Here is a 41,750-nt window from a genome sequence, read left to right on the forward strand (position 1 = left end):
GCCCTTGACCAGAGAAACCTGAACGGGCAAATCTCAAGTCGTCCGGAAGAGAAGAAAGGAATTTCGAATCGGCGAGCCGTGCTCGTCGTTCTCTTTCGGATCTACCCAGCCCAAAAAGCCGGTCTCCTCAAACTGCTTGGGGGATCGGTTTTTTGGGTTATAATCAAACAAAAAAAGCGTGGGTTCAAGAAGGCATGAAACGAAGAAGTGGAGGGGGCGCCAGCCATCTATTGCTGAGCAAAATTCACCAATAGATCACCAATGAAAAATTTAAAAGACTTAAAAATCAAATTTTTATAAAAATATAAACTCGATTTCGAGTCGAGCGCGTTACGGCCAGCTTCGCTACCTCTCCGTTGATGAAGGTGATCCGCCAAGCGCGGACCGGCGGGAATGAAAGAACGCTTTGAGCAGTGCCGAACTTTCATCGGCCAGAATGTTCGACACGACCCAGAACCGATGATTGGTCCAGGACAATTCGTGCCCCCGTAGTCGGGATGTCACGGTGCCGGTACGGGGGTCGGGCGCAGCATAGACCAGACCAGCGATGCGGGCGTGGATCATGGCTCCAAGACACATGAGGCACGGCTCGAGGGTCGAAACCACAACGCATCCCGGGATCCGGTAGTTACTTGTGGCCGCAGCGGCCTGGCGGATGGCCAGGATCTCTGCGTGGGCGGTGGGATCGTGGCCGACAATGGATCCATTGGCTCCCTGCCCAACGATGACTCCCCGCTCGTCGAGGACCAGGCATCCGACTGGGATCTCACCCTGGTCCGCAGCTAAGCGGGCCAAATCCAGGGCCACAACCATGGGTTCGCCCCACGAAGCCCACGGCCCGGGCGGACCTTCGCACGGTTGGTCTCCATAGGCCATGGCCGACCGGCTGTCAATGTAAGTCGGACTCATCCCTGGCGGAGATACTCAATCCCTCGGGCGAATAATTCCGTGCCGAGAACGGCCGATTCGCCGCGGGTCCAGGCCGGATGGTTGGTTGGGTGGTTGTAGGCCTCGGGATGGGGCATCATGCCCAGGATCCGCCCGCTGGGATCGGTCAGGGCGGCGATGGCCAGAGGGGATCCGTTGGGATTCCACGGGTATTCTTCGGTTGGCAGATCCGTGTCGGGATGGATGTAGCGCATGGCCACGAGGCGTTCGCCTTCCAAGGCTCGAAGAGTGGCCTCGTCACGGGTCACGATGCGGCCCTCGCCGTGTCGGACCGGGATGTACAACCGGTCGATACCTCGGGTAAAGACACAGTTCGAGCCTGGATCGCAGGCCAGATGAACCCAGCGGTCCTCGTAACGGGCCGAGGTGTTGTGGGTCAGGCTGACCTGACGCTCCAGATACCGGCCTCCCAGGGCCGGGAGCAGCCCGAGTTTTGCCAACAGCTGGAATCCGTTGCAGATACCGAGGATCAATCCCCCTCCTGCGTGAAAGTCCACCAGATCCTGAACAAGAGGCCGTCCGCTTTCGGTGACGGAGTGTTTCCATCTCATGGCCGCAGCCTGAGCAGCTCCGAGGTCGTCCCCGTCCAAAAATCCTCCCGGGAAAATCAGGAAGTTGTAGTCGGCGAGGCGAACCCGGTCTGCGATCAGATCGGAGAAAAAAACCACGTCGGTGTGGTCCGAGCCCGCCAAGCGCGCGACATGGGCACATTCGCGTTCGCAATTGGTGCCGTTTCCGGTGATGACAATGGTATTGACCGAGGCCATAAAAAACCCCGCTGGTTTTCGGTTGATGTGAGAAGACCGGTGGCCGGTTTCGTACCGGAGGCTGGCAGGGAGCGCAAGTCGCGAGCTCACGGGTTCCTTGACACCTGGAAAAGCCATTGTCTAATCAGATTGTGGCGACGAGTGCCGAGCGCCTTCACTCATCAGAACATGTCGATGGTGGCGTTTGGATCGAGGGTGGCCAGCAGTCAACGGTCGGGCCCAAGGGCCCTCTTTTCTTTTCGTCCAAGAAGCCGGGGCGGTCGACGCGTCGGATCAATGGGCAGCAATCAGCACGGTCGGGAGGATGTCGATGCATACCAAGTACATATTCGTGACCGGCGGGGTCTTGTCTTCCCTGGGCAAGGGGCTGGCCGCGGCCTCTTTGGGGGCACTGCTCCAGGCCCGGGGGCTCAATGTCACCATCCAGAAACTCGATCCCTACATCAACGTCGACCCCGGGACCATGAACCCCTTCCAGCATGGGGAGGTCTACGTCACGGACGACGGGGCCGAGACAGACCTGGATCTCGGACATTATGAGCGATACCTCGGCCGACCCCTGAGTCAGAGAAACAACTTCACCTCGGGCCGGATTTACCACTCGGTCATTACCAAGGAGCGACGAGGCGACTATCTCGGGGGCACGGTCCAGGTCATTCCTCACATCACCGACGAGATTAAGGGTGCCATCCTGAGCGTGTCCGGAGACGACATTGACGTGGCCATCATCGAGATCGGAGGCACGGTGGGAGACATCGAGGGCCTGCCCTTTATGGAGGCCATCCGCCAACTTCGCACCGACTTGGGCAAGGACAACGTCCTCTACATCCACCTGACCCTGGTTCCGTTCATCAAGACCAGCGGCGAACTGAAGACCAAGCCTACCCAGCACAGCGTCAAGGAACTCCGGAGCATCGGCATCCAGCCGGACATCATTCTTTGCCGGGCCGAGGTGGACTTGGACGACGAGATCAAGTCCAAGATCGCCCTGTTCTGCAATGTGGACAGGGACGCCGTGTTCACGGCCATCGACGTGGAGCATATCTACGAACTTCCCCTGACCCTCTACAACGAGGGATTGGATCAGAAGATCGCCATCCTTCTTCGCTTGGCCGCCAAGAACCCCCATCTTCGGGACTGGGAAGAATTGGTCCGGAGGTTGAAGAATCCCCAAAGAGAGGTCCTGATCGCCATCGTAGGCAAGTATGTCGATCTCAGGGAGTCCTACAAAAGTCTTCATGAAGCCCTGGTCCATGGCGGAGTGGCCAGCAATTGTCGGGTCCGGTTCCGCTACGTCAATTCCGAAGAAGTCAATGCGGATAACGTGGCTGAGCGCCTGGAGGGCGTAGATGGAATCCTCGTACCAGGCGGATTCGGGTACCGGGGCGTGGAGGGAAAGATCGTTGCCACCCGTTACGCCAGGGAGCAGAAGATACCCTTTTTCGGCATCTGTCTGGGTATGCAGTGCGCGGTCATCGAATATGCCCGCAATGTTCTGGGCCTGGAGGGAGCTAATTCCGAGGAGTTCGACCCCCAGACTCCCCATCCGGTCATTTACCTGATGACGGAGTGGTACGACTTTCGGCGTGAGATCCTGCAGAAGCGGGATTCGAACAGCGACAAGGGTGGAACCATGCGTCTTGGAGCCTATCCCTGCGTCCTGAAATCGGGGACCAAGAGCCGGGATGCCTATGGAGCAGAGCAGGTTTCGGAGCGGCATCGCCATCGCTACGAGTTCAATCGGGAGTACGAGGAACAATTCGAATCCAAGGGCATGACCATCAGCGGGTACTCTCCCGACCGGACCCTAGTGGAGATTGTCGAGCTCGACGAGCATCCATGGTTCGTGGGATGTCAGTTTCATCCTGAATTCACCTCCAGTCCTATGAAGCCACATCCTCTTTTTCGGGAATTCATCCGGGCGTCCTGTTCAGGACGAAAGGCATGATGGAGGACCTCTACACCCGAAGCCGTCGGGACCTGTTTTTCATCATGGGGCCTTGCGCCCTGGAGAGCCGCGAATTGGCCCTGACCGTGGCCGAGTCCCTCTCGAACCTAGCCTCGAAATTCGGGGTGACTGTGGTCTTCAAAAGTTCCTTCGACAAGGCTAATCGAACCTCCATCAACAGTTTTCGTGGGCCGGGCATGGCCTTGGGCCTGTCCTGGCTGGCCGAGGTCCGGGAGCGGTTTGGTCTGCCGATTCTGACCGACATTCACCTGCCGGAACAGGCCGTACCGGTGGGCGAAGTGGTCGACGTGATCCAGATTCCGGCCTTTCTCTGCCGTCAGACCGATATTCTGGCCGCAGCTGCGGGCACGGGCAAAATTGTCAATGTTAAAAAGGGTCAGTTTCTGGCCCCCTGGGACATGAAGGCCGTGGTGGGCAAGCTGGCCGGGCATGGGTGTTCGCGCATCTGGTGCACAGAGCGGGGAAGCAGCTTTGGGTACAATAATCTGGTGGTCGACTATCGGTCCCTGCCGGTTCTGGCCGGGCTGGGGCATCCGGTGGTCTTCGACGCAACGCATTCGGTCCAGTTGCCGGGCGGTCTGGGCCACGCCTCCGGAGGCCAGCGGGAGCTCGTGCCGGTCCTGGCCCGGGCGGCAGTGGCTGCCGGTGTCCATGGGGTGTTCATGGAAGTCCATCCAGCGCCCGATCAGGCTTTGTGCGACGGGGCCAACAGCTGGCCTCTGGGTCGGGTCGGGGAGCTCATCCGGCTCCTGATGGATATCTACCACGTCGTGCGCGGGGCGAGCGATGACTCTTGAATTGGACGCGGCTAGGATACGGCTCATGGTTCTGGACGTGGACGGAGTGCTCACAGACGGCGGACTCCACTACGACGCCGAGGGCCGGATTTCCAAACGTTTTCATGTCCAGGATGGACTGGGCATCAAGATGGGCCAGAAAGCCGGACTTGCGTTTGCGGTCATCACAGGACTCGAGTCCTCGGCCGTGTCCCACCGGGTGCGGGAACTGGGTATCGAACATTATTTCCCAGGCCAGGTCAGTAAGGTCCCGGTCCTGCTCAATCTGATACGCATGACCGGTGTGGCCTTGGAGGAAATGGCCTACGTCGGGGATGACTGGGTCGATGCCGCGCCCATGGCCCGGGTGGGGTTGCCCATGGCCGTGAAGGATGCCGTGCCCGAGATTCTCGATCTGGCGGCATGGGTGTCTTCCCGTCCCGGGGGACACGGCGCGGTTCGCGAGGCGGTTATGTTCGTCCTTCGGGCCAAGGGCCTTTACGGGCAAATCTGGCAGGGCTGGCGGCAAGATCATGGTGATTGACGGGATCTCCTCGAGAGAATGGACCGGGGCATGAGGCCGGGCAGGAACCTAGTTCTGCTGGCCGCCGTCCTTCTGGGATCCGGAGGCCTGTATTTGGCCGTGCATGGCCTTTTTCGGGATTTGGTCCCGGAAATGAAGACGGGCCTCGACGATTTGCAGGCTGACCTGTCCGTGGAGGGCATTGAACTGCGCCAGGGCCGAGACGGCCGGATGCTCTGGAGGCTTCGGGCCCCTCGGGGAGAGTATGTCCAGGAAAGCGGACTAGTCAGGGTCGAATTTCCCGAAATCGACTACCATCTGGACAACGGTACAGCCCGTGTCAGGGCCCAATGGGGGGAGGTCCGGCAGGAGAGCGGCCGCGCCCGGCTTGGTCCGGATGTGTCGGTGGTCCTTGACGAGGCCACGGTCCTGGCCGATGAGTTGGACTACGACGCTGCGAACCAGCTCCTGGTCCTGAGCGGAAACGTGAAGGTGTCGAAGCCCGGAGCTGATCTGACTGCTCCCAGACTGGAGATTCGTCTCGACTGGGAAACGGCCGAGGCCACGGGTGGAGTGAGGGTCGAGTTTTCCGGGTCCGGAACCTTGGCGACGGTAAAGATAGAAGGGTGATATGCCACGAATGCTGATATTTTTTTTCCTTTTTCTGATGGCCTTTCCGAGTCATCTGGCAGCGGACGAAACCGTTCCGACTCGGATCAGCGCCGATACCATGACCTATACCCAGAAATCCGGGACGGTGGAGTTTTCGGGCCAAGTCCAGGTGGATCGGGAGGATTTCACCCTCTGGTCCGATCGGCTGACCGTGGAGTTTGACCCACAGGGCGGTCGGCAGGGAGTTGGGCCGGTGGAGGTCGGCGGGAAGGTCCAGAAGATTGTGGCTGAAGGGCAGGTCCGTTTTTCGGGCCAAGGGCGCGAAGGCCAATGCGGCCGGGCCGTGTACGAGGACGGGCCTGGCGTCTTGACCCTGACGGAGGACCCTTTCGTCCAGGAGGGAAGGAACCGGATTCAGGGAGAGACCATCCGGCTCTATCTCCGGGAGAACCGGAGTGAAGTCATCGGCGGGCAGAAGCGGGTCGAGGCAATCTTTCACACGCCGAAAAGGGATGCCGAGCTGCCATGACCGACGCGTCCAGCAAGGCCGCCCCCTCCGTCACACTCGAGGCCCGGGGCCTTGGCAAGGTCTTCGGGCGTAAGGAGGTGGTCCACGATATTTGCCTGGGTTTGTCTCAGGGAGAGGTTGTCGGCCTGCTGGGCCCAAACGGGGCGGGCAAGACCACGACTTTCTACATGCTCGTAGGCATCATCCGCCCCACCGTCGGACAGGTCTTTCTGGCCGGACAGGACGTGACGACCTGGCCCCTATACCGTCGGGCCCGCTTCGGCCTGACCTATCTGCCCCAGGAAAGTTCGGTTTTTCGAAAGCTCTCAGTACGGATGAATCTGCGCATTGTCCTCGAGTACTCGGGCCTGAGCCGAAAGGATCAGCGAAACAAGGAGGAACGACTCCTAGAGGAATTGGGCATCGCCAGGCTGGCCGACCAGAAGGCAGCCTTTCTTTCGGGCGGGGAGCGCCGCAGGCTCGAGATCGCCAGGGCCATGGTGCGTGATCCAAAATTTGTTCTCCTGGACGAGCCCTTCGCGGGCATCGATCCATTGGCGGTGGACGACATTCAGAAGATTATCGTCGCCCTCAAGGAGAAGGGTATCGGGGTTCTCATCTCCGACCACAATGTTCGGGAAACTCTGCGCATCTGCGATAGGGCCTCGCTGGTCTGCGCCGGCCGGGTCATTCTGGACGGAACCCCGGATGAGATCGTCTCTGACCAGCGGGCCCGGCAATTGTATCTCGGCGAAGGGTTCAGTCTGTGATGATGTGTTGGCCACATCCGCTCCGGCCGTGACGCGATTGCCAGACGTTGGCTTCTGTGGCAGATTCGAGTCGTCGCGGATTGGCCGCGGCCAAGCGGCGATCAACGGAGGCCTTGTTCACGGCCTGAGCATTCCAAAATGGGACTCGAACTTCGACAAAGCCTGAAGCTGACCCAGCAGCTGGTCATGACTCCCCAGTTGCAGCAGGCCATCAAGCTGCTCCAATTGTCCAGAATGGAGCTGGTGGAAGCCATTCAGCAGGAATTGCTGGAGAATCCCATGCTTGAGGTCCAGGAGGAGCCCGTCGAGGAGCCCCAGGCAAGAAACGACGAGCGCCGCCGGGAGCTTGGCGCTGACGAGGCTGATCTCATCCGCAGCGCGGACTGGGAGAGCTATCTCGGCGATTTTTCGAGCATGGCCAAGCAGGCTCAGGTCAGAGAAGTCGAGGTTCTAGACGAGGTCCTGTCCTACGAGGGAAGGCTTTCCTCGGCTCCGTCCCTGCAAGGGCATCTGCTCTGGCAGCTCTGTCTGTCCGATCTGGACGCGGAGGCGAGGAGGGCGGGCGAGGAGATCATCGGTAATCTGGACTCGAGTGGCTACCTGTCTTCGAGTGACGAGGAACTGGCCGAGGCCGCTGGTGTCTCCAAAGAAATCGTGGAACAAGTCGTCCATTTCATCCAAAGGATGGACCCGGTGGGCGTGGCCTCCAGGAGCCTCCAGGAATGCCTGGCCGTCCAGCTCGAAATCATTGGCGAACAGGACCCGATTCTCTACTCCCTGGTCTGGGATCATCTGGAGGATATCGAGAAGCGTCGTTTCAAGCCCCTGATACGTAAGTTCCATATGGCCATGGAGGACATGAAGGTCTATCTGGAGATTATTCAGAAGCTCGACCCCATGCCCGGGGCCCGTTTCGGCGGGGACAGCCCGAGATATATCAGTCCGGACGCCTATGTCTTCAAGTACGAGGACGATTTCGTCATTGTGTTGAACGACGACGGGCTGCCCAAGCTCCAGCTGAATCCCTTTTTTATGGATGGACTCTCAAAGCGGTCCGGGAAGGATGCCGAGTATCTGACGGAGAAGATACGATCGGCCCAGTGGCTGATGAAGAGTCTCCATCAGCGACAGCGGACCCTCTACAAGGTTCTGGAGAGTATCGTCCGTTTTCAGCGGGGATTCTTCGAGGAGGGCGTATCCCAATTGAGACCCCTTATTCTCAAGGATGTGGCCGAGGATATCGAGATGCACGAGTCCACAGTGAGCCGGATTACCTCCAACAAGTATGTGGCCACTCCCCACGGGCTATGCGAGCTAAAATTTTTCTTCAACAGCGCTCTGGACATGGACGATGGGTCGCAAGTGGGCTCGGAAAGTGTCAAGGCCGCCATCAAGGGTATGATCGCCGATGAGAACCCCAAGAAACCCCTGAGCGACGACCGGATCGTCCAGTTGCTCAAGGAGAGGCTTGATGTAAACATTGCCCGGAGAACCGTGGCCAAATACAGGGCGGCACTGAACATTCCCTCGTCCTCCAAGAGGAGGGCGATTTTCTGAGAATTTGGGATCCAGAACCCTAAATCAGGAGGAACGTCATGGAGATCAAGTACAATTTCAAGAATTTCGATCCTTCCGACCATCTGAAGAAATATGCCCACACCCGATTCGACAAGGTGGGCAAATATATGAAACACGCCGAAAATGCCGAGTTGACCGTCAATCTTGAGGTAGAAAAGCATCGGCACATCGCAGAGGTCGTGCTGCATGCCGATAACCTGCATATCTCGGCCAACGAGGAAAGCGGTGACATGTACGCGACCATCGACATGCTTCTCGACAAGGTCGAGGCCCAGGTGCGCAAGATCAGGGGCAAGGGCATGGCCAAGGCCAAGAAGCGGGCGGTCAAGAACAAGACCGTCCGGCTGGACATTGTCAGCTTTGCCCCAATGCCTTCGGGTGGTGGGAGGATTCCAACAGTCGTCGAGGCCGACCGCTACGAGCCTAAGCCCATGCCCGTAGACGAGGCGGCTATGCAGCTCGAGAGCCTGAATTATGAGTTTTTGGTTTTCTTGAACGCCGAAACAGAACGGATCAACGTTATCTACCGCCGGAAGGACGGTGATTACGGGTTGATCGACCCCGGGGTCTAGGGGATGCAGCTGTCCGAATACCTGGACAAGGACCTCATCGTCGCCGAGCTTAATTCGAGTTCCAAGCCCGAGGTCCTGGCCGAATTGCTGGCACCATTGGGGGGCAAGTACCCCCACCTCGACTTGAAGTCGGTCCTGGCCATTCTCATGGATCGCGAAAGCCTCGGCAGCACGGGGATCGGGGATGGGGTGGCCATTCCTCACGGGAAGCTGGACAACTTGGAGCGGGTCATAGTCGCTGTGGGTCGAAGCCAGGAGGGTGTGGATTTTCAGTCCCTCGACCACAAGCCGGCCCGAATTTTTTTCCTTGTGCTGGCTCCGGAGCAGGTGGCCGGGATGCATCTTCGCATCCTGGCCACCGTGTCCCGACTTCTGCAGGACACCGTGTTTCGTCAGGAGTTTCTCGACGCTCCGGGCTGCGACGCCTTGTGGGATATGTTGCGTAAGGTTTGAGGCCTGTGGTTTCCCAGAACAAGATTCCGGTCATCATTGTCACCGGCCTCTCCGGAGCGGGCAAGAGCACGGCCCTGCACGTGCTGGAGGACTTGGGTTTCTATTGCGTGGATGGGCTTCCGGCCCGTCTGGCTCCGGTCATGGTTGATCTTTTCGCTGGGAAGGCCAGCGTCAGCTATCGGGGTCTAGCATTGGGCATGGATCTGCGGCAGGAGGACTTCGGGAACGAGTGGAAGGAAGCCCGGTCCTTTCTGGGCAAGGAAGGCTGGGCACTTCAGATCCTTTTTCTGGAGGCCGACGCTCAGATTCTCTTCCGGCGCTATGCCACCACCCGCCGGCCTCACCCGCTGGAAGGCGCCGACATCGGTCTTGAGGCGGCTCTGGCCCAGGAACGGGAATCGCTTGCGCCGATCAGGGCCGAGGCCGATCTGGTTCTGGACACCACATCCTTTTCCATTCACGATTTGAGGCGGGTGATTCAGGAACGGTGGAGTTTTCTTGAGGACAAGACCTGCGGGTTCAGAATACACATGGTGTCCTTCGGATTCAAATACGGCGTACCGATCGAATCCGATCTGGTTTTTGACCTTCGATTTTTGGCCAACCCGTATTTCGATGTCGGGCTGAGGCCTCTTTCCGGACAGGATCAGGCCGTGTTCGACTTTGTATTCAATGACGAACCGGCCCGGGAATTTCTGGATCGCTTTGAGGATTTCCTGCTTTTTCTTTTGCCCAGATACGCCACGGAGGGACGGTATAGACTGACCATGGCCCTGGGATGTACCGGTGGGAGGCATCGTTCAGTGGCCACGGCCGAAGTCGTGGCTAAGACCTTGAGACAGCGGGGATACGCCGTGACCGTCGAGCATCGTCATCTGGCTTTGGGCTGAGGTCCGGGGCGAGAATCCGGGATCGAATTATGATTGGACTCATTCTGGTCACCCATGGCAGTTTTGGTCGAGCCCTTTTGGACGTTGCCGAGTCGATTCTTGGGCCGAACCAGGACTGCGCTGTGGTCGAAGTGGACGTGACCCGAAGCATGGACCTGATGCTCTCGGAGATCGCCACATGCGTGAAGACGGCCGACAGGGGAGACGGAGTGCTCATTTTGACGGACATGTTCGGCGGCACTCCGACCAATCTGAGCCTTTCGCTTTTGGCCATGGCCCGGATTGAGGTCATGACCGGAGTCAATCTGCCCATGCTTCTGAAGGTTCTGACCATGCGCGACGAGTCGTTGGGAAAGGTGGCAACGGAAGCCAAGAACGCAGGCAAACAGGGCATCCAGGTAGCCGGAGAGGTTCTTCGGCGCAAGGTTGAGACCTGAATGATGTGGGTACGAATAGACAATCGTCTGGTCCATGGCCAAGTCATCGAGGGATGGGTTCCCTATGTCCGGGCCCGGGCGCTGTGTGTGGCCAATGATGAGCTCAGCGTCGATCCCCTGCGCCAGGAGATCATGGGTCTGGCCGTGTCTTCGGATTTGGATCTTCTGTTCTCCAGGGTTGCCGAGGCTGCGCGATGTGTTCGGGATCTGTGCAGACGTTGGCCGGGAGTTAACATGCTGATCCTTTTCGCTAGTTGCACAGATGCTCGGAGGGCCTATGAGGATGGGCTGGAATTCAGCCAGGTCAACGTCGGGAACCTCCACTACGCTCCAGGCAAACGCCAGCTCTGTTCCCATGTGGCAGTGAGCCAGGAAGACGTCAATTGTTTGAATTTTTTTGTCAAGAAAGGTCTTGAGGTCGATTTCCGCTGTGTTCCCAACAAACCCGTACATGTGAGCTGGTGACCATGGACGGCCTGTCGTTCTGGCACCTAATCGGGGCAAGTTTTTTTTTGCCTGCATTGGCCTGACCCGGTTCTCAATGTCGGTCGGGTTCCTGTCCCGTCCCCTTGTTTCGGCTCTGCTCTGGGCGGCCATGACCGGAGACATGGTCACTCCCATCCTCGTCGCTGTTTTTTTCGAGCTGTTTTGGCTTGACCTTATTCCCGTGGGGACCTTTATCCCCCCCATGGCCTCCTATGCATCACTGGCAAGCATTGTCACCGTGGAGCGACTGGGCCAACTTCAGGTCATGCAGATCGCCGCCATCATGGCCGCATCGGCTCTCCTGGCCATGATTGGTGCCTGGCTCGAATCCAGACAGAGGGTTAGGCAGAATATCAGCTTCAATACTTTGCTGGCCTGGAGCCGGAGGGGGATGACGGAACGATATCGTCCAGAGCGTCTGGTCTTGAAGTCCATTCTTCAACAGCTGGCTATGCACGGAGCGTTTTTTTTCGTTTCTGTCTGGGCCTTGATCACCTTTGGTGGCATGGCTGTGGCGTTGGTCCCGGACATGGAATGGATGAACTGGAACGTTTTGTGGCTGTTCGCCAGCCTCGGAGGTTTGCTATCCCTGCGGATCGCCAAGGCCTACGCGGTGTTTGGACTTTCATGCTGCCTTGTAGCCCTGGTTTTTTTGTCTATGACCTTGACCTGAGCTCGACATCGGGCTCAAAAATAATGCTTGGCAGCGGCGCTTCATTGTGATATTTAGCACAAGCTTTCCTGACTCTCGGAAAGTTCCCGATCCGTACATTCATTTTTTTGAGGAGGTTTCGTAATGGCAGTGTATGTTTTTGGTCACAAGAATCCCGATTCCGACACCGTTTGTAGCGCCATCGCCCTTGCCGACCTGAAGAGCAAGCTGGGCGTGGAGTGTGTTCCCGTGGCCCAGGGAGAGATTAACCCCGAAACGGCCTTCATCCTGAAGAAATTCGGTGTGGCCGCTCCGGCTGTAAAGACTTCGTTCGCCGGCGAGAAGGTTTTCCTCGTTGACACCTCCGATTTGGCTCAGTTGCCCGACGACATCGCCAAGGCCGAGGTTCTGGGCGTTGTCGATCATCACAAGCTGGGCGACCTGACCACCCCCAACCCCTTGGAGTGCTGGATTTGGCCCGTGGGCTGCACGGCCACTGTACTCAAGGCAATGTACGATTTTTTTGGCGTCGAGATTTCCAAGCCCATGGCCGGGATCATGCTTTGCGCCATCCTGAGCGACACAGTCATCTTCAAGTCCGCCACCTGCACGGACAAGGACAAGGAAGCCGCCGCCGCCCTGGCCAAGATCGCTGGCCAGTCAGATCTGCAGGCCCTGGGCATGGAAATGTTCAAGGTCAAGTCCGCCGTTGAGGGCACTCCTGCTCGCGAGCTCGTCCTGCGCGACTACAAGGATTTCAAGATGAGCGGCAAGGTCGTCGGCATCGGCCAGCTCGAAGTCGTTGATCTGTCCATCCTGGACGGCGTGAAGCCGGCCCTGGTCGAGGACATCAATAAGCTCAAGGGCGAGAAGGGTAACCACTCGGTCTTTTTGCTCTTGACCGACATCATGAAGGAAGGCTCCGAGATGCTCATCGTCTCTGACGATGAGTCCGTGGTTGAGAAGGCCTTTGGCGTCAAGCCCGCAGGCGGCAAGGTCTGGTTGCCCGGGGTCATGAGCCGTAAGAAGCAGGTCGTTCCCAATTTCGAGAAGGCCTTTGCCGGTTAAGACAACCCGTCAATGATCCTTTGAGGGCCCGCTCCGGTTTTGGCCGAGGCGGGCCCTTTTTCGTGGAGAGAGGAGGGTCGCGTGTTTCTTGTGGACGCCCATTGTCATCTTCAGGATGGCCATCTGCGTTACGGACTGGACCAGGCCATGGACCGGGCCCGCAGGGCCGGGGTCGGTCTTTTGTTTTGCAACGGCACGGCCGAGGACGATTGGGACTACGTTCTCTCCCTTCCCGTGAGGCATTCCGAGGTGTTGCCCTGGCTGGGACTGCACCCGTGGTTCGTGGATGAGGCTCGACCAGGCTGGCAGGAAAGGCTTGAACGTCTTCTGGGTGACGGAGTCTGCGGCCTGGGAGAGATCGGGCTGGACCGCGCGGTGGAGGGGGCCGATGTCGATCGTCAGGAAGAGGCTTTTGTGGCTCAGCTCAGGCTGGCATCTAAACACCGGCTTCCAGTGTCCATCCATTGCCGCAAGGCTTGGGAACGACTTGTTGCCTTGCTTCGGGCCGAGGGAGGGCTCAGGTACGGGGGCATTGTTCACTCCTATGCAGGTTCGGCCGAGATGGTTCCGGTTCTGGAGGCCCTGGGATGTTCCATCTCCTTTTCCTGCTCCTTGACCAGACCGAATAACAAAAGGGCCCGAAGGGCCTGTCGATATGTGTCCATGGACAGACTGCTGGTGGAGACTGACAGCCCGGCCATCGCCCCGGAAGGGGTGGAGAGGGATCGCAACGAGCCGGAGAATTTGGTCTTGGTGGTGCGGGCGCTGGCGCAACTTCTGAATCTGTCTCCGGACGATGTGGCCGGGACCACAGCATCCAACGCGAACGGGTTGTTGCCGGAGTCCTGTCGAATAACGATCAGGCCGTGATGCCTCTGGAGGGAGGAGTGTCCCGCCACCAGGAAAGTGCAGGCGTTGTCGGAATGAGGCCGAGCTGTCGGCAGAGGGCGCCAAAGACGACCAGACCAGCCATCTCGTCAGGGCCCAGACCGTAGGCCATGGATCGCCAATAGGTCTCGGCCTCCTGAGGGGAGAGCCAGTCCGGAATCTCAGGATGTCTGGCCAAGGTGGCGAGGCACCGGTCCATGTCGGTCACGGTCTCAGTCAGGGCCTGGGAAAATTCCTCAAGGAATTGTCTTTTCTTGCCCATCAATCCTCTGCGGACGATCCAGACGGCAAAGACGAAGGGCAAGCCGGTCATGGCCCGCCACTCGCGGCCCAGATCAAGGATGACCCAGCCTTTGGGCGGGTTCAAGGTCAGCCTGAGGGCGTGGTCTCCAATTTCGAGGGACGGAATGGGTTTGCTGGTTGCCGTTCCCGGGGGAGCGAGGACGATATTCGGTTCCGGAAGATTCCAGTGTAGCCGCCAAAGAATGCGAACCAGAGCCGAGGAGGTTGCCGAGGCCGTGGTCAATTGGAGCGGAGCGTCCTCGGAGGCCATGAAAGCGGCCAAGTCGGCCGTGGGGACCGGGGTGGCCAGAACTACGCTCTGGACCTCCTGCCGACTGGAGATGCCCGCCCCGGGGAGAAGCCGATAGGCTTCAGGCCGGGCAAGGTATTCAAAGGATGACGAAGGGGAGACGTCGACGTCCCCTCGAGCCAGAAGGTTGTTCAGTTCGTTGGGATGACCGGAAATCAGGCGATAGCGATTGGACTGTAGCCCCAGACGTTCTTTCAAAAGAGCGAATACCGGAAGAACGTTCAAGTAACTGATGCGGCCGATGTTCAAGATCGGCGGTCGGTCGATGCTCATGACGTCTGGAAATGAAAGGAAAAGGGCGGGAAGACCCGCCCTTTTCGTATCAGGTCTTGGTTGACCGGGCCTAGTCGAGCTGGGCCAGGAGAGTGTCCTTGATGGCTTCGATGGTGCCCTTGCCATCCAACTCAATGTATTTGAAGCCCATTTTGGGGGCCAGATCCTTGTAGAAATAGGATGCGGCCAGGGTGCCCTGCTTGGTGTCGTAGTAGATGTCGTGGCGCTTGTTGATGGCCTCTTCGTCCTGGTCGTCGGACCGGGCCTTGAGTTCACCGCCGCAGACCCGGCATTTGCCGTCCTTGGGAGCAATAGCCGGGATGTCGACGTTGTTCGGATGATTGGCGTCGTTGACGCACAGGCGCCTACCCATGATCCGGGCCTTGGCCACCTCGCGCGGGAGCAGGATCTCAATGACGTAGTCAAGTTTGACTCCGTCGGCCTGCAGGGCGGCCCAGAGCTTTTGGGCCTGGACTATGGAGCGGGGGAATCCGTCCAAGAGCCAGCCCTTGGCCCCGGACTGCTTCAGGACGTCGAGAACCATGGGAATGGTGATGTCGTCGGGGACGAGTTCGCCGCGGTCTATGTATTCCTTGGCCTTTTTGCCCAGCTCGGTACCCCCTCCGATGTGTTTGCGGAAGATGGCTCCGGATTCGATGTGGTCGAGGTCGTATTTTTTCTTCACCAGGGAACCCTGGGTTCCTTTGCCGCTACCGTTGGGTCCAAAAATCAAAATGTTCAATATATTGTCCTCCTTGAGAAAAATTTCTCAAATGTCTATCCGCGGCGGCCCCGGCTGTCAATGGGCAAGACATTCAAATTGAAGTCGGCTCCGGATAGTGGTACTTGGAAGGCAAAGGGTACGTGCAAGATGACCGCAGAAGCCCCAAGGAGTGATCGATGGCGCACGATCTTGAAGGATTTGTTGACGAGTTGACGGCCGAGGGGCTCAAGGAGGCCGCGGACACCTTTTTTGGCCGCCGAAAGGATCTGGAGTCGGACTTGGAAGTCTTACAGTCCCAGGCGAAGAAGGTCGAAACGCTGGGTAAGGAGGCCTGCACGACCTTGGCGAGACTGCATTTTCTCCTTCTGGAGGGCATGGGAGTGCCGATGCTCTACGACGGATTGCACCTCACTCCACCCGCCGAGCGGGACGTGCCTCGATCCGGGCATTGGCCTCCGGGGTCGAAGATTTGCATTCCCAAGGCCATGACCAAAAAGGGGAGGTACGTCGGAGTGGTCCTGAAGGCCTACGATTCGGCCCAAAAAGCTGTCAACGACTATCTCCATGGACGTATCAGCGCTGATCCCCACTGCCCGGGGCGCAAACTGCTCAGCCCCAATCTGGAGCAGATGAAAATTCGGTTTGCCAAGATCAACGCCGAGGTGGCCAACCTGAACGAACACTATCGGGCCTCGGATGTTCTTTTATTCGCCAAGCGTCTGGACGTCCAAAAAATGGAGGCCGAAGACAACCTGGGGGGCGGTGGACAGTACACCCTGGACAAGGAGCTGTCCTTCGAGCCTCTGGTCTGGGACGATCTGGGGTTGCCCGACCTTCCGGACCTGCCGAAGACGGCCAAGGCCGAGGGATGCCTACGCGACATGGCAGGCAGGCTCTTCAAGGAAGACAAGCATCACGCCGAGGCCGTCTTGGCCCGGATCGGATGAACGACACCGAGCAATGACAAGGAAAAGGAAGAGGGCATGGACCTGATTCGAGACTATCTGGGACCGATAAACATCGAAATACTGTTGGTCCTGGGTCTGCTGGCCTTAGGCTATCTGGCGACGACCCTGGTCTTCAACTTCTTCATCCGCCGCCGGGCCATGACCGGGACCGGGGCCCGATTCATCAAGTGGCTATTCCTGCTCATCCTGCTGGTCATCCTGGACCGACTGGTGCTTCCCAAGCTGAAGAACGAACTTCTCGGCAAGGCCATATTCATTCTGGAGCTCGGGGCACTGTGGATGCTGGTGCGGCAATTCATCGACGGGTTCTACGTCGATGTGTACCTAAAGGTCATCAAAGGCCGTCAGGTGAACCACATCCTGGTGGATCTCTTCAAGTTCCTTTTTCTCCTGGCCGTCGCCGTCTGGGGGATCAAGGAGATTTTCGACATCAACCCCGGGTCGATCCTGACTTCTTCGGCCATCCTGACTGCCGTCATCGGTTTTGCCATGCAGGACACAATCGGCAGCCTCATTTCCGGTCTGCTGATTCAGATGGAAAAACCTTTCGATCTCGGGGAGTGGATTTCTGTGGCCGGACGTGAGGGGAAGGTCGTGGAGGTCACTTGGCGGTATACCAAGATCGAGACTATCAGCCGGGACTACATTCTGGTTCCCAACAACAGCATTTCAAGGGACACTCTTATCAATTTCAACCGGCCCATGCGCGAGGTTCGCAGAGAAATTCGGATATCGGCGGATCTGTCCACCCCGCCGGTCAAGGTCAAGTCGGCCATTGCCGAGGTCCTGGATAAAAGTCCGGCCGTTTTGAAGGACCCCAGGCCCATCATCCGGTTGACCGGTTTCTTTGACTACCGGGCCGAGTATCTGGTCATGTTTTACGTCCGTCAGTTTGATCACGCTAGGCGGGCCATTGACGAGCTGAACACATCCATCTGGTACCAGTTCCAGAGTCAGGGGATCGTCATACCCCTGCCCAGACAGGAAGTGGTTCTCCGGCGTCCGGAGAAACCAGAATCGGTCGACCATGTGGTCGCTTTTCTCCAGTCCACGGATTTGTTCCAGGGCATGGGCAAGGATGAGCTGGAGATGCTGGTCCGGTCCGGCAGTCGGCGGGTCTACCCTCCTGAGACAAAGATCGTCTCGGTGGGGGACAGGGACTGCAATCTGTTCATCATCGTCCAGGGGCGCGTCCGGGTGGTCCACGCTGGAAAGGAAGTGGCGGTCATCGAGTCCGGAAACGTCTTTGGGGAGATCGCCCTCTTGACCGGGGAACCAAGGACGGCCGATGTTGAGACCCTGGAAACCACCCATTGTTTGATCATCGATCAGGAAGGGTTCAGAATGGTCCTGGAAAAAAATCCGAACATCATCGCCAACATCAGGCGGCTCTTCGAGGAAAGAAGGGCACTGGCCTCCAAGCAGGGGGGAGGGGCTAAGGCCGGAGTCGTGGAAGCTGGGACTTTATTTCAGATGTTCAGGAAGATCTTCATGTCCTGATCGGAGGGTTAGCCCTCGTACCCTTCATCCTTCGACAGGTCGGGCCGCATGGCCGCGGCCTTGGCCAGTTCGTCGCAGCGTTCGTTCTCGGGCAGGCCGGCATGAGCCTTGACCCACTCGAAACGGACCTGGTGGGTGTCGAGCAAAGGAATGAGCCGCTCCCAGAGATCCCGGTTCTTGACCGGTTTCTTGTCCGACGTCTTCCATCCGTTCTTCAACCAGTTCTTGACCCATCCCTTGCCGATGGCGTCGTGCAAGAGCCGCGAATCGGTCCGAACAACGGCCTTGGCCGGTCGTGTCAGAGCCTCCAGGGCCATGATGGCGGCCAGAATCTCCATGCGGTTGTTAGTTGTCCGAGCAAATCCGCCGGAAATTTCCCTGCGTTTGTTCCCATAGCTCAGGACAGCTCCGTACCCGCCGGGGCCCGGGTTACCCAGGGATGACCCGTCGGTGTGGATCATGACCACGCCGGGTTCAGGATTCCGGCTGACGTTCATAGACGGCCTCCATTTCTACAAAAAAGCGTTCAAGGACGTGAACGAGCCCTTCGGGCCAGGTGTCGGCCTCGAAGTGCTCGGACATGTCGTTTTTCATGTCTTCAACGAATTTGAGGCCGATGGCCCGCCCGACGAGAGGTGGCAGCTCGATGACGAGCCGCCTGTTGTCGGGACTGAGGCCGATGAAGACCGTATTGCGATCTCCCGTCGGAGGCTGGGGAAGGTCGTGGGTGATCTTGATGGTCAGCATCAGTCCGTATTTGGTGCGGAGCATGCGGCCCATGTTTTTGATCCATGTCATCCGGTCCTGTTCCAGCGTATTGGTCTGATCAAAGATGACCTGCTGATCGAGGATTTTTTCCATGCTCCGGTTCGAGTGCTGCCAAAAGAGCAGGCCGCTGACCATGAAAATGGCCATCAGGGCCAGCATGCGGGCCACGGTCCGCACGGCCCGGGTGTGAGATTGGGGCCTGAGGTCGAGCATGGGCGGCTCCCTTTTCAATTCTCGGCCAGCCACTCGGCCAGAGGGCCTTCGAATTCCCGACGGATTCTCTCCAGTCCCTCGGGGTTTTCGGCCTCGAAGCGCATGACCAGAACGGGCTGGGTGTTGGAGGCCCGAAGCAGCCCCCAGCCGTCGGAATGGTTGACCCGAATCCCGTCCAGGGTGGAGACCATGTTCGCCGGATAGGTCGAGGTGAAAAGGGCCTGAGCCCGGCCGACGATCTCGACCTTGCGTTCTTCGGGGCATTCAATGCGGATTTCGGGAGTGGAAACCGTGGACGGCCAGGAGTCCAGGGCTTGGCTCAAGGGAGGGGCATCCCGGCCTCCCAGGAGTTCGGCCAGACGGAGGGCCGCGTACAGGGCGTCGTCGAATCCAAAATAGCGGTCGGCGAAGAACATGTGCCCGCTCATCTCTCCGGCCAGCATGGCGTCGGTTTCCTGCATCCTGGCCTTGACCAGGGAGTGGCCGGTTTTCCACATCTCAGGTTTTCCCCCGTTCTCGGCAATGTCTTTAAACAGGAGATGGGAGCATTTGACGTCAGCGATGACGGTGCCTCCGGGGCGAGCGGCCAGGGCCTTGCGGGCATAGAGGGCCAGGAGGCGGTCGCCGTAAAGGACATCCCCGTTTTCGTCCAAAACACCGATGCGGTCGGCGTCTCCGTCCAGTCCGATGCCGGCCATGGCCCCGTGTTCCAGGACGGCCCGGCGGAGATCAACGAGGTTCTCGGGCACGGTGGGGTCGGGGTGGTGATTGGGGAAGTTACCATCCGGTCGGCAGAAAAGAGGCACGACCTCGACTCCGGCCCGTGACAGGAGCTCGGCGCAGATTTCGCCTCCGGTGCCGTTGCCTCCGTCCACGACCAGCCGGATCGGACGCTCAAGGCCGATGTGGTTGGCCAAGTGGTCGAGATAGTCTGGAACGATGTCCAGCTCTGAAGCCACGGCAGAGCCGGTGGCAAAGGTCCCGGACTCCATGATGGTCCTGATTTCCTGAATCTGTTCGGCGAAGATGGTTCCCGGGCCGGACCAGATCTTGAACCCGTTGTATTCTGGGGGGTTGTGGCTGGCCGTGATCATGACTCCGGCGGCCAAATCCAAGCGTTTGACGGCGTAATACAGAAGCGGGGTGGGCACCTGGTTCAAAACGGTGACATGGACGCCGGTGGACATGAGGCCGCTGACTAGAGAGGTCTGGTAGCCGGGTGAAGAGTGGCGGCAGTCGTGGCCGACCACGGCCCGATTTTGGCCCCGATTCAGAAAGAAGGTCCCGCAGGCTTGGCCCAGGGTCTCCACCCATTCGGGATCGAAATCCCGGTCGACGATGCCCCGGATGTCGTATTCCTTGAAAACCCTTGGATTGATTGGCTTCATGAGGCGTGTCTCCCGGAAATGACCTGATGTATTCGAAGGCCGATGTGTACGTAGGGAGGCGGTGAAGGTCAAACTGTTGTTCTTGTCACCGGTTTTCCTTGACCTCACCCCAGTGCTCCTTTAGGCTCATTTGCATGAACTGGGACTGGGAAAAACTACAGAACAAGCGGCAGAGGCAAGGCGGCGGCACACCCCCGCCATTTCAGCCCGACATGAACCAGTGGAAGGACCGCCTTCCCAACCTGCGCAATTTTCGAATGCCGGGTGGGAAACTTCTGGTGCTCCTGCTGGTCCTATTGTGGGCTGCGAGCGGCATCTACATCGTCGAGCCCGACGAGGTGGGCGTGGTCCAGCGATTCGGGGCCTATGACCGGACGACTCAGCCGGGACCCCATTATCACATCCCCTTTCCGGTGGAGTCTGTGAAAACCCCGAAGGTCAAGAAGGTCCAGCGGGTCGAAATAGGATTCCGAAGCGGGTCGAACACCCTGGGCTTCTTTCCGGATCAGGTCAGGCTTTTGCCCGAGGAATCCCTGATGCTGACCGGTGACGAGAACATCGTCGATGTTCAGTTCATCGTTCAGTTCAAGATCAAGAACCCCGAGGACTATCTGTTCGTCATCAGTAATCCTGAGAAATCGGTCAAGGACGTGGCCGAGGCGGCCATGCGCAAGGTCATCGGCTTCAACAAGATCGACGCCGTCCTGACAGCCGAGAAATTCGCCGTCCAGAACATGACCAGGGAACTCATGCAGACCATTCTCGACCAATACCAGAGCGGCATAGAAATCATGGCCGTTCAGCTCCAGGACGTGCATCCACCCCGAGAGGTGATCGACGCCTTCAAGGACGTGGCCAGCGCCAAGGAAGACAAGAGCCGGTTCATCAACGAGGCCGAGGCCTACAGTAACGACCTCCTGCCCAAGACCAGGGGGGAGGTGGCCGGCATCGTCAACCAGGCCGAAGGCTACAAACAATCGGTCGTCAACAACGCTCTTGGTGAAACGTCAAGATTCCTGGCCGTACTGGCTGAATACAACAAGGCCAAGGACGTGACCCGGAAGCGTTTGCATCTCGATACTATGCAGGAGATCTTCTCGCACCAGGGCAATTCCAAGCTGATTCTGGATCAGAAGGCCATGGATCGGGTCCTGCCACTATTGCCGTTGCAAGGTGGCTTCACGGGGACGCCCGGACAGGTCAAGGGAGGTGCCCAATGATGGATCGCAAAGCACCTCTTGTTGTGGCCCTGACGGTTCTGGTCGGGCTCTTCCTCGTTCTTCAGGCCGCTTTCGTGGTTGACCAGACCGAGCGGGCCATCGTCCTCCAGCTGGGCAAGCCTGTGTCCGGCATGGACGAGGGGTTGGAGCCGGGACTGCATTTCAAGATTCCCTTCGTTCAAAACGTGGTATTCTTCGACCATCGTCTTCTCGAGTACGATGCCCCGGCCGCCGAGATTCTCACCTTGGACAAGAAGAATCTTGTGGTCGACAATTTCACTCGCTGGAGGATCAAGAATCCTCTGCTCTTCTATGAGACTTTGAACAACATCGACAGCGGTCAGGCTAGGCTGAACGATATCATATATGCTGAATTGCGCGTGGCCTTGGGGCGGTTCACCCTCACAGAGGTGGTCGCCAGCGAGCGGAGCGGGATCATGGAGGAAGTCACGGCCAGGACCCATGAACTTCTGAAAGACTATGGGATCGAAGTTATCGATGTCCGCATCAAACGAACCGATCTGCCGCCCGAGAACCGACAGGCCATCTTCGGACGGATGCGGGCCGAACGAGAGCGCCAAGCCAAGCAGTACCGTTCTGAAGGCCGCGAGGAAGCGGCCAAGATCACGACCGGAGCCGATAGGGAAAGAACCGTTCTTTTGGCCGAGGCCCGAAGAAAGGCCCAGGAACTCAAGGGCGATGGCGACGCCAACGCCACGGAGATTTTTGCCAAGGCCCTGTCGCAGGATCCGGAGTTCTATGCCTTTCAGAAGAGTCTTGAGGCCTATCGCGAGGGATTCAGGGACAAGACCGAATTCGTGTTTACGCCCGACAACCAGTTCCTGCGTTATTTAGAAAAGGACACCCCGTAGGGATTTGTATCATCGACGGACGTCAAGGGTCCCGGTCATGCTACTTGCACGGCCGGGACCTTTTTTTTGTTTGTGGCAAGGTGCCTGCCGGTCGGTCGTCAGATCCGGTCAGAGAAAGAGGAGCAGGGATACGGCCATGACGACCATGCCCGCGATGAGGCCGTAGATGCAGTGGTGAGGGTGGCCGTATTCCCGGGCCGCAGGCAGCAGTTCGTCCAGGGAGATGAAGACCATGATTCCGGCCACGGAAGCGAAGAGAAGCCCGAAAACGGCCGGGGTGAAGAAAGGCATGATGAGCAGGAACGCGGCCAAGGCCCCGACCGGTTCGGCCAGCCCCGAGAGAAAGGAGAGGCCGAAGGCCTTTTTCCGGCTGCCAGTGGCATAGAAGATAGGGACGGACACGGCGATGCCCTCGGGAATGTTGTGGATGGCCACGGCCACGGCAATGGCCACACCCAGAGCCGGGTCGCTCAGGGCGGCGGTGAAGGTGGCCATGCCCTCGGGGAAGTTGTGGATGGCGATGGCCAGGGCGGCCAAGGTTCCTGTGCGCTTGAGTTTTCCGAAGTCGTGGGCCTCGTTTTTTGGCAGCTTGGACAGGCAGCTGTCCATTTCCTCGATGGTATGGAGTTCGTGGGGGTTTTCATAGTCGGGCACGAGCTTGTCGATGAGGGCGATGAGGACCATGCCCCCGAAGAAAGCTAGAGCCGTGGCCCAGGCGCCCAGGGATTCGCCCCATTGGGTCGTCAGGGCTTCGCGGGCCTTGGTCAGGATCTCGACAAAGGAGACGTAGATCATGACTCCGGCCGAAAAGCCCAGGGCCAGGGACAGGAAATTGGTGTTGGTCCGCCGGGTGAAGAAGGCCAGGGCTGAACCGATGCCGGTCGACAATCCGGCCAGGGCGGTCAGTCCGAAGGCCAGGAGTATGGTTTGAGTGTCCATGGCCGAGTCATTCTTGAACGGGGTTCGGTTGTCAAGAATGGGATGATCAACGGATCAGAACGAGAAAAAATAGTCCACCCAGCAGGGCGAAGGTCAGACAGGGGGCGACCAGCTGTCTCCAGGTCCGGGCTGCTTCAGCCCTGAAGAATTGACAGGTGAGGATGAAGCAGATGTGGATGGGCGAGATCATGACCCCGGTGAAACCCGCGAACGAGGCCAGAATGAGGAACGGAATGGTCTTGTCTTCTAAGCCGAGAGTATGGATGAGGCCAAGGAGCAGGGGAAAGGTCGAACCGACAAAGGCCACGTTGATGCCGGCGACCATGCCCACCAAAAAGGGCAGGAACACGGCCGAGGCGATCAGTGCGGCGTTCCCCCCGGCGGAACGGGCCATGGCCTCGACCACGCCGGCGGCGGACAGGACGTCCTTGAAGACGAAGATGGCGGCGATGACCAGAAGCATGGACCATAGGCTTTTCTTGGCTAGGACGGCTCCGAGAAAGGTTGGGCCCAGGCCGTTCTGGATCATGACGCAGATAACGGCCACGAACAAGGCGGCGATGACCCCGATCTCGAAGGCCAGGGTCGGGGCCAGAATCGGGATGAGCGATTCGAGGCCCACAGCCCCGATGATGGCCACTAGAAGGGGCAGTCCTTCGTAAAAGACTGCTCCCGGCCTCGGTCTAGGTCTGTTCGGGTCGGTCTTGGGGGTGGAGACGTCGAGCTTGCCAGGGCGCAGAAAGAAGAACCAGCCGATGCCAACCATGAACAACACGGCCGGCCAGGTTCTGGAGACAAAAGCCGAGATCGGGATGTCGGCCAGGGCCACGGTCAGGATGATGCCCGGATACAGGGGCCAGGCCAGTTCCCAGATATGCCGGAACCAATAGTTGATCAGGGCCTGTTGGGCGCTGGAGACGGCCATGCCTTCGGAGGCGGTTTTGATCATGGGAGCGGAGAAGATGGCCCCGCCAGGCATGGGCAGGAGCCCGATGAGGGCCGGGAAGAAGACCAGCCTGAGCCTGGGCCGGGTCAGGTAGCCGGACAGGGCAGCCATGAGCCGCCGGGACTGGCCGGACCGCTCCAGGGCGTCGGAGAGCATGAGAATGAGGCCGACAATGAGGGCCAGCAGGAGGAATTTCTCGTCGGTCAGGGCCAGGGCCGAAGCCTGAACAATTCCTCTGGGTCCGATTCCAAAGAGGAGGCCAAGGGTCATGGCTCCGCAGAGGATGGATAGGCCGAGGGAGAGCCTGAGCCGAACTCCGGCGAGCATGACGGCAAAGGCGGCCAGGACTTTGGCGAAGGGTGCGAAGGCGACGAGCATTGACGGATGCCTGTTCGTTATTGCGGTGACTGGGGTGGGCGGCTGAAATATTCAAGGACTGGCCGCGTTCCGTGGGACACGGAAATGGGGCCTGTAGCCGGGGAAGTCAAGACGGACTTCATTGCCAGCAAATCCTGGTGTATTTGGCGACAAGGATGTCCAGACTGTGGCAAGTTCCTGTCTTTCAAGTGTCCTTTCGGATTCGGCGTTTGACACCCGATTCCGGAAGCGGATACAGAAAAGGCAGGGTTGGGCTCGGCTAGTCGGCATGGTCCGAGATGAACTCGCGTTGTCTGATCTATTTTTTGCCACGAGGCGTTCAGTGTCGAATCGACTTCCTCAGATTTCCCTACGCATGACCATGGTGGTCGCCATCGCCTTGGTGGCCTTGGTGGCTGTGGCCCTGGTGGGTTTTGTATCCCAGCGCCAGGGCCGGGTGGCCGTCAACGACGTGGCCGGACAACTGGCATCGGAGATCGCGGCTCGAATCCACGATCATCTTGTCCATTTTCTGAAGGCGCCCGTTCTGGTCAATGCCGAGAACGCCCAGGCCCTGGTTTGTCCAGGGATGACGGATCCGGAGTCGATCGAGAGGCATTTTCAGAACCAGGTCAGGATGTTCAGCTCGGTCTCCAGTATCTCCTTCGGCAATGATCGAGGCGGCTTGGTCAACAGCGGCCGTGATCCAATCGACGGTTCCAAATATGTCATTGTCACTGAGGGGTTCGCGGCCGGAGCGTTTCGCAAGTTTGCCGCGCACGAGTCCGGAAAACGCGGGGATTTGCTGACGGAGCTCTCCCATTTCGACGCCCGGAACCGGTCCTGGTACGTGAAGGCCGTTGAGGCCGGTGGTCCTGTCTGGAGTGACATCTATGTGCTTTTCACCGGTCAAGACATGACCATTTCTTTGAGCAGGCCGCTCTTCAACGAGAACGGAGCCCTGTTGGGAGTGACGACGGCCGACATCTTCCTCTCCCAGATCGGAGCCTTTCTGGAAGGGCTCGAAATCGGTAAGTCAGGGCTGGCATTCGTTTTTGAGCGATCGGGTCTTTTGGTGGCGACGTCCGAGAGGGAGCGTCCCTTTATTTTGGCCGATGGGGCTGGGGAGCGGCTTGCGGCGACCAATAGCCAGAGTCCGTTCGTCCGGGAGGCGGTCCGGGTTCTTCTCGATCAAAACGACGGTGACCTTTATGGCGTCACGGATGCTCGGATGTTGTTCACGGCCGAAGGGGAGCGTTGTTTTTCGGTAATCAGGCAGGTCAGGGACCAGTACGGCATCGACTGGCTCATCGGGGTGGTCGTTCCTGAATCGGACTTCACGGCCGCCATCGAATCCGGCAATCGTTGGGCTTTTCTGATTATGGCCTCAGCCCTTGTCCTGGCCCTTGCAATCGGGCTAATCATCACCAGGAGGATCTCCGGACCTCTTCTTCTTCTGAACGCCTCGGCCAGGCTCCTTTCCCGGGGGGAAGAGCCTCCAGCCATGCCCGAGGACGGGCCGATCAGGGAGATCGCCGAATTGGGGCATTCCTTCAACCGGATGGCCGCCCGTTTGCGCACAACCATGGACGGGTTGAACCGGGAGGTCGCGGAGCGTCGCCAGGCTGAAGAGTTGATGCGGGAGAGCGAGGAACGCTATCGGAGCCTGTTCGAGAACAATCATGTAGTCATGCTCATCGTCGACCCTGAGACAGGGGATGTGGTCGAGGCCAACCCGGCGGCCGAAGAGTATTACGGATGGTCGAGAGAGACGCTGACGGCCAAAAAGATTTTTGAGATCAACACGGCCGAGCCGGAGACGATCCGGGCCAGGATGGCCGAGGCGGCCCGGATGGGATCTCACAACCGATTCGAATTCCGCCATCGTCTGGCCGACGGGCAAATTCGGGACGTGGAGGTCTTCAGCGGACCCATTGTCAGAGAAGGTCGTCGGGCCCTCTACTCCATCATTCACGACATCTCGGTGAGGCGGCGGGCCGAGAGCGAGCGGGAGGAACTCCAGCAGCAGCTCCATCAATCCCAGAAATTGCAGGCTGTGGGAACATTGGCCGGCGGAGTGGCTCACGATTTCAATAATCTGCTTCAGGCCATCGGCGGGTTCACCCAGGTTTTGCTTCGGCGCAATAGTACCTCTCAGGGCGACCGGGTGATGCTGAAAACCATCGAACGGTCCGTGGACCGGGCGGCCCAACTCGTCCGCAGGCTTTTGCTCTTCAGCCGGAAGGCCGAGGCCCGGAGGGCTCCAATCGACCTGAACAGGGCCGTGCGGGATGCCTCCAAGATCCTGGAGCGAACCATTTCCCGCATGGTCCGGATCGAGTTCCGGCTGGCCGAGAACGCCTGGCCGATCCTGGCCGATCCTGTCCAGCTGGAGCAGGTTCTTCTGAACCTGGGCATCAACTCGGCCGACGCCATGCCCGGAGGGGGGATCATGACCATCGGCACGGAGAACGTCGTGTTCTACGGCGGGTCGTCGTCCGAGTCGGAGGCTGCGGGACTGCGCGGTTCCTATGTCCGATTGACCGTGGCCGACACCGGTGTGGGCATGGATCAGGAGACCATGGACCACATGTATGACCCATTTTTTACCACCAAGGCCTTGGATAAGGGCACCGGCCTTGGTCTGGCCTCGGTCTACGGCATCGTCAAGGGGCATGGCGGAGCCATCACCTGCCAGAGTGGGCCGGGCCGGGGGACGACCTTTGACATCTACCTTCCGGCAGAAAAGGACAAGGAGCCCGAGCCTCAGGACGTTGCCGACGATGTCCCCCAGGCCGGGGGAGGCCCGGAAACAGTGCTGGTGGTGGACGACGAGGAGGACATCCGGGAGGTCTCGACCATGGTTTTGGAAGAGCACGGGTACACGGTCCTGACCGCCGAGAGCGGTGAGCAGGCCCTGGAGGTCTTCGCCTCGAACCGGGAACGCATCGACCTGGTCATGCTCGACCTGGGCATGCCGGGCATGGGCGGGCACCGCTGTCTCCAGTCCCTGCTGGAGATGGATCCCGGAGTCAGGGTCCTCGTTGCCAGCGGCTACTCGGCCACGGGCCTCATACGAGATACCATGGAGGCCGGGGCCGCGGACTATATCACCAAGCCCTACCGCATAGAGGAACTGCTGAGCAAGATCCGTGAGATCCTGGGGGCCGGACCTAGTTGAGAAGCAGAAGCTGCATGGGCGCGGTCACCGAGCCGCCGGGTCCGGGCCAACCGGCCAGACGGGCCATCATCCACCAGAAAGCACGGCCCTTCTGGTTGCAGTTTAAGGCCCTGGAGTGGGCGCAAGAGCATGAGTCGCACAATTCGGAACCGGGATTGGCTGCACACCATTCGTTGGCCCAATTGCCACCGGAGTAATTGCACTCGTCGTTGGCCCCCAGATTCAAAAAATCCTGACCGTCCGGATTGTAGCGTTCGATGTCGGCGAAATCGAAGAGAACCTTGTTGTTGGCTCGGCAGTATGCGCGTATCTGTTCGTTCCGCTGATGCAGATTTCCGGAAGCACCGGAACCGTCGAGATGTCCGGTCATGTAAATGAACCGCATGGACGGAAATTCAGCTTCGAAGCTGCTCATGGTGTCCAGGTAGTTCTGAATATAGGCTTCGCTCCCTCCCGAAACTTGCCCGCACCATGACCACATCGAGAAGCCATACCGGCCGGTGGCGGCCACGCTTCGAGTTCTGTTTTTTCCTGATTCTCCTTCCCAATAGTCATCCGGTTGAATGTACGTTTCCGGTGGATTGCCGTCGTAAATTCGGAGGGCCGGCGGTGCTTCCTCGGGAGGCAGGCCTTCGCTCCCGCTTTCCCGGACGGCCACACTGTAGATGGGGTGGAGGGACTCCAGATTTTGGATGCCCGAGACGATCTGCGATCCGTGTGAGGTGTGGGCGTAGTGGAGGGTCAGTTCCTTGGCTTTTTCCAGCCAGTGGGGAGGAATCTTGGTGATGTCCGTACAGCGGTGATCGACGATGACGGCCCCGGCCCAGGCGGTCGAGGCAAGAGACAGCAGGGCCACTAAACACAGGGCCAGACAGGAACGGACTTTGTTCATGGTCGTATCTCCTCAATGGGTGTGTCAGTCGTTCAAGAGCAGAAAAATGGCCGCCATGGCCCGGTTCTGGTCGCAGATTTCGTCGGCCCCGATGTCCACGGCCTCGCAGGCCCTGGGTTTGCCGTCGAAGTCGAGAAAGGGCGACGGCAGATTCGGAATGTCCCGGGTTCCGGCATCGACCACGCCCGGAACACGGGAGGCCAGATGGAGGTTCCCGGCCAGGGCATCGACGAACCAGGTGGATTGAGCCGTGGTCACGTTGTGGGACAGGGTTCCGCTGCCGCCGTTTCTGGAGACGATGGGACGGTTGGTCAGGTTATTGGCGATGAGCGCGTTCGACGTGGCGGCAAAGCGGTACTCAATGGCCGCGAAATAGTCGTGGGCCAGGTACACGGAGTTGTTGTAGACTTGGGCCCCGGCGCAGGACTCGAGGCCGATGCCCACGTCGCCGGCGCAATGTCCGTCGTGGACGAGCATGTTGTTCCTGACCACGCCCCGCACATGGCCGCTGTCGCCCAGCCCCAGACCGATCCCCCGGTCGCAGTTGAAAATCAGGTTTCCTTCCACCAGGGTGTCCTCGGACCAGGACCAGAAGTGCACGGCGTGCTCGGCCAGGCTGCTCTGGGGGCTGATGATGTGCCGAAAGACGTTATTCCGCACGGTCCAGTTCCGGCAGCGGTGGCCGTCGATGCCGCCGATGTACCATTGGGGCCCGATGCCGGCCGTGTATTCGAGCAGACAGCCTTCCATGAGCCCGCCGTTGCTCCAGTTCCCCCCTGAATTTCCTGAGATCTTGACCAGTTGCTCGTAGCCGTCCTGGATGACGAGGTTCTTGAGAACCGTTCCGTCGCAGTCGCTCTCCCCCCGAATTTGGATGACGTGGTTTCCGGTTCGCCGCAGGGTCATGTCCCGGCAGGTAAAGTCGTCACCCGTGACCTTGAAGATGGATTCAGGAGACTGGCCCATGCCCTGGCCTTGGACGACGACGGCCTCCCGGTCCCCGGATCGTGAGCGGATGGTCACGCCCGGGGCCTCGATGCTGAGATAATAGTCGCCGGGCAAGGTGTAGGTTCCATCCTCGAGGAGGATGGTCGGATCGCCTCCGGCATTGGCGGCGATGATGGCCGCTCGGAGTTGGGCCGGGGACGAGACGATGACGTCGGCCCGGGCCGGGACGGCTAGGAGGAGAATGGCCGAGAGGACTGCGGCCAGAGAAAGCGATGAGCGGAGCATGACAACCCTCCGGAATGTCTTGGTGACCAGACTTCGGATACGCATTCCGCGTCGGGTCGTCCGTGAGATAGTACCGGTCAGGGTTCGGTGTCCAGACTTTCCAGGCTGCGGCCCATGGTCTCGATACGCAGCATCCATGTGGCCAAAGCCCCGAGCAGAGAGGTTCCGACCAGCCCCCAGAGCAGGATTTCGGTGCCGATGTCCTTCAGGAGAACCGGAAAGAGAAAGGCCGTGGCCACGGCCCCGATCTTGGCGGCGGAGGCGGCAAATCCCGCTCCGAGGCCCCGGATCCTGGTCGGAAAGACCTCTCCGGCGACGACATAGGTTGTGGCGTTTGGTCCCATGTTGGTCATGAAATTGAAGAGCATGAACCCGGCGAAGATCAGCGGTAGACGGGCCCCCTCGTTGACGCTGAAGGACAGTGTGGCCAGAAACAGGCCCAGGGCGCAGCCGACAAACCCGGCGATCTGGAGTTTCATCCGGCCGATGCGGTCCACAAGCAGGACGGCGCAGATCATTCCGATGATGAGGGGGATGTCGATGAAGGCCGCGCCCTTGGCGGCCAGCATGTCGTTGTGGATGATCGAGGCCAGATTCCGCCCGGTTTCGGCGGAGCCGATGGCCGCGGCCAGGATGGTCGGGGTGAAGATGCCGATGCCGTAGGTGCCGAGATCCTGGAGGAACCAGGGCAGGGAGGCCAGGAAAGCGGCCCGACGGTGCTGACGGGAAAACAGGGCCGCCAAGCCCGAGGTTCGAGGGCCGTTGTCGGCTTTGATTTTTGGAACGGCGGTCAGGACGACCCGGGTGGGGTATTGAGGACGGCGGGAAAGAATCCGCCGGATGGCCGTCACGGCTTCGTTTACCCGGCCTTGGTCCACGAGCCAATGGGGGCTCTGAGGGATGGTAAATCTGGCACCGGCTACAATAACGGCCGGAAGAACGGCCGTGGCGTACATCCACCTCCAGACATGGATGTCTGCGTCGGCCAGCAGGATGACGTAGCCTACGGCCGTTCCGGCCAGTGCCCCCAGGGCCTGAAAGGCAAAGGCGCTCAGAACCAGGCGGCCCCGATGGGATGTGGAAATGCTCTCGGAAATGATCATATGGGCCGTGGGATAATCGCAGCCAAGGGCAAGCCCCATGGCGAACAGGACGGCCAAGAGCCAGGACAGGTTCGGGGTGAGGCTGAGGAGCAGGAGGCAGACGGCGAAAAGGGCCATCTCGAGAATGAACAGGGGCTTGCGGCCGAAGCGGTCGGCCAGGGCGCCCAGGGCCGAGGCCCCGAACAGAATCCCGGCCAGGGGGGCGGCGCCCACGGATCCCTTTTCCAGTGATGAGAGTCCAAATTCGGCCACGATCAGCGGCAGGGCCACGCCGGTCATGAAGACCACATACCCTTCGAAGAATTTGCCGGCCGAGGCCAGGAGCCAGATGGTCCATTGGGTCCGGGTCAAAGGAGGCGGAGGCCCTTGGGTGCCGTCGGGCCAGATGGGCCCCTCGTCGATGTATTCCTGGACGGTCTGCGGTTCGCTCACACTGTCTCCGTGTCTTGGCCCGGGACTTCAAGTCTTCGGAGGCGGGCATATCGGAAAATCCAGTTGCGGACAACGTTTTTTCGTCGAGGAACAGTCACCAAGGTCGGCCATGCCCCTGGGCGGGAAATCGTTGTGAAGAACAAAACAGGTTGTCATGGTGGTAGATTTGGTCTTATGAAATCAATAGATGTTTCACTTATCCTCGTCGCATGTTCGGAGAGTATGAAAGGAGAAAAATCATGAACCGAATTATTGTCTTTCATGGGATCTTCTTCACCGCGATCTGGGCCCTTGTGGTAGTCTGCTGTGTCACCCTGTGTCCAACTGTGGCACTGAGCGTCGGGGACGCCCCTTCGCCAGTGGCGGAATCCTGGAAAACAGCGGGTGGACATCTCCTACTCTCCCATCGGCACAAGTTCACTCAAACCTGGATATCCGATCACTACAGCCGCTTACGCGGTGAGTATTGGAAGGGCGGCGAGAAGAACTACTACACTCCTGAAGAAGAACGGCAGTACGCTTCCTGGGATGGTGTTGTGAAAGACTCGGTTTCCGTACGTCTTGGTAGTTTTACAGTTCAAGGCCCCGGGCATATCGTGGTTTACCATTTGAAGGACTATCGAAACGTTGGCCCGGCGAAGGTTCGACTTGTCTATTTAAATTCAGGAAGACGCTTGAACACTCAAGTTCGCGAGGCGATCATTCAAAAGGACGGAAGCCGACTGGGCGTCGTTCCGGATGAACCTTTCCATCCACATGCTCCGAGAATTTCAGAAGGGGATTCTGTCAGTTTCGATGTCTGGGCTGATATGGTAGAGTATAACAATGTGATGAACACGGGTGAATTTTCCTTTTATGCTCCTCAGGAAACGGCATGTGAAGTGTGGTTTTTCCCGGAGGGACACGATCCATTCTCGACGTTATGTCGAGAAAAACTTGAAAAAATGTTAGCACAATATCTACGTATCAAAGACATGACCATGGAAAGCATCCGCCAATATCGGAAGAAGATTGAAGTCTTGAACAGACCAGACCTGTTGAATACTGGATATCTCAATGAGTACCAGGGTAATGTATTAGGGAACGATCCTCAGTGGACAGCTGAGGAGTCAAAAATTCTCGATAGTGGATGGTCAGGAGCTGAGTATCTGTACAACAAGGGTAAATGGATTGAGCAGCTAGAGAAGTCCATACGACTCCAGGAAAAGAACCTCGCCAAAATCGAAGCCGACATTGCAGCTGTCAGGGAAAAACTTCGCGATGCAGCCCCATGTAAAGAAGGAGGGAAGTAGCCATGAAGGTGCGCATACTCCTCATGATAGTCACTATTTTGTTGGCTGGCGTTTCAGTTCTGGCGAATCCAGTGTCGCCCTCACTGGAAGAGTACTGTGAAACGTTGCTTGGTCTGAAGAGAGGCGAACTGGAACGCCTTCGGGGCGGAGAGGTGGGTGTCGAGGGCTACGCCCAGTTAGGAATCAATGTCCCAGCCTATCTTTTGGCGGGCGATCCACTGGTGGATCAACTCGTTTCGACGGCAAGCCGAATTGAGGTTCTTAATGAGGAGATTTCCTCCTTGGAAAACGTCTTGAGTCGACTGAAGGAACTTTCCAAATACAAACCCTACGGGGGTCTCACTATTAATTGTATCGCTGACTCTCACGTCTATGCCTATAGCTATTCGGGATGGAACCAGGCCAATTTTGGCAGGTATGGGGCTTTGGGCGCCGGTTGGCATCCAACAGGCGGGGAGAAGAGGGCATACTTGAGATTTGACCTCTCGGGCGTCGATCCGGCTAAGGTCAGCCAAGCCACTCTTCGCCTCTACCATTATCATACCGGCGGTAGCGACGCCCTGACTCTTGGCGTCTATCGGGTAACAAGTCCCTGGACGGAAGGGATAGGGACTTACAGCTTGAAGCCTGCCGCACAGCCCGGTGAGATCGCTTGGGTGAACCAGCCCTCCTTTGACTCGAATCCCATGGTGCAGTTTCATCCAGGGATGGAGATAGGCAAATGGCTTCAGATAGACGTAACTCCACTTGTGGTGGAGTGGCTTTCGGGGACACCGAACTACGGTCTGATGATCAAGGCAATCGGCCCGCTTACTGGCACAACTTCGCACTCTGAATACGGATTTTCCTCACGGGAGGACGTGGAAGGGAGAGTTCCTGTCATGGTCCTAGCGTCTGTCTCAGACCTTCCCGGAGAGTTTGACCAGGCGTGGGCCTTGCTCTGTGCTCCGGACAAGGAGTTTGTCCGTTCATTGTATCACTGTGTCACGCACCGAGAACCCACCGTCCAGGAGGTTGAGGCCCAGGTCGGCTTGTTGCAAAGCGGGACACCGCGCAAAAACATGGTTCAGTATTTTTTTGCGAGTCCCGGGTATGTCAATCAGAATCACGACGGCGTTCGTTTTATTACCGATGCCTGCCAAGCCATTTACGGGAGGCAGCCGAGCGGTGCGGAACTGAATGCATGGCCGAGAACGGATCGCAGTGTCATCCTTGCGGAAATGTTCAACAGTGCGGAACACTTGTCTGCAACGGCAGATTGTGCGGCCCTGTGGCGTAAGGACATGGCATCGGACCATCCGCAGCCGTATTTCGACGACTTTTCTTCCGGTTTCGTGAATTGGGACATCTCAAAAGTCAAGCTCCAACGGATGGACCGTGCGTTGGTATGGCACAGCGGAAACCACATTCCGGTGAGATTTTTGCGTCCTGTGTGGATGGAGGAAATGGTTATCGAGTTTGATGGCTGGTGCGAAAAAAATGGTCTGAACGTCGTTTGGTTGAACAAAAACAACGTCGGCTACATGTCGTTGCTGGGAGGATGGTTCAATACGCGATCTTGTAGCGACGTCGGTTGTTTGGGTGAGCGTCGCGAGCTTGTTAATGGCGCCCATATTCAGCTTGGTCGCTGGCAGCATTACAAGATTGTCCGCAGCGGTGACTGGCTGGACGCCTATGTGGACGGCAAGAGAATACTTCACAGGCATGTTCCCGTTCGATTCGAAGGCAACGGATATCTACACTTCATGTCCTACGGGTCGTTGGTCGGCGTCGCCAACCTAAGGATATGCCGAGCGAATGCGAATGTAGGATCGGCATCAAATCCTATATCACGAAAGGCAAAGGGTTCTGAAGGTGCGTTGGCCCTGGGCCTTTATCCGATCCAGACCCCGTTTGCTGTCGCATCACTCCTCGGACAGGAGTGACGGGATTATGGTAAAACACCTATTCAAACGGCGTGGTGATGACGTCGACGCGTTATTCGCCGAGTAAGTTGCTTCGCAGAACAGTCTATTTGGTTGAAACGGTTGCCACCCCCCGACGGATTTGCCGTTGGGGTTTTTGTAGGGGGATTCGCTCAACAACAGTACGGATCCATTCAGGCCCAGAGGCTGACCAGAATGGTCTGGAGGGCGTTTTGGATTCCGGGCAGGTTCGGGTCATCTATCTTCTGTCCCTGTTCCCGGAGGTAGAAGACGTCGAAGGCTAGGTCGGCCCGGGTGGCGATACGAGCGAAGGCCACGTCCAGGTCCATGGCGTGGATGGCCTGGGACACGGCCGAGAGAAGGCCGGGAATGTCCGGGGCCTGGATTTCCAGGACGGTGTAAAAGTCCGAGAGATCATTGTCGAGACGGACCTTGATGTCTTGGAATCGTCCCATTTTCCTGCTGCCCCTGGTTGAAATGGGTTCAGGGAGTGCCTGGTCTTGGAACTCCATGAGGCTGACCAGGATACTCTCTACCCGACCGAATAACAGGTCCGGATAGAGGGCGTCCTGGGGTTCGGTGATCCAGAAGACGTCCACGACCAGACCGTTGTCCCATCCGGCCAGGTCGGCCGAGAGGACCGAAAGCCGGCATTCGGCCAGGGCGTGGGCCACCCGGGCAAAGAGGCCGGGAATGTCCTCGGCGACCAGCGTCAGTCGCCAGCATCGGCCTTCCGCTTCATGGATCCAACTGGCGACAAAGGGGGGATGGCCTACAGGCAGTTGCTCGAATTCCTGGACCAATAGAAGATGGTCCAGAATTTCTCCCGGGGTGAACGAAAGCAGAGAGCGGGCCGGGATGAGGAACAGATAGCGTTCCAGGTGATCCTTGGAAAAGACCGTGCGTCCCAGGGACCGCAGGGTGTCTCGGGCCGTTGCCAGGCGGTGCATGACGTGGTCCCCGGCCAGAAGGCCCTTGGCCAGGATCTTTCTGGTCTTGAGCCAGAGTTCGCTGATGAGCCCGGCGATCCACGGATTCCAGGCCCGGGGGCCGGTGGCCCTGGAGTCGGCCCAGGTCAGCAGGACCAGGAGATCGAGGCGTCGTGTGGACCCGACCCGGTGGGCCAGGGAGACGCAGACCTCCTCCTCGCTCAGGTCCCGACGGGTGGCGGTGTGGACGAGGAGCAGGTGCTCCCGGACGAGGAAGCCGACCTCGGCGATACGTTCAGGAACTAGGCCCAGACCGTCGAGGATGGCCGAAGCCAAGTCGGCTCCCTTGAAGGCGTGGTCGCCGTTTCCCTTGCCCAGGTCGTGGAGCAGGGCGGCCCAGCGCAGGGAGGGATCGGTCGATTCGACGGACAGTCCGGCTCCGGCGAAGGGTGCCCGAGCCTCGTCCAAGGTCAGCCAGTGAATGGTCTCGATGAGGTGGGGCCCCACGGGAAGCAGGTGGTACTCGTCGAACTGGACCATGTCCCGGATGGCCGAAAATTCAGGGATGACGGCCTCCAACAGGCCGGTTTCGAGCATTCTGGTCAGACCCAGCGCGGCCTGGGGAGAGCAAAGCAGGCGTTCCAGATCCGGCAGCAGATTTTTCCGCCAGGACCCACCGGGGGTCAGGACGGCGCAGAGATTCCGGATGGCCCGGCGGGTGTCCCAGTCCAAGGTGGCTCCGAAACAGAGGCTCCTGGAGATGAGATCCATGGCCTCGGCAGGATCGGCCGGAGGAAGCCTTGTGGTTGCCCGATCGTTTCCGGGTTCTTCCAGGGCCAGATCGCAGAAGAGCCGGATGTCGCTCATGGTCCGGTGGAGCCGGGCCAGGAATGACTCGACATCGGCCCCGAAGCCCATGGCCGTGGCCACGGCCGACTGTATCTCCAGGTGGAGGATGTCGTCTTTGCGGCCGGCCATTCGGTGGAGACGGCAGCGGACCCGGGACAAGAACCGGGCGTGGTCGACCAGAAGGGTTGACTCGTCCGGGTTCAAGAGGGTGGCTCCGTCATTCAGAAAGGTCAGCCAGGAAATGGTCTGGAGATCGCGAAGGCCTCCGGGGCCATTCTTGAGGTCCGGGGAAAGCAGGTTGTCGGAGAGCCCCTCGCGGCCCCGGCGTCGGGTCGAACGTTCGGCCAGCCAGCGGACGACGTCTTTGACTAGGGGGGCGAGAATCCGGCGGAAACGGCCGGAAAAGGCCTCGAAGTCCGGTTTGGATCCAGCCAGAAGGCGCATTTCCAAAAGGGAGCAGAGGACCTCGAAGTCCCGGGCGGCCAGGTCGAGGGTTTCGGCTTCGGTTCGGACACCGTGGCCCAGGTCGAAGCCGGCGTCCCAGAGGGGCAGGAAGATAGTCGAGGCCAGATCGTCGCGGGCCTGGTCGGACAATACCTTGGGAACCAGGAGCAGGAGATCGACGTCGGAGTGGGGGAAGAGCTCCCCCCGGCCGTAGCCACCCACGGCCAGGAGCAGGATTCCCGGATGGGTTTGGCCCTTCAGGGACCCGGTCAGGAAGGCATCCAGTTCGCGGCTCATGTCCGCAGGGGCGCGGTCGCTGTCCGGGTCCCGAAAGGCGGTGAGGGAGCGGGCGATGTGTCGGTGGTCCATGTCCACTCCCCGGTTTTTGAATGCTACAGGGCCGAGGATCCGTCCTCGCCGGTTCTGATGCGCACGGCGTTGTCCACAGTGGAAACGAAGATCTTGCCGTCACCGATCTTGCCGGTCTTGGCCGAGGCCACAACGGCCTCCACGGTCCGGTCCAGGAGGGCGTCCTCGATGACGACCTCGATCTTGATCTTGGAGACGAAATCGACCTGATACTCGGCTCCGCGGTAGACTTCCTTGTGCCCACGCTGGCGGCCGAAGCCCCGGACCTCGGTGACGGTCATGCCGTGGATGCCCAGGGTCATGACGGCTTCCTTGATCTCGTCCAGCTTGTAGGGACGGGTGATGATTTCCAGCTTTTTCATGATCTCTCCTTGTCGTCTCGAAGTCTTGTCATTGCCCCGGTCAGGGCTGATAGCCGGTTTCGCTGTGCTGACTGAGGTCCAGACCGGCCTCTTCCTGGTCTTCGCCGACCCGCAGGCCCATGACGGCCTTGATAACCACGAGAATGATCCAGGTCACGACAAAGGCGAATACGCAGGTGGCCACGACGGACACGAATTGGATCCAGAGCTGGCCGGAGTTGCCGTAGAACAGGCCGTCGGCCCCGGCCGGGTTCACGGCCGTGGTGGCGAAGAGCCCCGTGGCCAGGGCACCCCAGATGCCGCCTATCCCATGGATGCCGATGACGTCCAGACTGTCGTCATAGCCGAACTTCGGCTTGAGGGTCACGGCGGCGTAGCAGGCCATCCCGGCCACAAGGCCGATGATGACCGCGGGGCCAACGGAGACAAACCCAGCGGCCGGGGTGATGGCCACCAGCCCGGCCACGGCGCCGCTGGCCGCGCCCAGGGTGGTGGGCTTGCCGTGCAGCCACCATTCGCCCAGGGTCCAGGAGATCATGGCCGCGCTGGCCGCCATGTGGGTGGTGACGAAGGCACTGGCGGCCAGCGCGTCGGCGGCCAGGGCGCTGCCGGCGTTGAACCCGAACCAGCCGAACCAGAGGATGGCCGCTCCGGTGATGGTCATGGGCAGGTTGTGAGGGATGATGGACCGTTTTCCGTATCCCCGGCGACGACCGATGACCAGGACTGCGGCCAGGGCCGCGCTGGCCGAGCTCATGTGGACCACGGCCCCGCCTGCGAAGTCCAGGGCGCCCATGGCCCCCATCCAGCCGCCGCCCCAGACCCAATGACATAGGGGAGCGTAGACCAGGGTGGACCAGAGGATGATGAAGACGATGAATGAACTGAATTTCATCCGTTCGGCAAAGGCGCCGGTGATGAGGGCCGGAGTGATGATGGCGAACATGCATTGGAAGATCATGAAGGCCATGTGAGGCATGTTCGTGGCGATGCTTTCGTGGGGCTCCATGCCCACGCCGGCTAGGCCGAGAAACTCGAATCCCCCGATGAGCCCTCCGATGTCCGGGCCGAAGGACAGGCTGTAGCCCCAGAGCATCCAGACCAGCGAGATGACCCCGATGGCGAAGAAGCTCTGCATGATGGTTCCGAGGACGTTCTTGGAGCGAGCCATGCCGCCGTAGAACAGGGCCAGTCCGGGGGTCATGAACATGACCAGGGCGGACGAAACGAGAATGAAAATCGTGTCGGTTGGGTTCACTGGACACCTCCTTTAAGGATTTACCGAAAAGCAAAGGCGGTGCCGAAAAAAATAGTTGTTGAATTTCGATAAGTTATATCTAACTGGCCAGTTCTTGAGGCCAGAGGTGGATCGAAAGAGAGCGGAATCGGGGAATAATTGTTTGTTTTTGTCAAAAACAGTCAATAATCGCTAAGTGAAATTTTCGATTTTGACAAAAGTGATGATCAACAGCAGGACGTGGATCGGGTCCAAGGCAGCCATTGACGGATGATCAGGGCCGCGCAGCCCGTGCCAGGGGTGACGGTCACGGCCCGGGTCGGGCAATTCAAAGCGCAGGCCCCGCATTCCATGCAGGCGTTGCGGTCGAGGATTTCGGCCTTGGCCTCGGCCTTCCGGAAGACCCCTCTCGGGCAGACTTGGGTGCACAGGCCGCAGCCAACACAGAGAGAGGGATCGAAGTCCAGGGTGACGACATTGTCCAGATGGCGAAAGGTGTTCATTGCATGCTCCAGCCGATCAGACCCCAGGCCGCGAGGGCCAGGGCAATAAGTCCTCCGGCTCCGATGAAGGGTATTGCCCGGCGCATTTCCCGCTCCACACCGGAAGGGGAGGTGAAGGTGGTGGACCCGGTGAAGCTGAGGGCCTGCCAGGACCCCAGGGCCGTGGCCCACAGCCCGAGGCCAAGTCGATACTGGATAGGAAGTCCGGGAATCGGACTCTGGAGGACGATCCAGACCAGGGCGGACAGAAGGGCCCCGTTCACGGAGAAATGGCGAAGGGGCATGAAAGGCAGGAGTAGGGGGACGAGCACGGTCCCGCCCACGATTCCGGCAAGACTAGCGGTCAGAACAGGATTCAACCGAGACCACCAGAGCCCGAAGGGACCGGGGAGAATGGCGGCCAGAAGGAGCAGGGCCAGGAGCAGAAGGGCCAGGAATTTCCAGAGGAGAACCAGTTCCACCGGAATGAGCACGGCCCGTTCGCGAAGGCCGAAACTGGTCGCGCGCATGGCGGGAAAGGCCCGCATCCCGCCGTCCAGAAAGGACGGGAGGTCCTCGGCCCGGACCGGTCCGAACACGGCATCGAATCCCGTGGCCCGTCTGATGTCGGCGGCCCGGACCCCGTTGGCCGAGAGTTGGGGAAGGATGAGCATGCGGTTGGATACAACCCGATCCAGGCTCGAGGAGCGAATGATCTCGGAGACGGTCCCGGAACTGAACAGGCCCTTGCCTCCGGCGCACCAGACGTTGATGCCCCTGGTATCGGTGACGAGAATCCATGCGTTCCGCCCTTGGAGGGAGAAACGGAGGGTATCGAAGGAGAGCTTGTAATTGGCCGTCACCAGGACCGGGGATTCGGGGTGGGGATTGCCGACGGCGTAGAGACCGGGGGGCACTGCGTAGAGATCACGTGACAGTCCGAGGCGGACCCGACAGGTGCCCACACGGTCGGTCCACGTCGGCCGGGTACGGACCACGGGCACCCGTCCGGCCGGGGTGTCGACAAAGGAGGCCACAAAGGGCTCGATTCGGTATCCGGGCCTCTCGTCGGCTCCCGCCCGGGGGGCCGGTTTTGGGCCTCAGCAGGGCTGTCGGGCCGAAGCATCGCAGCTTTGTCCCACGGTCAAGGGTTGAAGAGTCATGATTCGTTCCTTGGTTTGATGCTTCCGTGCCGCAACGGCCGAAACGGCGTCCCGGGGTTTCGGCTATGATCCGGAAGGAAGACGGTGGGAGCCATGGGCGGTCTCGTCCAATATCTGGGCGGCCATTTCCGCTGTCCGGCCGGTGAAGACCAGGCATTTTTCTCCCAACTTGTTGGCGCGGAAAAAGGCCTGCCCCTCTACAGTTCCAAGGTCGCAGCCAAGCAAGACCCGGCAGTCCCGGGATCCGAACTCGGACTCGAATGCCCTGACCAACCCTTGGGTCGCTGCGTACATTGAGTTCACGTCCCGTGCATGCCCAGTCCGTCCCAGGGACAGACCCAGACCCATGATTCCTCCGGTCAGGGCTCCGCACGGCCCGCAGGTCCGGCTCAGCCCCGAACAGAAACCCGTGGCCACCTTGGGGATCAGGTCGGACTTGATGTTCAGGGACTCGGCAAGGGCCAGGAGGACACTTTCGGCGCAATACAGGCCGGAGGTGAACAATTCTTCCGCCCTCCGGCGTATATCATGTGGGGGAGCAGGTGTCATATCATATCTCCTCGTGTCGTTTGTTGCCGCAGCCATGCAAACAGTGTTCATGAAATGTCTTCCAGCAAGGTTTCGAGCAGGGCCTTCAGGCGTTTCAGCCTGTTTTTGTCGACGCAATAGCAGATCCTGGGCCCTTCGATTTCTCCACGGATGAGCCCTGCCGTGCGCAACTGCTTGAGATGCTGGCTGGTCGTGGACTGGGCCAGGGGGATGACCTCGACGATCCTCCCGCAGACACAGGAATCCGTTTCCAGAAGGTGTTCGAGGATGGCCACCCGGGCGGGGTGGGCCAGGGCCTTGGTCAGGGCGGCCAGTTCGGTCTGTTCGGGAGGTGTCAGCTTCATCGTTGATCGTCGAAATACGATGAATAGCGAAAGGACGTCAAGGCCGAAGTATGGGTTTTGAAAAGGGCGGGATGGAACGGGCCGTGATCGGCCTAGGGCTGGCGGGCCCAGAAGTCGTGAGCGATGGCCCTGAAGCTCTCGGAATCCCGAAGGCGGGCCAGGGTGTCCCAGATTTTGAATGCCAGATCCGGATGGTTTTCGACCAGGAAAAAGGACAGCATGAGGTAGTAGGGCTTTTCGGAGATTGGGATCGGGGCCTTTTTCAGGCTGTTTCGGAATCTCGAGTCCGAGGTTAGGACGTGGTCGG

The 41,750-nt window shown here is 59.2% G+C and carries 41 protein-coding genes; 22 read left to right on the forward strand and 19 right to left on the reverse strand.

Translation table 11 applies throughout. From position 1 onward, the window contains the following. Positions 1-345: 345 nt before the first annotated feature. Positions 346-876, reverse strand: coding sequence for a nucleoside deaminase (locus EOM25_01935; GenBank protein NCC23951.1), 531 nt, complete (start codon positions 874-876; stop codon positions 346-348). Positions 877-905: 29 nt separating this feature from the next. Then, complete coding sequence (locus EOM25_01940; GenBank protein ID NCC23952.1) at positions 906-1,715, reverse strand: phosphoribosylformylglycinamidine synthase subunit PurQ; 810 nt, start codon at positions 1,713-1,715, stop codon at positions 906-908. 310 nt (positions 1,716-2,025) lie between these two features. On the opposite strand from EOM25_01940, the gene EOM25_01945 reads away from it, so the two are divergent. The 15 genes from EOM25_01945 (at position 2,026) to EOM25_02015 (ending at position 13,879) form a co-directional block, all read left to right on the forward strand. Then, the gene (locus tag EOM25_01945) at positions 2,026-3,663 is read left to right on the forward strand and encodes a CTP synthase (protein NCC23953.1); all 1,638 of its coding nucleotides are present in this window, start codon (positions 2,026-2,028) and stop codon (positions 3,661-3,663) included. Further along, entirely contained in the window at positions 3,663-4,481 is an 819-nt protein-coding gene (locus EOM25_01950; protein NCC23954.1) for a 3-deoxy-8-phosphooctulonate synthase, read from the forward strand. The genes EOM25_01945 and EOM25_01950 overlap by 1 nt, the downstream gene beginning before the upstream one ends. Further along, a complete protein-coding gene (locus EOM25_01955) occupies positions 4,471-5,004 on the forward strand; it encodes a phenylphosphate carboxylase subunit delta (protein ID NCC23955.1) in 534 nt (177 codons plus the stop codon). Before EOM25_01950 ends, EOM25_01955 begins: the two co-directional genes overlap by 11 nt. Positions 5,005-5,022: 18 nt before the next feature. Beyond that, positions 5,023-5,613 (forward strand): LPS export ABC transporter periplasmic protein LptC, encoded by a 591-nt coding sequence (gene lptC / locus EOM25_01960; protein ID NCC23956.1) that lies wholly within the window; start codon positions 5,023-5,025, stop codon positions 5,611-5,613. A 1-nt stretch (position 5,614) separates the two neighbouring features. Continuing rightward, positions 5,615-6,124: an OstA family protein gene (locus EOM25_01965; GenBank protein ID NCC23957.1), complete on the forward strand. Its 510-nt coding sequence runs from the start codon at positions 5,615-5,617 to the stop codon at positions 6,122-6,124. After that, positions 6,121-6,873, forward strand: coding sequence for an LPS export ABC transporter ATP-binding protein (gene lptB / locus EOM25_01970; GenBank protein ID NCC23958.1), 753 nt, complete (start codon positions 6,121-6,123; stop codon positions 6,871-6,873). Before EOM25_01965 ends, lptB begins: the two co-directional genes overlap by 4 nt. A 138-nt stretch (positions 6,874-7,011) precedes the next feature. Continuing rightward, complete coding sequence (gene rpoN / locus EOM25_01975; protein NCC23959.1) at positions 7,012-8,430, forward strand: RNA polymerase sigma-54 factor; 1,419 nt, start codon at positions 7,012-7,014, stop codon at positions 8,428-8,430. Between the two features lie 38 nt (positions 8,431-8,468). Beyond that, positions 8,469-9,023, forward strand: a complete 555-nt coding sequence (raiA, locus tag EOM25_01980; protein ID NCC23960.1) for a ribosome-associated translation inhibitor RaiA — start codon at positions 8,469-8,471, stop codon at positions 9,021-9,023. A 3-nt stretch (positions 9,024-9,026) separates the two neighbouring features. Further along, positions 9,027-9,476 carry a PTS sugar transporter subunit IIA gene (locus tag EOM25_01985; protein NCC23961.1) on the forward strand — a complete coding sequence of 150 codons (450 nt, stop codon included), beginning with the start codon at positions 9,027-9,029 and terminating at the stop codon, positions 9,474-9,476. A gap of 5 nt (positions 9,477-9,481) precedes the next feature. Then, entirely contained in the window at positions 9,482-10,366 is an 885-nt protein-coding gene (gene rapZ, locus EOM25_01990; GenBank protein NCC23962.1) for an RNase adapter RapZ, read from the forward strand. A gap of 29 nt (positions 10,367-10,395) precedes the next feature. Then, entirely contained in the window at positions 10,396-10,803 is a 408-nt protein-coding gene (locus EOM25_01995) for a PTS sugar transporter subunit IIA (GenBank protein NCC23963.1), read from the forward strand. Next, positions 10,804-11,268, forward strand: coding sequence for a PTS mannose/fructose/sorbose transporter subunit IIB (locus EOM25_02000; protein NCC23964.1), 465 nt, complete (start codon positions 10,804-10,806; stop codon positions 11,266-11,268). 76 nt (positions 11,269-11,344) lie between these two features. Continuing rightward, positions 11,345-11,962, forward strand: coding sequence for a hypothetical protein (locus EOM25_02005; GenBank protein NCC23965.1), 618 nt, complete (start codon positions 11,345-11,347; stop codon positions 11,960-11,962). Between the two features lie 123 nt (positions 11,963-12,085). Further along, positions 12,086-13,009: a manganese-dependent inorganic pyrophosphatase gene (locus EOM25_02010; GenBank protein ID NCC23966.1), complete on the forward strand. Its 924-nt coding sequence runs from the start codon at positions 12,086-12,088 to the stop codon at positions 13,007-13,009. A 39-nt stretch (positions 13,010-13,048) separates the two neighbouring features. Beyond that, entirely contained in the window at positions 13,049-13,879 is an 831-nt protein-coding gene (locus tag EOM25_02015; protein ID NCC23967.1) for a TatD family deoxyribonuclease, read from the forward strand. Here the strand turns inward: EOM25_02015 and EOM25_02020 are convergent. Then, positions 13,869-14,888: a solute-binding protein gene (locus EOM25_02020; GenBank protein ID NCC23968.1), complete on the reverse strand. Its 1,020-nt coding sequence runs from the start codon at positions 14,886-14,888 to the stop codon at positions 13,869-13,871. The two genes, EOM25_02015 and EOM25_02020, sit on opposite strands and share 11 nt — an antisense overlap. Then, positions 14,833-15,504, reverse strand: coding sequence for an adenylate kinase (locus EOM25_02025; protein ID NCC23969.1), 672 nt, complete (start codon positions 15,502-15,504; stop codon positions 14,833-14,835). Before EOM25_02025 ends, EOM25_02020 begins: the two co-directional genes overlap by 56 nt. Positions 15,505-15,662: 158 nt before the next feature. On the opposite strand from EOM25_02025, the gene EOM25_02030 reads away from it, so the two are divergent. Both EOM25_02030 and EOM25_02035 read left to right on the forward strand, forming a co-directional pair. After that, on the forward strand, positions 15,663-16,433 hold the full coding sequence (locus EOM25_02030) for a hypothetical protein (GenBank protein NCC23970.1): 771 nt from the start codon (positions 15,663-15,665) through the stop codon (positions 16,431-16,433). Between the two features lie 36 nt (positions 16,434-16,469). Continuing rightward, positions 16,470-17,954 (forward strand): mechanosensitive ion channel, encoded by a 1,485-nt coding sequence (locus EOM25_02035; protein NCC23971.1) that lies wholly within the window; start codon positions 16,470-16,472, stop codon positions 17,952-17,954. A gap of 8 nt (positions 17,955-17,962) precedes the next feature. Here the strand turns inward: EOM25_02035 and EOM25_02040 are convergent, their stop codons facing one another. From EOM25_02040 to EOM25_02050, 3 genes are read right to left on the reverse strand one after another with little or no spacing between them, the layout of a single operon-like run. After that, positions 17,963-18,451, reverse strand: coding sequence for a ribonuclease HI (locus EOM25_02040; protein ID NCC23972.1), 489 nt, complete (start codon positions 18,449-18,451; stop codon positions 17,963-17,965). Beyond that, positions 18,429-18,935, reverse strand: a complete 507-nt coding sequence (locus EOM25_02045) for a hypothetical protein (protein NCC23973.1) — start codon at positions 18,933-18,935, stop codon at positions 18,429-18,431. Before EOM25_02045 ends, EOM25_02040 begins: the two co-directional genes overlap by 23 nt. Positions 18,936-18,949: 14 nt before the next feature. Continuing rightward, complete coding sequence (locus tag EOM25_02050) at positions 18,950-20,323, reverse strand: phosphomannomutase/phosphoglucomutase (GenBank protein NCC23974.1); 1,374 nt, start codon at positions 20,321-20,323, stop codon at positions 18,950-18,952. Between the two features lie 134 nt (positions 20,324-20,457). Here EOM25_02050 and hflK point away from each other — a divergent pair, with 134 nt between their 5' ends. Both hflK and hflC read left to right on the forward strand, forming a co-directional pair. Next, positions 20,458-21,543, forward strand: a complete 1,086-nt coding sequence (hflK, locus tag EOM25_02055) for an FtsH protease activity modulator HflK (GenBank protein NCC23975.1) — start codon at positions 20,458-20,460, stop codon at positions 21,541-21,543. Continuing rightward, positions 21,540-22,415 carry a protease modulator HflC gene (hflC, locus tag EOM25_02060; GenBank protein NCC23976.1) on the forward strand — a complete coding sequence of 292 codons (876 nt, stop codon included), beginning with the start codon at positions 21,540-21,542 and terminating at the stop codon, positions 22,413-22,415. The genes hflK and hflC overlap by 4 nt, the downstream gene beginning before the upstream one ends. Positions 22,416-22,523: 108 nt before the next feature. Here hflC and zupT read toward each other — a convergent pair whose 3' ends face one another. Next, entirely contained in the window at positions 22,524-23,354 is an 831-nt protein-coding gene (gene zupT, locus EOM25_02065) for a zinc transporter ZupT (protein NCC23977.1), read from the reverse strand. Positions 23,355-23,400: 46 nt separating this feature from the next. Further along, positions 23,401-24,678: a DUF401 family protein gene (locus EOM25_02070; GenBank protein NCC23978.1), complete on the reverse strand. Its 1,278-nt coding sequence runs from the start codon at positions 24,676-24,678 to the stop codon at positions 23,401-23,403. A 268-nt stretch (positions 24,679-24,946) separates the two neighbouring features. Between EOM25_02070 and EOM25_02075 the strand changes: the two genes are divergently transcribed. Continuing rightward, positions 24,947-27,838, forward strand: coding sequence for a response regulator (locus EOM25_02075; protein NCC23979.1), 2,892 nt, complete (start codon positions 24,947-24,949; stop codon positions 27,836-27,838). Here the strand turns inward: EOM25_02075 and EOM25_02080 are convergent. The 3 genes from EOM25_02080 to EOM25_02090 all read right to left on the reverse strand — a co-directional run bounded on the left by EOM25_02080 (position 27,831) and on the right by EOM25_02090 (position 31,417). Further along, entirely contained in the window at positions 27,831-28,730 is a 900-nt protein-coding gene (locus tag EOM25_02080; GenBank protein NCC23980.1) for a hypothetical protein, read from the reverse strand. The genes EOM25_02075 and EOM25_02080 overlap by 8 nt on opposite strands. A 24-nt stretch (positions 28,731-28,754) precedes the next feature. Further along, positions 28,755-29,963 carry a right-handed parallel beta-helix repeat-containing protein gene (locus tag EOM25_02085; GenBank protein ID NCC23981.1) on the reverse strand — a complete coding sequence of 403 codons (1,209 nt, stop codon included), beginning with the start codon at positions 29,961-29,963 and terminating at the stop codon, positions 28,755-28,757. Positions 29,964-30,040: 77 nt separating this feature from the next. After that, the gene (locus tag EOM25_02090) at positions 30,041-31,417 is read right to left on the reverse strand and encodes an MFS transporter (GenBank protein ID NCC23982.1); all 1,377 of its coding nucleotides are present in this window, start codon (positions 31,415-31,417) and stop codon (positions 30,041-30,043) included. 320 nt (positions 31,418-31,737) lie between these two features. On the opposite strand from EOM25_02090, the gene EOM25_02095 reads away from it, so the two are divergent. Beyond that, a complete protein-coding gene (locus EOM25_02095; protein ID NCC23983.1) occupies positions 31,738-32,790 on the forward strand; it encodes a hypothetical protein in 1,053 nt (350 codons plus the stop codon). A gap of 2 nt (positions 32,791-32,792) precedes the next feature. Next, a complete protein-coding gene (locus EOM25_02100; GenBank protein ID NCC23984.1) occupies positions 32,793-34,715 on the forward strand; it encodes a DNRLRE domain-containing protein in 1,923 nt (640 codons plus the stop codon). A gap of 173 nt (positions 34,716-34,888) precedes the next feature. Here the strand turns inward: EOM25_02100 and EOM25_02105 are convergent, their stop codons facing one another. From EOM25_02105 to EOM25_02135, 7 genes are all read right to left on the reverse strand, one after another. Further along, a complete protein-coding gene (locus tag EOM25_02105; GenBank protein NCC23985.1) occupies positions 34,889-37,306 on the reverse strand; it encodes an HD domain-containing protein in 2,418 nt (805 codons plus the stop codon). Between the two features lie 23 nt (positions 37,307-37,329). Next, positions 37,330-37,668 (reverse strand): P-II family nitrogen regulator, encoded by a 339-nt coding sequence (locus EOM25_02110; protein NCC23986.1) that lies wholly within the window; start codon positions 37,666-37,668, stop codon positions 37,330-37,332. 40 nt (positions 37,669-37,708) lie between these two features. Beyond that, the gene (locus EOM25_02115) at positions 37,709-38,926 is read right to left on the reverse strand and encodes an ammonium transporter (protein ID NCC23987.1); all 1,218 of its coding nucleotides are present in this window, start codon (positions 38,924-38,926) and stop codon (positions 37,709-37,711) included. A gap of 206 nt (positions 38,927-39,132) precedes the next feature. After that, positions 39,133-39,408 carry a 4Fe-4S dicluster domain-containing protein gene (locus EOM25_02120; GenBank protein ID NCC23988.1) on the reverse strand — a complete coding sequence of 92 codons (276 nt, stop codon included), beginning with the start codon at positions 39,406-39,408 and terminating at the stop codon, positions 39,133-39,135. Further along, the gene (locus EOM25_02125; protein ID NCC23989.1) at positions 39,405-40,424 is read right to left on the reverse strand and encodes a hypothetical protein; all 1,020 of its coding nucleotides are present in this window, start codon (positions 40,422-40,424) and stop codon (positions 39,405-39,407) included. The genes EOM25_02120 and EOM25_02125 overlap by 4 nt, the downstream gene beginning before the upstream one ends. A gap of 189 nt (positions 40,425-40,613) precedes the next feature. Continuing rightward, positions 40,614-41,099: a C_GCAxxG_C_C family protein gene (locus EOM25_02130; GenBank protein NCC23990.1), complete on the reverse strand. Its 486-nt coding sequence runs from the start codon at positions 41,097-41,099 to the stop codon at positions 40,614-40,616. 47 nt (positions 41,100-41,146) lie between these two features. After that, positions 41,147-41,443 (reverse strand): ArsR family transcriptional regulator, encoded by a 297-nt coding sequence (locus EOM25_02135; protein ID NCC23991.1) that lies wholly within the window; start codon positions 41,441-41,443, stop codon positions 41,147-41,149. Between the last annotated feature and the right edge of the window lie 307 nt (positions 41,444-41,750).

The sequence above is a fragment of the Deltaproteobacteria bacterium genome (assembly GCA_009929795.1).
GTDB lineage: Bacteria > Desulfobacterota > Desulfovibrionia > Desulfovibrionales > Desulfomicrobiaceae > RZZR01.

Coding starts and splice junctions, on each gene's coding strand:
- EOM25_02085 (NCC23981.1), bottom strand. CDS start 29,963: ATGCTCCGCTCATCGCTTTCTCTGGCCGCAGTCCTCTCGGCCATTCTC.
- EOM25_02035 (NCC23971.1), top strand. CDS start 16,470: ATGGACCTGATTCGAGACTATCTGGGACCGATAAACATCGAAATACTG.
- EOM25_02000 (NCC23964.1), top strand. CDS start 10,804: ATGATGTGGGTACGAATAGACAATCGTCTGGTCCATGGCCAAGTCATC.
- hflK (NCC23975.1), top strand. CDS start 20,458: ATGAACTGGGACTGGGAAAAACTACAGAACAAGCGGCAGAGGCAAGGC.
- EOM25_02110 (NCC23986.1), bottom strand. CDS start 37,668: ATGAAAAAGCTGGAAATCATCACCCGTCCCTACAAGCTGGACGAGATC.
- EOM25_01965 (NCC23957.1), top strand. CDS start 5,615: ATGCCACGAATGCTGATATTTTTTTTCCTTTTTCTGATGGCCTTTCCG.
- EOM25_01955 (NCC23955.1), top strand. CDS start 4,471: ATGACTCTTGAATTGGACGCGGCTAGGATACGGCTCATGGTTCTGGAC.
- EOM25_02010 (NCC23966.1), top strand. CDS start 12,086: ATGGCAGTGTATGTTTTTGGTCACAAGAATCCCGATTCCGACACCGTT.
- EOM25_02005 (NCC23965.1), top strand. CDS start 11,345: ATGTCGGTCGGGTTCCTGTCCCGTCCCCTTGTTTCGGCTCTGCTCTGG.
- EOM25_02105 (NCC23985.1), bottom strand. CDS start 37,306: ATGGACCACCGACACATCGCCCGCTCCCTCACCGCCTTTCGGGACCCG.
- lptB (NCC23958.1), top strand. CDS start 6,121: ATGACCGACGCGTCCAGCAAGGCCGCCCCCTCCGTCACACTCGAGGCC.
- EOM25_01985 (NCC23961.1), top strand. CDS start 9,027: ATGCAGCTGTCCGAATACCTGGACAAGGACCTCATCGTCGCCGAGCTT.
- EOM25_02050 (NCC23974.1), bottom strand. CDS start 20,323: ATGAAGCCAATCAATCCAAGGGTTTTCAAGGAATACGACATCCGGGGC.
- EOM25_02120 (NCC23988.1), bottom strand. CDS start 39,408: ATGAACACCTTTCGCCATCTGGACAATGTCGTCACCCTGGACTTCGAT.
- EOM25_02080 (NCC23980.1), bottom strand. CDS start 28,730: ATGAACAAAGTCCGTTCCTGTCTGGCCCTGTGTTTAGTGGCCCTGCTG.
- EOM25_01940 (NCC23952.1), bottom strand. CDS start 1,715: ATGGCCTCGGTCAATACCATTGTCATCACCGGAAACGGCACCAATTGC.
- zupT (NCC23977.1), bottom strand. CDS start 23,354: ATGGACACTCAAACCATACTCCTGGCCTTCGGACTGACCGCCCTGGCC.
- EOM25_02100 (NCC23984.1), top strand. CDS start 32,793: ATGAAGGTGCGCATACTCCTCATGATAGTCACTATTTTGTTGGCTGGC.
- EOM25_02045 (NCC23973.1), bottom strand. CDS start 18,935: ATGCTCGACCTCAGGCCCCAATCTCACACCCGGGCCGTGCGGACCGTG.
- EOM25_02130 (NCC23990.1), bottom strand. CDS start 41,099: ATGACACCTGCTCCCCCACATGATATACGCCGGAGGGCGGAAGAATTG.
- lptC (NCC23956.1), top strand. CDS start 5,023: ATGGACCGGGGCATGAGGCCGGGCAGGAACCTAGTTCTGCTGGCCGCC.
- EOM25_01950 (NCC23954.1), top strand. CDS start 3,663: ATGGAGGACCTCTACACCCGAAGCCGTCGGGACCTGTTTTTCATCATG.
- EOM25_01995 (NCC23963.1), top strand. CDS start 10,396: ATGATTGGACTCATTCTGGTCACCCATGGCAGTTTTGGTCGAGCCCTT.
- EOM25_02075 (NCC23979.1), top strand. CDS start 24,947: ATGGTCCGAGATGAACTCGCGTTGTCTGATCTATTTTTTGCCACGAGG.
- EOM25_02070 (NCC23978.1), bottom strand. CDS start 24,678: ATGCTCGTCGCCTTCGCACCCTTCGCCAAAGTCCTGGCCGCCTTTGCC.
- EOM25_02135 (NCC23991.1), bottom strand. CDS start 41,443: ATGAAGCTGACACCTCCCGAACAGACCGAACTGGCCGCCCTGACCAAG.
- EOM25_01935 (NCC23951.1), bottom strand. CDS start 876: ATGGCCTATGGAGACCAACCGTGCGAAGGTCCGCCCGGGCCGTGGGCT.
- EOM25_02095 (NCC23983.1), top strand. CDS start 31,738: ATGAACCGAATTATTGTCTTTCATGGGATCTTCTTCACCGCGATCTGG.
- EOM25_01945 (NCC23953.1), top strand. CDS start 2,026: ATGCATACCAAGTACATATTCGTGACCGGCGGGGTCTTGTCTTCCCTG.
- EOM25_02020 (NCC23968.1), bottom strand. CDS start 14,888: ATGGCAAGGGCACCATCGAAGCCATCAAGGACACTCTCCTGGCCCAGC.
- rpoN (NCC23959.1), top strand. CDS start 7,012: ATGGGACTCGAACTTCGACAAAGCCTGAAGCTGACCCAGCAGCTGGTC.
- raiA (NCC23960.1), top strand. CDS start 8,469: ATGGAGATCAAGTACAATTTCAAGAATTTCGATCCTTCCGACCATCTG.
- EOM25_02040 (NCC23972.1), bottom strand. CDS start 18,451: ATGAACGTCAGCCGGAATCCTGAACCCGGCGTGGTCATGATCCACACC.
- EOM25_02030 (NCC23970.1), top strand. CDS start 15,663: ATGGCGCACGATCTTGAAGGATTTGTTGACGAGTTGACGGCCGAGGGG.
- hflC (NCC23976.1), top strand. CDS start 21,540: ATGATGGATCGCAAAGCACCTCTTGTTGTGGCCCTGACGGTTCTGGTC.